56 protein-coding genes (2 of these 56 cut by a window edge) are annotated in these 55,662 nt (G+C 62.8%); 22 read left to right on the top strand and 34 right to left on the bottom strand.

What is annotated here, in order from left to right:
* The 5 genes in view from GTP69_RS16790 to GTP69_RS16810 are tightly spaced (at most 55 nt apart) and all read right to left on the bottom strand, a layout consistent with a single transcriptional unit that may run on beyond the window.
* Positions 1–2,203, bottom strand: the 5' portion of a protein-coding gene (locus tag GTP69_RS16790) for a methyl-accepting chemotaxis protein (RefSeq protein ID WP_161055937.1). 116 nt of this gene lie to the left of the window's left edge; the window shows 2,203 of its 2,319 coding nt (coding positions 1–2,203); the start codon lies at positions 2,201–2,203; the stop codon falls past the left edge of the window.
* 27 nt (positions 2,204–2,230) lie between these two features.
* Complete coding sequence (locus tag GTP69_RS16795) at positions 2,231–2,746, bottom strand: chemotaxis protein CheW (protein WP_161055938.1); 516 nt, start codon at positions 2,744–2,746, stop codon at positions 2,231–2,233.
* A 1-nt stretch (position 2,747) separates the two neighbouring features.
* Complete coding sequence (locus GTP69_RS16800; RefSeq protein WP_110845162.1) at positions 2,748–3,113, bottom strand: response regulator; 366 nt, start codon at positions 3,111–3,113, stop codon at positions 2,748–2,750.
* A 19-nt stretch (positions 3,114–3,132) separates the two neighbouring features.
* Positions 3,133–3,528, bottom strand: a complete 396-nt coding sequence (locus GTP69_RS16805) for a response regulator (protein ID WP_110845163.1) — start codon at positions 3,526–3,528, stop codon at positions 3,133–3,135.
* A 55-nt stretch (positions 3,529–3,583) separates the two neighbouring features.
* On the bottom strand, positions 3,584–3,736 hold the full coding sequence (locus tag GTP69_RS16810) for a rubredoxin (RefSeq protein WP_110845658.1): 153 nt from the start codon (positions 3,734–3,736) through the stop codon (positions 3,584–3,586).
* 91 nt (positions 3,737–3,827) lie between these two features.
* Between GTP69_RS16810 and thiD the strand changes: the two genes are divergently transcribed.
* Together thiD and hemL are read left to right on the top strand one after the other, a co-directional pair.
* On the top strand, positions 3,828–4,760 hold the full coding sequence (thiD, locus tag GTP69_RS16815; RefSeq protein WP_161055939.1) for a bifunctional hydroxymethylpyrimidine kinase/phosphomethylpyrimidine kinase: 933 nt from the start codon (positions 3,828–3,830) through the stop codon (positions 4,758–4,760).
* 17 nt (positions 4,761–4,777) lie between these two features.
* Complete coding sequence (gene hemL, locus GTP69_RS16820; protein WP_161055940.1) at positions 4,778–6,064, top strand: glutamate-1-semialdehyde 2,1-aminomutase; 1,287 nt, start codon at positions 4,778–4,780, stop codon at positions 6,062–6,064.
* 107 nt (positions 6,065–6,171) lie between these two features.
* On the opposite strand, the gene GTP69_RS16825 is transcribed toward hemL, so the two are convergent.
* The 10 genes from GTP69_RS16825 to mpl all read right to left on the bottom strand — a co-directional run bounded on the left by GTP69_RS16825 (position 6,172) and on the right by mpl (position 17,457).
* On the bottom strand, positions 6,172–7,497 hold the full coding sequence (locus GTP69_RS16825; RefSeq protein ID WP_161055941.1) for an ABC transporter ATP-binding protein: 1,326 nt from the start codon (positions 7,495–7,497) through the stop codon (positions 6,172–6,174).
* Between the two features lie 10 nt (positions 7,498–7,507).
* On the bottom strand, positions 7,508–9,238 hold the full coding sequence (locus GTP69_RS16830; RefSeq protein WP_161055942.1) for an ABC transporter permease: 1,731 nt from the start codon (positions 9,236–9,238) through the stop codon (positions 7,508–7,510).
* A 122-nt stretch (positions 9,239–9,360) separates the two neighbouring features.
* Entirely contained in the window at positions 9,361–10,326 is a 966-nt protein-coding gene (gene corA / locus GTP69_RS16835; protein WP_161055943.1) for a magnesium/cobalt transporter CorA, read from the bottom strand.
* 49 nt (positions 10,327–10,375) lie between these two features.
* Positions 10,376–11,080 (bottom strand): monofunctional biosynthetic peptidoglycan transglycosylase, encoded by a 705-nt coding sequence (gene mtgA / locus GTP69_RS16840; RefSeq protein ID WP_161055944.1) that lies wholly within the window; start codon positions 11,078–11,080, stop codon positions 10,376–10,378.
* Positions 11,077–11,895 carry a shikimate dehydrogenase gene (aroE, locus tag GTP69_RS16845; RefSeq protein WP_161055945.1) on the bottom strand — a complete coding sequence of 273 codons (819 nt, stop codon included), beginning with the start codon at positions 11,893–11,895 and terminating at the stop codon, positions 11,077–11,079. Before aroE ends, mtgA begins: the two co-directional genes overlap by 4 nt.
* A gap of 4 nt (positions 11,896–11,899) precedes the next feature.
* On the bottom strand, positions 11,900–12,787 hold the full coding sequence (locus GTP69_RS16850; protein WP_161055946.1) for a TonB family protein: 888 nt from the start codon (positions 12,785–12,787) through the stop codon (positions 11,900–11,902).
* 101 nt (positions 12,788–12,888) lie between these two features.
* Positions 12,889–14,919: a ribonuclease catalytic domain-containing protein gene (locus tag GTP69_RS16855; protein ID WP_161055947.1), complete on the bottom strand. Its 2,031-nt coding sequence runs from the start codon at positions 14,917–14,919 to the stop codon at positions 12,889–12,891.
* A complete protein-coding gene (locus tag GTP69_RS16860; RefSeq protein WP_161055948.1) occupies positions 14,916–15,518 on the bottom strand; it encodes a chorismate--pyruvate lyase family protein in 603 nt (200 codons plus the stop codon). The genes GTP69_RS16855 and GTP69_RS16860 overlap by 4 nt, the downstream gene beginning before the upstream one ends.
* Positions 15,515–16,093 (bottom strand): YqiA/YcfP family alpha/beta fold hydrolase, encoded by a 579-nt coding sequence (locus GTP69_RS16865; RefSeq protein ID WP_161055949.1) that lies wholly within the window; start codon positions 16,091–16,093, stop codon positions 15,515–15,517. The genes GTP69_RS16860 and GTP69_RS16865 overlap by 4 nt, the downstream gene beginning before the upstream one ends.
* On the bottom strand, positions 16,093–17,457 hold the full coding sequence (gene mpl, locus GTP69_RS16870; RefSeq protein WP_161055950.1) for a UDP-N-acetylmuramate:L-alanyl-gamma-D-glutamyl-meso-diaminopimelate ligase: 1,365 nt from the start codon (positions 17,455–17,457) through the stop codon (positions 16,093–16,095). The genes GTP69_RS16865 and mpl overlap by 1 nt, the downstream gene beginning before the upstream one ends.
* Positions 17,458–17,535: 78 nt before the next feature.
* On the opposite strand from mpl, the gene GTP69_RS16875 reads away from it, so the two are divergent.
* The 8 genes from GTP69_RS16875 (at position 17,536) to GTP69_RS16910 (ending at position 24,692) form a co-directional block, all read left to right on the top strand.
* On the top strand, positions 17,536–18,165 hold the full coding sequence (locus tag GTP69_RS16875; protein ID WP_161055951.1) for a hypothetical protein: 630 nt from the start codon (positions 17,536–17,538) through the stop codon (positions 18,163–18,165).
* Entirely contained in the window at positions 18,162–18,704 is a 543-nt protein-coding gene (locus GTP69_RS16880) for a TlpA family protein disulfide reductase (protein ID WP_161055952.1), read from the top strand. The genes GTP69_RS16875 and GTP69_RS16880 overlap by 4 nt, the downstream gene beginning before the upstream one ends.
* A gap of 84 nt (positions 18,705–18,788) precedes the next feature.
* On the top strand, positions 18,789–19,226 hold the full coding sequence (aroQ, locus tag GTP69_RS16885) for a type II 3-dehydroquinate dehydratase (RefSeq protein ID WP_161055953.1): 438 nt from the start codon (positions 18,789–18,791) through the stop codon (positions 19,224–19,226).
* A gap of 89 nt (positions 19,227–19,315) precedes the next feature.
* A complete protein-coding gene (accB, locus tag GTP69_RS16890) occupies positions 19,316–19,777 on the top strand; it encodes an acetyl-CoA carboxylase biotin carboxyl carrier protein (protein WP_161055954.1) in 462 nt (153 codons plus the stop codon).
* A 105-nt stretch (positions 19,778–19,882) separates the two neighbouring features.
* Entirely contained in the window at positions 19,883–21,259 is a 1,377-nt protein-coding gene (accC, locus tag GTP69_RS16895) for an acetyl-CoA carboxylase biotin carboxylase subunit (protein ID WP_110845181.1), read from the top strand.
* A gap of 2 nt (positions 21,260–21,261) precedes the next feature.
* A complete protein-coding gene (gene prmA, locus GTP69_RS16900; protein WP_161055955.1) occupies positions 21,262–22,203 on the top strand; it encodes a 50S ribosomal protein L11 methyltransferase in 942 nt (313 codons plus the stop codon).
* 11 nt (positions 22,204–22,214) lie between these two features.
* Positions 22,215–23,744 carry a DUF3426 domain-containing protein gene (locus tag GTP69_RS16905; protein ID WP_161055956.1) on the top strand — a complete coding sequence of 510 codons (1,530 nt, stop codon included), beginning with the start codon at positions 22,215–22,217 and terminating at the stop codon, positions 23,742–23,744.
* Positions 23,745–23,753: 9 nt separating this feature from the next.
* Entirely contained in the window at positions 23,754–24,692 is a 939-nt protein-coding gene (locus GTP69_RS16910) for a carbohydrate kinase family protein (RefSeq protein WP_161055957.1), read from the top strand.
* A gap of 59 nt (positions 24,693–24,751) precedes the next feature.
* On the opposite strand, the gene GTP69_RS16915 is transcribed toward GTP69_RS16910, so the two are convergent.
* The 3 genes from GTP69_RS16915 to GTP69_RS16925 form a co-directional block, all read right to left on the bottom strand.
* Positions 24,752–25,285 carry a YggT family protein gene (locus GTP69_RS16915; protein ID WP_371867977.1) on the bottom strand — a complete coding sequence of 178 codons (534 nt, stop codon included), beginning with the start codon at positions 25,283–25,285 and terminating at the stop codon, positions 24,752–24,754.
* Positions 25,286–25,366: 81 nt separating this feature from the next.
* Entirely contained in the window at positions 25,367–26,389 is a 1,023-nt protein-coding gene (locus GTP69_RS16920; protein ID WP_161055958.1) for a transcriptional regulator, read from the bottom strand.
* A gap of 985 nt (positions 26,390–27,374) precedes the next feature.
* Entirely contained in the window at positions 27,375–27,845 is a 471-nt protein-coding gene (locus tag GTP69_RS16925; protein ID WP_229260992.1) for a MarR family winged helix-turn-helix transcriptional regulator, read from the bottom strand.
* A gap of 81 nt (positions 27,846–27,926) precedes the next feature.
* Between GTP69_RS16925 and GTP69_RS16930 the strand changes: the two genes are divergently transcribed.
* A complete protein-coding gene (locus GTP69_RS16930) occupies positions 27,927–29,420 on the top strand; it encodes an FAD-dependent oxidoreductase (protein ID WP_161055959.1) in 1,494 nt (497 codons plus the stop codon).
* Here the strand turns inward: GTP69_RS16930 and GTP69_RS31380 are convergent.
* The 12 genes from GTP69_RS31380 to GTP69_RS16985 all read right to left on the bottom strand — a co-directional run bounded on the left by GTP69_RS31380 (position 29,409) and on the right by GTP69_RS16985 (position 42,182).
* Positions 29,409–29,705, bottom strand: a complete 297-nt coding sequence (locus GTP69_RS31380) for a PDDEXK nuclease domain-containing protein (protein WP_371867978.1) — start codon at positions 29,703–29,705, stop codon at positions 29,409–29,411. The genes GTP69_RS16930 and GTP69_RS31380 overlap by 12 nt on opposite strands.
* Entirely contained in the window at positions 29,674–30,267 is a 594-nt protein-coding gene (locus tag GTP69_RS31385; protein WP_229260994.1) for a PDDEXK nuclease domain-containing protein, read from the bottom strand. The genes GTP69_RS31380 and GTP69_RS31385 overlap by 32 nt, the downstream gene beginning before the upstream one ends.
* Positions 30,268–30,387: 120 nt before the next feature.
* Complete coding sequence (locus tag GTP69_RS16940; RefSeq protein ID WP_110845188.1) at positions 30,388–31,497, bottom strand: ribonucleotide-diphosphate reductase subunit beta; 1,110 nt, start codon at positions 31,495–31,497, stop codon at positions 30,388–30,390.
* 69 nt (positions 31,498–31,566) lie between these two features.
* Complete coding sequence (locus GTP69_RS16945; RefSeq protein ID WP_161055960.1) at positions 31,567–34,503, bottom strand: ribonucleoside-diphosphate reductase subunit alpha; 2,937 nt, start codon at positions 34,501–34,503, stop codon at positions 31,567–31,569.
* A gap of 222 nt (positions 34,504–34,725) precedes the next feature.
* Complete coding sequence (gene ampD, locus GTP69_RS16950; RefSeq protein ID WP_161055961.1) at positions 34,726–35,322, bottom strand: 1,6-anhydro-N-acetylmuramyl-L-alanine amidase AmpD; 597 nt, start codon at positions 35,320–35,322, stop codon at positions 34,726–34,728.
* On the bottom strand, positions 35,319–36,755 hold the full coding sequence (locus GTP69_RS16955; RefSeq protein ID WP_161055962.1) for a sigma-54-dependent transcriptional regulator: 1,437 nt from the start codon (positions 36,753–36,755) through the stop codon (positions 35,319–35,321). Before GTP69_RS16955 ends, ampD begins: the two co-directional genes overlap by 4 nt.
* Positions 36,755–38,452, bottom strand: coding sequence for a sensor histidine kinase (locus GTP69_RS16960; protein ID WP_161055963.1), 1,698 nt, complete (start codon positions 38,450–38,452; stop codon positions 36,755–36,757). Before GTP69_RS16960 ends, GTP69_RS16955 begins: the two co-directional genes overlap by 1 nt.
* A gap of 15 nt (positions 38,453–38,467) precedes the next feature.
* Positions 38,468–38,764 (bottom strand): PP0621 family protein, encoded by a 297-nt coding sequence (locus GTP69_RS16965; protein ID WP_110845193.1) that lies wholly within the window; start codon positions 38,762–38,764, stop codon positions 38,468–38,470.
* Entirely contained in the window at positions 38,761–39,564 is an 804-nt protein-coding gene (locus tag GTP69_RS16970) for a cytochrome C assembly family protein (protein ID WP_161055964.1), read from the bottom strand. Before GTP69_RS16970 ends, GTP69_RS16965 begins: the two co-directional genes overlap by 4 nt.
* 22 nt (positions 39,565–39,586) lie before the next feature.
* Positions 39,587–40,381: an ABC transporter ATP-binding protein gene (locus GTP69_RS16975; protein WP_202424454.1), complete on the bottom strand. Its 795-nt coding sequence runs from the start codon at positions 40,379–40,381 to the stop codon at positions 39,587–39,589.
* Complete coding sequence (locus GTP69_RS16980) at positions 40,381–41,208, bottom strand: ABC transporter permease (RefSeq protein WP_161055966.1); 828 nt, start codon at positions 41,206–41,208, stop codon at positions 40,381–40,383. Before GTP69_RS16980 ends, GTP69_RS16975 begins: the two co-directional genes overlap by 1 nt.
* Positions 41,208–42,182 (bottom strand): ABC transporter substrate-binding protein, encoded by a 975-nt coding sequence (locus GTP69_RS16985; protein ID WP_161055967.1) that lies wholly within the window; start codon positions 42,180–42,182, stop codon positions 41,208–41,210. The genes GTP69_RS16980 and GTP69_RS16985 overlap by 1 nt, the downstream gene beginning before the upstream one ends.
* Before the next feature lie 261 nt (positions 42,183–42,443).
* Between GTP69_RS16985 and GTP69_RS16990 the strand changes: the two genes are divergently transcribed.
* The 5 genes from GTP69_RS16990 (at position 42,444) to GTP69_RS17010 (ending at position 47,406) form a co-directional block, all read left to right on the top strand.
* On the top strand, positions 42,444–43,028 hold the full coding sequence (locus GTP69_RS16990; RefSeq protein ID WP_161055968.1) for an NHL repeat-containing protein: 585 nt from the start codon (positions 42,444–42,446) through the stop codon (positions 43,026–43,028).
* Positions 42,992–43,153, top strand: a complete 162-nt coding sequence (locus tag GTP69_RS16995) for a hypothetical protein (protein ID WP_161055969.1) — start codon at positions 42,992–42,994, stop codon at positions 43,151–43,153. The genes GTP69_RS16990 and GTP69_RS16995 overlap by 37 nt, the downstream gene beginning before the upstream one ends.
* 115 nt (positions 43,154–43,268) lie before the next feature.
* The gene (locus tag GTP69_RS17000; protein ID WP_161055970.1) at positions 43,269–45,371 is read left to right on the top strand and encodes an NHL repeat-containing protein; all 2,103 of its coding nucleotides are present in this window, start codon (positions 43,269–43,271) and stop codon (positions 45,369–45,371) included.
* Positions 45,372–45,470: 99 nt separating this feature from the next.
* The gene (gene ffh, locus GTP69_RS17005; RefSeq protein WP_161055971.1) at positions 45,471–46,838 is read left to right on the top strand and encodes a signal recognition particle protein; all 1,368 of its coding nucleotides are present in this window, start codon (positions 45,471–45,473) and stop codon (positions 46,836–46,838) included.
* Positions 46,839–47,019: 181 nt separating this feature from the next.
* On the top strand, positions 47,020–47,406 hold the full coding sequence (locus GTP69_RS17010; protein ID WP_161055972.1) for an SWIB/MDM2 domain-containing protein: 387 nt from the start codon (positions 47,020–47,022) through the stop codon (positions 47,404–47,406).
* A gap of 63 nt (positions 47,407–47,469) precedes the next feature.
* On the opposite strand, the gene GTP69_RS17015 is transcribed toward GTP69_RS17010, so the two are convergent.
* Positions 47,470–48,066 (bottom strand): lytic transglycosylase domain-containing protein, encoded by a 597-nt coding sequence (locus GTP69_RS17015; protein ID WP_161055973.1) that lies wholly within the window; start codon positions 48,064–48,066, stop codon positions 47,470–47,472.
* A complete protein-coding gene (locus GTP69_RS17020; protein ID WP_161055974.1) occupies positions 48,066–49,802 on the bottom strand; it encodes a proline--tRNA ligase in 1,737 nt (578 codons plus the stop codon). The genes GTP69_RS17015 and GTP69_RS17020 overlap by 1 nt, the downstream gene beginning before the upstream one ends.
* Before the next feature lie 203 nt (positions 49,803–50,005).
* On the opposite strand from GTP69_RS17020, the gene GTP69_RS17025 reads away from it, so the two are divergent.
* Positions 50,006–50,650, top strand: coding sequence for an RNA pyrophosphohydrolase (locus GTP69_RS17025; protein ID WP_161055975.1), 645 nt, complete (start codon positions 50,006–50,008; stop codon positions 50,648–50,650).
* Positions 50,651–50,707: 57 nt separating this feature from the next.
* On the top strand, positions 50,708–51,133 hold the full coding sequence (locus GTP69_RS17030) for a DUF1841 family protein (RefSeq protein WP_161055976.1): 426 nt from the start codon (positions 50,708–50,710) through the stop codon (positions 51,131–51,133).
* A gap of 70 nt (positions 51,134–51,203) precedes the next feature.
* Here GTP69_RS17030 and GTP69_RS17035 read toward each other — a convergent pair whose 3' ends face one another.
* Together GTP69_RS17035 and GTP69_RS17040 are read right to left on the bottom strand one after the other, a co-directional pair.
* Complete coding sequence (locus GTP69_RS17035; protein ID WP_161055977.1) at positions 51,204–51,545, bottom strand: c-type cytochrome; 342 nt, start codon at positions 51,543–51,545, stop codon at positions 51,204–51,206.
* Positions 51,546–51,556: 11 nt separating this feature from the next.
* Complete coding sequence (locus GTP69_RS17040) at positions 51,557–51,904, bottom strand: c-type cytochrome (protein ID WP_110845203.1); 348 nt, start codon at positions 51,902–51,904, stop codon at positions 51,557–51,559.
* A 208-nt stretch (positions 51,905–52,112) separates the two neighbouring features.
* On the opposite strand from GTP69_RS17040, the gene GTP69_RS17045 reads away from it, so the two are divergent.
* The 4 genes from GTP69_RS17045 to GTP69_RS17060 all read left to right on the top strand — a co-directional run.
* Positions 52,113–52,964, top strand: coding sequence for an AAA family ATPase (locus GTP69_RS17045; RefSeq protein ID WP_161055978.1), 852 nt, complete (start codon positions 52,113–52,115; stop codon positions 52,962–52,964).
* The gene (locus GTP69_RS17050) at positions 52,961–53,566 is read left to right on the top strand and encodes a GNAT family N-acetyltransferase (protein ID WP_161055979.1); all 606 of its coding nucleotides are present in this window, start codon (positions 52,961–52,963) and stop codon (positions 53,564–53,566) included. Before GTP69_RS17045 ends, GTP69_RS17050 begins: the two co-directional genes overlap by 4 nt.
* 1 nt (position 53,567) lies before the next feature.
* Positions 53,568–54,737 carry a vWA domain-containing protein gene (locus tag GTP69_RS17055; protein ID WP_161055980.1) on the top strand — a complete coding sequence of 390 codons (1,170 nt, stop codon included), beginning with the start codon at positions 53,568–53,570 and terminating at the stop codon, positions 54,735–54,737.
* Positions 54,738–54,842: 105 nt separating this feature from the next.
* Positions 54,843–55,662 carry the 5' portion of a GNAT family N-acetyltransferase gene (locus tag GTP69_RS17060; protein WP_161055981.1) on the top strand. 95 nt of this gene lie beyond the right edge of the window, so 820 of the gene's 915 nt are visible here — the first part of the coding sequence; it begins with the start codon at positions 54,843–54,845; the stop codon falls past the right edge of the window.

Here is a 55,662-nt window from a genome sequence, read left to right on the forward strand (position 1 = left end):
AAATATGCTGGATGTTGTGCGCCACGCCGGACGCCGACGTGGCCTGCTGCCCGGTGGCCTGCGAAATCCCGGAAATCAGCTCCGCCAGGCGGTTGGACACCTGCGAAATATCGTGCAGCGCCGCGCCGGCCGCATCGGACAGGCGCGCGCCTTCCACTACGCCCTGGGTCGACTTTTCCATCGCCGCCACCGCGTCGTGGGTGTCGGTCTGAATCGTCCGCACCAGCGCGCCGATCTGCTTGGCCGCGCCGGCCGAACGCTCCGCCAGCCGCTGCACCTCTTCCGCCACCACCGAGAAGCCGCGTCCCGCCTCACCGGCCGATGCGGCCTGGATGGCGGCGTTCAGCGCCAGCACGTTGGTCTGTTCGGTAATGTCGGAAATCAGCTCGGTAATCTCGCCAATTTCCTGCGACGACTCGCCCAGCCGCTTGATGCGCTTGGAGGTATCCTGAATCTGTTCGCGGATTTCGTGCATGCCCTTGATGGCGTTTTCCACCGCTGTCGAACCCTGCTGCGCCGCCGCCACCGACTGCCGCGCCACATCGGCCGACTCGCTGGCGGAGCGCGACACGTCGGTAATCTCGTTGGCCATCTTCACCACCGTCGACGACGCATCCTGGATCTCGCGCGACTGCTGCTGCGACGCCGACAGCAAATCGCTGGAGATGCTCTGCGCATGGGTCGATGCCTTGGTCACCTGCTCCGCCGTCGCCGTCACCCGGCCCACCAGGCCGCGCAGCTCTTCCACCGTGTAGTTGACCGAATCGGCGATGGCGCCGGTGATGTCTTCGGACACCGTGGCCTGCACCGTCAAGTCGCCGTCCGCCACTTCCTGCAACTCGTTCATCAGTCGCAGAATGGCCGCCTGATTCTGGTCGTTCATGGCCTTGGCCTCTTCTTCCTGGCGCTGCGATTGCTGGCGCATGGCGTCCGCTTCCTGGCGGCGGCGTTCCGCGCCGCGCGTGCGGTTGTGCGAATCCATCAGCAGCACGCGGCCGATAGCGGCGGCGCTGACCAGCGTCAGCATGCCACCAGCCACCATCAGCCAGAAGGTCAGGCCTAGCGAATCCTGGCTCTCGCGGTACACCTGCTGCACCACACTCAAACGCTGGCGCAGCGCTTCGTTGTCATTAAAAATCAGCTGTTCGGCGGCGCGCGCGGCGCTGAATTTATCCAGCTTGTTGAGTACCGCCGCCACCAGCTTCTGGTACTCCTCGAAATCCGTTTGCAAGCCGGTGAACTTGGCGCGCAGGTCCGGCTCGCGCACGGCCGCCAGGCCAAGCGGCGCGCTGCCGCTGAGGAAACCGTCGACCGTGTTGCGGAACACCGTGGTGTCGCGCCCCAGCTGGAAGGCCGTCTCGGAACTGATGCCGCCGGCGGTGAGGAATTCGCTGGCGCTGCGGCTCATGCGCTGGGTCAGCATGGTCAGCTTGCCCAGTGCGGCGATCTCGCGCGCCGAACCGCCGCGCTGCAACTTGAGCGTGATGATGTCCTCGGTGCGCACCAGCAGGTCGGGCGACATATCGTTCAGTTTTTGCAGCGTCTTGTCCATGCCGCTGAGGTCTGCCTTCAGCATCAGGATGGTGCCGGCGGCGAGGTCGGTGGCGTTCCATTGCTTGCGCGCGGCCGCCACCACGATGGCGATGTCGGACGGCGGCTCACCGATGGCGCGGCCCTGGTACTTGCCGCCGCGCGTCATCAGGTTGATGTCGTTGGTGAGTTCCTTGCGGCTTTCTTCCAGCTGGCGGAAGCCTTCCGCACTGCCCTGCACCGCATTCGGCGCAGCCTTGCCGATGCGCTGCGAGTGCATCAGCGCATCGCTGGCGACCTGGGTTTGCGCCGAGCGGTTGGCGTTATGGATGGTGTTGAGCGCCACGAACACGGCGCTCACGCCAAGGCAGATCGCCAGCGCGGTCGACAGGATGCTCAGTTGGCGCTGCGCCGGCAAATGGCCGATCAGCGGCAGCTTGACTTCGGGGGCCGTATCCACCGGCGCAGCCACGCTGCGGCGGCGACCCAGCGCATCGCGCAGGCGCAGCGGCGCGTCGCCGTCATCCGCCGTTGCGGTAGACGTATTGGGTGCGGCCGGCGCAGGCGTGCCGGCGGTATGCAGGAACTGCGAATCGCCAAACTCTGAATGTGCTGCCGTATCCTCTGCGGCGTTCCGGCTACCGCGCGACAAAAAGCCCAACTTGAAAGCCATACACCTCTCCGGATTAGGGTTTGCCTGCTAGATCAGTCCTACATGCGAAAAACGCGGTTCCTGCACCAGCAGCGCCAGGTCGATGCGGGTCCACTGCTGGCCGTCGCTGTCGAGGAATTGCTGGCTGTCGTTCTGCTGCGTCATCTCGGCCAGCTTGCGCAGGCCCAGCACGCGCTCCACCTGCAAGGCGCAATTGAAGCCCAGGCCCGGCGCGAAGGTAATCAGGCGGCGCTCGGACGGTGCGCTGTCGCCGGCGGCCAGGCCCTGATAGCGCGCCAGGTCGATCACGCCGGTCAGGTGGCCGCGAATATTGGTCAGGCCCAGATACCACTCCTGCGTCAGCGGCACCGGTGTGGCGGCTTGCAGCGGCACGATCTCGCTGATCTGCGTCAGGTCCAGCAGGCACGGACGCCCGCCCAGCAGCACGCCCAGCTCACGCCCGCCGACCGCCGCGCCGCTCTTGGCGGCCTGCATGCGTTCCAGCAGCTGCACCTGGTACTGGCGCAAACGGCTACGGCGTTCGGTCGGGGCCTGGCTGTCCATGTCAGCTCAGCGCCGCAATCTTGTCCAGCAGCTCGGCCGGATCGACCGGCTTGACCAGGTAATCGCGCGCGCCCTGGCGCAATGCCCAGATGCGGTCCGTCTCCTGGCTCTTGCTGGAGCAGATGATGATCGGCACATCCTTCAGCTCCGGATCGCGGGCGATCGAGCGCGTGACCTGGAAGCCGTTCGCGCCCGGCATCACCACGTCCATCAGGATCAGTTCCGGCTTGTCGGCCTTGATCTTGACCAGTGCTTCCTCGCCGCTTTCGGCCACCGTCACGGTGTATCCCTTTTTGGAGAGGATATCGCTCAGGTAGTAACGCTCCGTGGGCGAATCGTCGACGATCAAAATACGTTGTATGGCCATATTTCCCCCTGCGGCTTTCTTATTCTGGTGTAGCGACAGCGCCGCCGGTGTGCTCGCGCACGGCGGTCAGCAGGCTGTCCTTGGTAAAAGGTTTGGTCAAATAGGCCACCGCGCCGACCATGGCGCCGCGCGCGCGGTCGAATAGGCCGTCCTTGGAGGACAGCATCAGCACCGGCGTGGCGTGGAATTTTGCACTTTTTTTAATCAGCGCGCAGGTCTGGTAGCCGTCCAGCCGTGGCATCAGGATGTCGCAGAACACCAGCGCCGGGTGATGGTCGTTGATCTTGGCCAGCGCGTCGAAGCCGTCTTCGGCAAGCACCACCTGGTAGCCGGCCTGGCTCAGGAAGATCTCGGCGGAGCGACGAATCGTGCTGCTGTCGTCGATCACCATGATTTTCAGGGGCGTAGAAGTCATAATAGATTCGCTAAGATGAGGCTACACCATAGCATAGGGCGACGCTGCCCGGGATTCAGATGGCGACCATCTCGAAATCGTCCTTACGGGCGCCGCATTCCGGGCAGCTCCAGTTCATTGGCACGTCGGCCCAACGGGTGCCGGGGGCGATGCCTTCGTCCGGCAGGCCGGCTGCTTCATCGTAGATCCAGCCGCAGATGAGACACATCCAGGTCTGGAATTCCTGCGTTGTTTCGTTGCTACTCACTTTTTGCCACCCTCAAGTAAAATGCTGAATTAGGTATCTTAATCTACCCGCCGTGCAAAACCAAACTTCTCCCCTTATTCTCAGCTTTGGCGCCGCCGATCCGGCCGGCGCCATGGGTGTCCAGGCCGACCTGGCAGCTTTCTCCGCCCTCTCCTGCACTGGACTGGCGGTGACCACCGCGTTGCTGATCGGCGACAGCGCCCGCGTCGAAGACCTGCAGGACATCGACCCCGATTGGGTGGCCGATCAGGCCCGCGTGCTACTGGAGGACATGACCATGGCCGCCTTCAAGGTCGGCGCCATCACCAACCTGGAACAGGTGGCGGCGATCGCCGAGATCCTGTCCGACTATCCGGACGCGCCGCTGATCCTCGATCCCTTCAGTTCCCGCCTGCCGTCGCTGCCCGACGACGACGCCGAAGAGCTGCTGACCGCGATCCGCCAGTTGCTGGTGCCGCAGGCTACGCTGCTGATGCTGTCGCAGGTGGAACTGGGCCGGCTGGCCGAAACCTGGCGCGAGTCCGCCGATGCCGGTGAACCCGGCGAATCTGGCGAAGCCGCCGAATCCAGCGCGGATGCCGATGCAGATGCAGATGCCGATGCCGTCATGGTTGAAGACACGCTGGAATCGGACGTCGAGCACCTGCTGGCCCTGGGCTGCGAATTCGTGCTGGTGACCGGCACCCCGTCCGGTGCGCCCGGCGAAAACGGCGGCCCAAGCACCCTGGCCAACACCCTGTTCGGCGCCGATGGCGTCATCAGCCACGACGCCTGGCAGCATCTGACCGGGCCATTCATCGGCGCCGGCGGCACGCTGTCGGCGGCGCTGACGGCCTTTATGGCGCGCGGCGCGGACGTGCCGGAAGCAGTGGCGGCGGCGCAGGAGTACACTGTCGGCGCGCTGGCGCATGCGCAGCGCTACGGCATGGGCAAGTTCGTGCCGAACCGTTTTTTCCATTTACAGTCCGCAGCGGACATGCAGTAGTAGAGAAAGATGCCATCATGACCACGATTTCCAAGAACGACCAGCTGTTCGAGCGCGCCCAGAAAACCACGCCAGGCGGCGTCAACTCGCCGGTGCGCGCCTTCCGTTCGGTGGGCGGCACGCCGCGCTTCATCACCCGCGCCGAAGGCCCGTACTTCTGGGACGCGGATGGCAAGCGTTATATCGACTATATCGGCTCGTGGGGCCCGGCGATCGTCGGCCACGCGCATCCGGAGGTGGTGAAGGCGGTGCAGGAAGCGGCCACGCGCGGCCTGTCGTTCGGCGCGCCGACCGAAGGCGAAGTCGAAATGGCCGAGGAACTGGTGCGCCTGGTGCCGTCGCTGGAGCAAGTGCGCCTGGTGTCGTCGGGTACCGAAGCGACCATGAGCGCGCTGCGCCTGGCGCGCGGCGCCACGGGCCGCGACAAGATCGTCAAGTTCGAAGGCTGCTACCACGGCCACGCCGACTCGCTGCTGGTGAAAGCGGGCAGCGGTCTGCTCACCTTCGGCAATCCAACGTCGGCCGGCGTGCCGGAGGACTTCGTCAAGCACACGCTGGTGCTGGACTATAACAACGTGGCGCAGATCGAAGAGGCGTTCGCCAACTTCGGCGACGAAATCGCCTGCGTGATCGTCGAGCCGGTGGCTGGCAATATGAACCTGATCAAGGCATCGGAAGCCTTCCTGCAAGCGCTGCGCGCGCTGTGCACCAAGCATGGCGCACTGCTGATCTTCGATGAAGTGATGTGCGGCTTCCGCGTGGCGCTGGGCGGCGCGCAGGAACTGTACGGCATCCAGCCGGATCTGACGGCGCTGGGCAAAGTGATCGGCGGCGGCTTGCCGGTGGCGGCGTTTGGCGGCAGCGCGAAATTGATGAGCAATATGTCGCCGGTTGGCGCGGTCTACCAGGCTGGCACGCTGTCGGGCAATCCGGTAGCGGTGGCGGCGGGCATGACCACGCTGAAGCTGATCCAGCAGCCGGGCTTCTACGACAAATTGGGCGCCACCGCCAAGCGCCTGGCCGATGGCCTGACGGCGGCGGCGAAAGAAGCCGGCATTCCGTTCTGCGCCGATGCGGTGGGCGGCATGTTCGGCCTGTACTTCAGCGAAACGCCGCCGAACAACTACGCCGAAATGATGGCCGGTAACCGCGAGCGCTTCAACGTCTTCTTCCACAAGATGCTGGACGAAGGCGTCTACTTCGCGCCGGCGGCGTTTGAAGCGGGCTTCGTCTCGGCCCAGCACAGCGACGACGTGATCGACGAAACCATCGCCGCCGCCCGCCGCGTGTTCGCCACGCTGTAATAACCCGGGGTCAGTTCTGCCAAATGCACACGAGCCCTGCCGTAGCATCCGCTAGGGCAGGGCTCGTGTGCATTTGGCAGAACTGACCCCGTATTGTATTGGAAGACTCAGTCGGCAGCGGGATCGTCTTCTTCCGGTCGCTGAATCACGCCGGTGTTGAAGTTGTACTCGAACAGGTCGCCGTAACGGCCCCACTCGATCGCTACCCGCAGCGCGCGCTCGGCTTCTTCTTCGCTCAGCGTGAAGCGCAGCAGTTTCAAGAACAGGTCTTCCGGCAGGTCGCCCGATTTGTCCTGTTGCAGGCCGTGACAGATATACGCGATCAGCGGCACATGCTCCAGCAGCTGCTTGCCGAATATCTCCTGGCGCTCCGTGTTGTTGGCCTTGACATAGCGCTCGCCCAACTCCGTCATCAGGATGTCGCCGTTGGTCAGATAGGCGAAGCCCAGCAGGATCAGCGCATTCAGCACCTCCAGCAATTCCGCGTCCGTCAGCTCCGTCTCTTCGGCGATCTTCGGCAAATCGGCGCGGCCGTGGAACGGTTCTTCCGCCAGCGATTCCAGAATCCCTTCCATGTGCGCGATGCCGGCCTGCGGCAGACGGTCGCCCAGCTGCAGCTTGACTTCCCGCTCGCTGATCAAGCCACTGCCACCACCGCCACGACGGCCGGCACTGGCCGTCATCAGCTCATACACCTTGTCGATCAGATGGCGCACCTCGGCGCTTTCCGCCTTGCGCGGCTGCGGCAGGGAGATCGGCAGTTCGGCGCGTATGCGTCCCGGATCGCTGGCGAAGATCAGTACCCGGTCGGCCATCATCACCGCTTCCTCGATATTGTGCGACACCACCAGAATCGCCTTGGTCGGAATCTGGCCCGACTGCCACAACTCCAGAATCTCTTCGCGCAGGCGTTCGCCGGTCAGCACGTCCAGCGCCGAAAAAGCCTCGTCCATCAGCAGCACTTCCGGTTCCATCACCAGCGCGCGGGCGATGCCGACCCGCTGGCGCATGCCGCCCGACAGTTCGCGCGGCAGCGCGCCTTCAAAGCCGGACAGGCCAATCAGGTCGATCACCTTCTCGGCGCGGCGCGCCCGCTCTTCCGGCGGCATGCCCTGCGCTTCCAGCCCTAGCTCCACATTCTTCTGCACCGTCAGCCATGGGAACAGCGCAAACGACTGGAACACCATACGGATGCCGCGCGCCGTGCCGTACAAGGGCATGCCGCGATACAGCACCTGGCCTTCATCGGCCTGGATCAGGCCCGCCATAATCCGCAACATGGTCGATTTGCCGGAGCCGGATTGCCCCAGCAGCGCAACGATCTCGCCCTCGCGCAGCGTAAATTCAACGCCTTCCAGCACCGAGCGCGCGGAGCCGTCGGCGCCGCGGAAGTGCTTGCCGACGGCTTTCAGTTCAACGATAGGAGTGCTCATGATTCTGTTCCTAGAAATGCAGCCGGCTTTCGGCCAGGGTGTACAAACGGCGCCACACGAAGTGGTTAAAGCCCATCACGAAAATACACATGATGCCGATGCCCAGCGCGATGCGCGGGAAGTCGCCGGTGGCGGTCATCTCGGCGATGTAGCTGCCGATGCCGTGCGCCTTCAAGGTGGTTGGCCCCCAGCTCACCAGCTCCGAGACGATGGCGGCATTCCATGAGCCGCCCGACGCGGTAATCGCCCCCGTCACAAAACTGGGGAAGATGGCCGGCAGCAGGTAGCGGCGCCATTTCAGCCAGCCGGTCAAACCGAAGTTCTTGGCGGCGTGACGCAATTCGGTCGGTATCGTCGAAGCGCCGGCAATCACGTTAAACAGCAGATACCACTGGGTGCCGAGGATCATCAGCGGCGACAGCCAGATGTCCGGATTCAGGTGATAGCGCACGATGATGATCACCGCCACCGGGAACACCAGATTGGCCGGGAAAGCGGCCAGGAACTGCGCCACCGCCTGCGTGCGCGATGCCCAACGCGGATTCATGCCGATCCAGATCCCGACCGGCACCCAGACGATGGCCGCCAGCGCCAGCAGCACCACCACGCGGATCATGGTGTACACGCCCAGCATCAGCACATGGCCTACTTCACCCCAACCGACTTCGGTGCGGATAAAGTGCACCAAGCTCCATAGCGCGTAAAACACCACGGCCGCAATCACCGCATCCCATACGCGCTGCGGCACCAGCGATGGCTTGTCCTTGCGCGCGCGGATCGAGGTGCCGTCGTGCGACAGGCGGAACACGGCGATGGAGCGCGACAGCTGGTGGCCAAACCATTCCACCAGTTGCTGCGTGCGTTCGGTGCGGCGCAGCCAGGTGAGCAGCCACGAAGACTGCGCGGTATCGCCGCCGGTTTCCTCGAAGCGGAATTTGTCGGCCCACGCCAGCAGTGGGCGGAAGAACAGCTGGTCGTACGCCAGCACCGCGATCAGCATGGCGAAGATGGCCCAGCCGATCGCGCCCAAATTACTCTGCTCGATCGCCAGCGCGATATAGGAACCCATGCCCGGCAGTTTGATCGTCTGGTTGGAGACCACAATCGCTTCCGACGCCACCACGAAGAACCAGCCGCCGGACATCGACATCATCATATTCCACAGCAAACCAGGCATGGCATACGGCAGTTCCAGGCGCCAGAAGCGCTGCCAGCCCGACAGCTGAAACACCTGCGCCGCTTCCGACAATTCGGCCGGCACGGTACGGAAACCCTGGTACGCCGAGAAAGCCATATTCCACGCCTGCGACGTAAAGATCGCAAACACGGCGGCGCATTCCACGCCCAGCAGGTTGCCGGGGAATAGCGCAATGAAAGCCGTGACGGTAATCGACAGGAAGCCGAGGATCGGAATCGATTGCAGGATGTCCAGCATCGGCACCATGATTTTTTCAGCGGTGCGGTACTTGGTGGTCAACGCGGCAAACACGCAGCTGAAAATCACCGACGCGCCCAGCGCGATGAACATGCGCAGCGTAGTGCGCAGCACGTAGTACGGCAGATTGATCGGGTCGAGCGACATCGGCAAGGCCTGGCCGAGTTCATACGGCCGCGCCATCTGCTGGCTGCCATAGGCCATCAGCACGAAGAGCGCCAATACGATCGGCAGCAGCGCCCAGTCCCAGCGGTTACCGCCGGCTTCCACCACCTGGCGGGGGAAAAATTGCCGTTTCTTGTTCATATTATTACTTTCTCTGGGCGGCCAGAGCGGCCGCGAGGAGCAAAGGGAAGGAGGGAGCGCGTGCGCTGGCCGCCATTCTAATAGATTAATCCGGCAACTATATTACGATCTTGAAAGTTAACTTACTTGAGCCAGCCACGATGGCGGAAGTACAGGAACGGCGCAATGGCGCTGGTGATCATCAGCACGATGGCGAATGGATAGCCTAGTTGCCATTCCAGTTCCGGCAGCCACTTGAAGTTCATGCCGTAGATCGAGGCGATCAGGGTCGGCGGCAGGAAGGCGACGCTGGCCACCGAGAAGATCTTGATGATCTTGTTCTGGTTAATGTTGATGAAACCGACCGTGGCGTCCATCAGGAAGTTGATCTTGTCGAACAGGAAGGAGGTGTGGCCGTCCAGCGATTCGATGTCGCGCAAAATCTGGCGGGCTTCTTCAAACTGTTCGGAATTCAGCAGCCGGCCGCGCATCAGGAAGCTGACCGCGCGGCGCGTATCCATCATGTTGCGGCGGATGCGGCCGTTCAAGTCTTCCTCGTGGGCGATGGCGTTCAGCGCGGCGGCCGCGTCCTGGTCGGTGAAGGTTTCCTGCAGCACGCGGCCGCTGACCTCTTCCAGCTGCTGGTAGATGCCTTCCAGCGCATCGGCCGAGTATTCGGCGTCGGTGGCGTACAGGTCCAGCAGCACGTCCATGTAGTCAGCGATCGAACCGGGACGCGAACGGGCGCGCATGCGCACCAGGCGGAACACCGGCAAATCGTCGGTATGCACCGAGAACAGGATCTTGCGCGCCAGGATAAACGCCACCGTCACGATGCGCGACGGGCCGTCCTCTTCTTCCAGCAGGAAGTCGGTGCGCAGGTGCAGGTCGCCGTTTTCCGCTTCGTAATAGCGGGCCGACGCTTCGATGTCCTTGACCTCGTCCTCACCCGGCAAGATCACGCCATAGATGGTGCGGACCCAGGCGCGTTCGTCATCCGTCGGGTCGGTCAGGTCGACCCAGACCGGTTCGACCTGTTCCAGGTCTTCGCGACTGTCGATGGGCACCTGGTTGAGCCGGCCATTCTGGAGAACGAAAACATTAATCATGGATAAACGCACCTTTGGAAACAGCGCAAGTGTACCCGCAAAGCCTGGTTTAAGGTAGGTCCGCTGAGCCCATGCGGCGCAAAATCACGCCGGTGCGGCGCGCCAGGTAATTGGAGTCGCGATGTTTGTCGAAATAGCGCGGATTGGGCAGCAATACCGCCAGTTTGGCCGCCTGCGGCGCGCTCAGGTTGGCCGCGCTGACGCCGTAGTAGTGCCGTGCCGCCGCCTCGGCGCCAAAGGTGCCGGTGCCGAATTCCACCACGTTGAGGTAGATCTCGAAAATGCGCTCCTTGTCCATCAGCGTTTCCAGCATGAAGGTGATGATCAGCTCCTGCCCTTTACGCACGTAGCTGCGCGAACCGGACAGGAACAAATTCTTGGCCAGCTGCTGGGTAATGGTCGAGCCGCCCGACACCACCTTGTGCTTCTTGTTGTTCTTCTCGTAGGCTTTTTGCAGCGCCTCCCAGTCGACGCCGTCGTGGTCGGAGAAATTGGCGTCCTCGGAGGCGATGATGGCGCGCTTCAGGTTGTTGGAGATGCGGTTGTACGGCACCCACTGCTGCGTGATATTGGCGTTGGGATTCTTCTCGCGCAGCGCCGACTGCTGCTCGCGCATAAAGCTGGTCATGCCCGGATTGTGGCCGACCCACCACCAGATCTGCAGCAGGAAGTACAGCTGCACCGCCACGAACAACAGAATCGGGACGATGAAGACCCACTTCACCCAGCGCCATTTACCGGACGATTTGCTCATAGCTGGTCACGCAGCGTCTGCAATACGTCGGCCGTGGCCGGCTGCACGCCGCGCCACAGGTGGAAGGCTTCGGCGGCCTGCTCGACCAGCATGCCCAGGCCGTCGCGCAACTGTGCGCCGTGCTGAGCAGCAAACTGCAAGAATACAGTGGGCGAGGCTCCGTACATCATGTCCAACGCCAAACATCCCGGCGCAAAGACCGACGGCGCTACCGGCGGCACTTCCGCGCTCAGGCTGGCTGCCGTGCCGTTGATGATGATGTCGTACTCGCCTTCGATGTCGGCAAAGCCGCACGCCGAAACCACGCCCTCGCCGCCCAGCGCGGCAAACTGTTCGACCAGTTCCTCGGCCTTGGCCACGGTGCGGTTGGCGATCACCAATTGAGCGGGGCGATGTTCCAGGATCGGCAGCACCACGCCGCGCACCGCGCCGCCCGCGCCCAGCAGCAGCACGCGCTTGCCGGTGATGCTCACGCCGGCGTTGTTGACGATGTCCGCCACCAAGCCAGCGCCGTCGGTGTTGTCGCCGATGATGCCTTCGTCGCTGAACACCAGCGTGTTGACCGCGCCGGCCGCGCGCGCGCGGATGGTCAGCGCCTGCGCCAGCTTGACCGCTTCCAGCTTGAACGGCACCGTCACGTTGGCACCCTTGCCGCCTTCGGCGATGAAGGCGCGCACGGCGTCGGCAAAGCCGTCCACCGGCGCCAGACGGCGTTCGTACTGGATGTCGTGGCCGGTCTGGGCCGCATAGGCGGCATGGATTTCCGGCGATTTGCTGTGGGCGATCGGGTTGCCGAATACGCAGTAGCGGTCCATATTCTTATCTTCCTCCGCCGCTCAGGTCGGCTTGTAATTTCTCTTCACGGGTGAATTTGAAGGTGGTGATGATCACCCACAAATCATCCTTGTCTCTGGACAGCATATTCGGCGGGAATTTGCCGAACGGCGCCGAGCGGCGCACGATGTGCATCGCCGCCTCGTCCAGCGCCGCATTGCCGGAGCTGCGCTCGACCTTGATGCCGCCCTCTTTCTCGTAGATGGTGCCGTCCTGGAACACCGGGATCGACAGCGTCAGCTGGCCATACAGTTTGCGTCCGTTGACGTTCGGGAAGTTCAGCGTGCCGATGTCCTCGATGCGCTTCTGCATGGTCTTGTAATAAATCGCGTAACCGACACCACGCGTACTTGGCGTAATCTGCGTGCGGTTCGGCCGTTTGTTCTGGTCCTCGATGGTCTCGCTGATTTCCGCCACGCGGCGGGCGATGGCCTTGCTCGATTCCAGCAGGTCGGCGCCGGTGGGCGTCGGGTCCGGCTTGAGTTGTTCGGTGACCGGCGGCGCGGTGACTGGCGATGGCGAGCGCACCTGGGTCATCAGCTGCTTCTGGCGTTCTTCCAGCTCGGCGATGCGGCGCTTGTTGGCTTTGACGCTGTCGCCCATTTCGGTCTTGCGCATGTCCGGCATGGGCGACTTGGAGCGGCCCAGGTTGGCCGTGCCGCCGCCTTCCAGGTCGGCCTGGGCGACGGCGTCGGCCTTCAGCGGCGCCTTGTTGTGCTTGGCGTTGACGAGGATGACTTCCAGCCCGGGATCGGCGGCCAATGCCGGCGCCGGCGACGGTGCCACGAAGCGCACCGCCAGCAAGGCAGCATGCGCCACCAGCGAAAAGCCGATGGCGAGGTACAGCAAGCGATTTTCTTTAAAAGACTTCACTCGGTGGCCGGATGATGGAAGATTGTCCAAATTCTACACGGGTCATTCCCGCGCCGGCGGGAATCCATACTCTGCATGGGCACCCGCTTGCGCGAGTGCGACTACTCTGCCGCTGGCTGCTCGGCCGGCGCCTCGGCAGCGGCTTCTACCGCCACCTCCGGCGCATCCACTGCCTCTTCCGGCGCATCTTCCACCTCGTCGTCCTCGAAGTCGACATCGCTGGCCGCCACATCGGTCGGGATTTCCAGCAGACGCGCTTCGATGGTCAGGTCGACCTCGTCCCAACGCAGGATGTCCAGCTTGACCTGCGCGCCACGCGCCACCGACGGCATGCCCGGCAGACGAATCACCAGTGGAATATCGCTCAGGCGCAGCACTTCGTCCTTCAGCACCACCGCCTCCACCTGGCGCGCATTTTCCTGGCCCAGCCAGCGCAGGCACCAGTAGCGTTCCATATTGGCCTGGTGATCGGCATACGCGCCATATGCCGCATCAAACTGCGACACGATCGCGAACAGCTCCGCATCCTTGTGCTTGAAGTGCGCAACCAGCGGCGCCATTACGCCCTTCTCGGCGCAGGCCAGGATCTGCCACTGGTTGACCAGGTCGGTATAGCGGCGCAGCGGCGAGGTGCTCCACGCATACTGGTCCACACCCAGGCCTTCGTGCGGCGCGGCGTGGGTCAACATGCGCACTTGCATCTTGGCGTTCCAGCCGCCGACGCCACGGCCCTGGCTGCGATAGATACCCGGCACGCCGTTGTCGTGCATCAGCTTGCCCCAGGTGCTGTTGGCGAAGATCATCAGTTCGGCGACGATCTTGTCCAGCGGCGCGCCGCGCTTGCGGCGGGTGACGCTGACCACGTCGTCTTCCACGTAGAAGTTGTAGTCGACGCGGTTGTTCTGTTCCGGCTTGAGGCCGAATCCTTCGCGCTTGACCATGCGCGCCGCTTCCAGCACTTGCGCCCATTGCCAGATCAGGCCCAGCGATTCCTTGTGCGGATAGTCGCCCTCGCCGCTGGCCAGGGTTTCTTCGTTGACCAGGTCGTCCAAGTCGTTGTGACGCAGGTTGTTGGCAATCGGCACCAGCTCGGCGCGGGTTTCGGTGGCCAGCACCGACCAGTCGGCCGGATTCAGCGTGGCGTACAACGACAGCGCCGGGCAGGTCTTGCCCTCGGCCAGCGTGAATGCTTCAACGATGCTGTCCGGCAGCATCGTGATTTTATCGCCCGGCATGTAGACGGTCGACATGCGGCCACGGGCCAGCTTGTCCACCGCATCGTCCGGCTTGATGCCCAGGCCCGGCGCAGCAATGTGGATGCCGATCTTGACGTTGCCATCGGCCAGTTTGGTCACCGAGAAGGCGTCGTCAATCTCGGTGGTGGTGACGTCATCGATGGAAAATGCCTGCACGTCGGCCACCGGCAGATTGCCCGGCGCGACCGGCACCGGCACGTCCGGGAAACCGGCGCCTTTCGGGAAGTTCTCGAACAGGAACTTGGCCATGTGCAGCGCCTTGGCCGAGGCCACGCCGCCGACCGCCAGCATCAGCCGTTGCGGATTGGTGTGCAGTTCGGTGCAGGCGGCGTCGAGCGCCTTGTATTCGATCGAATTTTTGTCCGGCTTGAACAGCAGTTGCAGCACGATGTTCTGCATCGCTTCCGGCAGCGTGTTGGCTTTCAGTTCTTCGACATAAGCGGCCTGCACCAGCGCGTGCTGTTTCTTCTTCTCGATGCCGGCCAGCGCGGCGCGCAGCGATTGTTCCGGCGCAGCCTTGTAGCGGCCGCGGCCTTTTTTGTAGAAATACACCGGCGACGAATGCAGGCTCAGGATCAGGCCAGCTGCCTCGGCCGGCTGCGGCGCGTGGCCGAAGTATTCGGCGCCCAGCTCGGCAAAGCCGAATTCTTCCTCGCCGGCCACTTCCCACAGGAACTCCAGGTCGATATCGGCGGCGATGGCCTTGGCTTGCTCCATCAGGTCGGCGGGCGACGGCTTTTCAAATTGCAGCAGCACGTCCTTGGCCTTGACCTTGGTGCGCTTGCCACTGGCCATTTCGACTTGGTATGCCTCGCCGGCCTGGGTCATTACGCTGCCGACTTTGAAATCGCCGGATTCTTCAAAAAATACATTCATCGTTTATTGTCGTTCGTTTTAATCAGTTCCAGCACCGACGGCAGGAAAACTTCCGTTACCAGCAGCGTACCTTGCCGGCGCCGATACAGACAGCGCCGTGCATATAATATGTGTGCATCCGGGGCCGCGACGCCGTTGGCAATCAATGCCGTCCGCGCGCGCTGCGCCAAAGGATGCCCTTCTCGCAATCTTGCAAATTCCAATACGCTGCGCTCGACCAGCGGATCGCCAAACAGCGTGGTGCCCAGCGACCGCTCGCCCAGCGTGCTAAACAGCGGCCAATCGCTGGCAGTGGCCGACATCGGCACCACCGTGTGGCCGAACACCGCAGGCGTATTATCACATCTCAGCAGCACTTCCCTTTCCCAGACGCGGCCGGGCCGGTGCATGCCGATCGCCACCGCCTCGTCGCTCAGGCAGCGCTCCACGCGCTGATGCAAGCACTGTACGCGGAAATTGTGACTGTGTGCTTTCAGGCGCGCGGTCAGTGAGCCGCCCTCGGTCAGCCACGGCACGTAGGCGGACGGGGCGTTCAAGGCCAGCACGTGCGGCTGCCACTGCGCCTGCCGCAGCGAGGCGCTTCTCGGCGGCGCGCTCAAGCCCGCGCCTCAACGCCGCAGAAGGCCAATATCTCATCCACATACTGCGGAAACTCGGAGATGGCGTGGTCGCTGCCGTCAATCACATGCTGGCGCGCGCCTTGATAGTGGGCCACCATGTCGCGGTAGTCCAGCACTTCGTCGCCGGTGGCGGCGATCAGGAAATAGCGTTCCGGCTTGCTGATCTTCGGCACTTCCAGCGCGTGCAGTTCTTCGATGTATTCGCGCTTGAATTCAAACGGCTCGTCGGAATGGAATTGCGTGGTCACGCCGACGTGCTGGTCCAGGTTCACACGCGGCACGATGGCCGGGTTCAGCAGCACCGCGCGGCAGCCGATGCGCTCGGCCAGCCAGGTGGCGTAATAGCCGCCCAGCGACGAGCCGATGATACTTAATTGGTCGGCCGGCACGCCCTCTATTAAAGACAGCGCCAGTTCCATCGCCAGCTTGGGCGAGGCCGGCAGTTGCGGCGACACGACCTGGTCGGCCAGCCCCAGCGCCGCCATGCGCTCGCCCACCACGCGCGCCTTCATGGACTGCGGCGAGGAGCGAAAGCCATGCAGGTACAGAATCATTACGCCAGTGCTTTCAGGATTTTTTCGTGCACGCCGCCGAAGCCGCCATTGCTCATCACAATAATCTGGTCGCCCGGCTGCGCGGCCTTGGCCACGGCGGCCACCAGCGCGTCGATGTCTTCGTAGGCGCTGGCGGTCTGGCCGATCGGCGTCAGCGCCTGGCCCAGGTTCCAGCCCAGCGCTTGCTCGCTGCCGAAGCCGAATACCAGGTCGGCGTCGGTCAGGCTGCCCGGCAGCGCGTCTTTCATCGTGCCCAGCTTCATGGTGTTCGAGCGCGGCTCCAGCACGGCCAGGATGCGGGTGGCCTTGCCGATCTTCTGGCGCAGGCCGCCGACGGTGGTGGCGATGGCGGTCGGATGGTGGGCAAAGTCGTCGTAGACGGTGATGTTGTTGACCACGCCGCGCACTTCCATGCGGCGCTTGACGTTTTCGAAGGTGGCCAGCGATTTGGCGGCTTGCGCAATCGGCACGCCGACATGGCGGGCGGCGGCGATGGCGGCCAGCGCGTTGGCGCGGTTATGCTTGCCGGTCAGCGACCACTCGACCCGGCACTGCACTTCGCCTTTGAAAATAACCTCGAACGTGCCGTCATCGTATTCGTTCAGCGCCCAATCGGCGCCGTTGCTGCGGCCGAAGCTTTCCTGCTCGCTCCAGCAACCGCGCTTGAGCACGCGCTGTAGCGGTTCTTCGTCGGCATTGAAGATGACCCGGCCGATGCCGGGCACGGTGCGCACCAGATGGTGGAATTGGGTTTCGATCGCATGCAGATCGGGGAAGATATCGGCGTGATCGTATTCCAGGTTGTTCAGGATGGCGGTCTTGGCGTGATAGTGCACGAACTTGCTGCGCTTGTCGAAGAAGGCGGTGTCGTATTCGTCCGCTTCGATGACGAAGAAGATCGAATCCTTGTCACCCTGCATGCGCGCCGAGACGCCGAAGTTCTTCGGCACGCCGCCGATCAGGAAGCCGGGCGCGTAGCCGGCGTCTTCCAGGATCCAGGTCAGCATGGCGGTGGTGGTGGTCTTGCCGTGCGTGCCGGCCACGGCCAGCACCCATTTGTCTCTTAATATATGGTCGCCGATCCACTGCGGGCCGGAGACATACGGCAGGCCGCGATTCATGATTTCCTCGATCAGCGGATTGCCGCGCGTGACGACGTTGCCGATCACGTACAGGTCCGGCTTCAGCGCGATCTGTTCCGGGCCGTAGCCGGTGATCAGTTCGATGCCCTGGGCTTCCAGCTGGGTGCTCATCGGTGGGTAGACGTTGGCGTCGCAGCCGGTGACGCGGTGGCCCGCTTCTTTCGCCAGGACCGCCAGGCCGCCCATGAAGGTGCCGCAAATACCAAGGATATGAATGTGCATAGTAATTAAGACGACGTGTGAATACGGGATTTTACCTGAGCCGACGCGCTTTTCCCGGTTCAGAGTATTATCTCGTCCATGACTGCCAATGTGAACGAAGAACTCCAGCTTCTGCGTGCCGAGATCGCGGCGGCTGCCGCGCGTCTGATCGCCGAGGATGGCGCCGACTACAACACGGCCAAGCGCAAGGCTGCGCGGCAGATCCTGGGTGACACGCAACCGCCGCTGAACCTGCTGCCGGACAATGCGCAGATCGAGGCCGAGGTGCGGCTGTACCAGTCGCTATTCCACGCCGATACCCAGCCGGCCCGTTTGTTCCGGCTGCGCACGCTGGCAGTCGACATCATGGAAGGCTTGCAAAAATTTCATCCGTATCTGAGCGGCTCGGTATTAAATGGCACGGCCGGTCCGCACGACGATATCCATTTGCAGCTGTTTGCCGACAGCGCCAAGGAAGTGGAGATCTTCCTGCTGAACCGGAATTTGCAAATCGACATCTCGGAAACGCCGCACTTCAAGGGGCCGCGTTACGGCATGGTCGAAACCGTCAGCTTCATGTGGCACAAGGAAGGCGTGCACGCTGCGTTATATGAGATGGACGATTTGCGCGGCGCCGTCAAAACCCGCAGCGACGGCAAACTGGCCCGCGCCGACATTGCCGCCGTGCGCGCCCTATTAGTTAACAGTACTCACCCACCATCACCATGAGCAAAAAAAACCTGCCCGCCTATATAGCAGTCGCCGTCGTGTTCGCTGCCGTCGGCGGCTATCTCGGCATGCACAAAGAACAATCCCCGGTGACGGCCACGGCGCCGGCCGGCGTCACCAGCCCTGTGGCCGCCCTGTATCAGCAAACGCTGCCGGATGCCAAGGGTGTCGCCACCCCGCTGGCGCAATATAAAGGCAAGGCCATGCTGGTCAATTTCTGGGCGCCGTGGTGCGGTCCGTGCGTGCAGGAGATGCCGGAGCTGTCGGCGCTGGCCGCCGGAGAAGAAGGCAAGAAGCTGCAAGTTATCGGCATCGGCATTGATTCGCCGTCAAATATCGCGGAATTTAGCGACAAATATAAAATCACCTATCCTGTGCTGGTGGCCGGCATGAGCGGCACCGAGCTGTCGCGCCAATTTGGCAACAGCGGTGGCGGCCTGCCCTACACGGTTCTGATCGGCGCCGACGGCCAGGTCAAGAAGACTTACCTGGGCAAACTCAAATTTGACGAGCTGCGCAAAGATTTAGCAACTCTATAAGTAGTTTCACAAGTTTTTTTCTCTTGCCAAATGTCCGTAGTTGGCGTCAAAATGCGGATCTTTCGCGGAGAAGGCTCAGGAATCATGGCAAAAAACCTCCTACTGCTCAACGGCCCCAACCTGAATTTGCTGGGGACGCGGGAGCCCGAGGTCTACGGCGCTAGCACATTGGCCGACATCGAACACGCCGCCCAGGCCCAGGCCCAGGCAGCGGGCGCGAGCTTGTCTTGTTTTCAAAGCAACCACGAAGGCGCACTGATCGACCGCATCCATGCCGCCAGAACCGAAGGCGTGGACGCCATCGTCATCAATCCGGGTGGCCTGACCCACACCAGCGTGGCCTTGCGCGACGCCCTGGCAGGGGTGGCCATTCCGTTTGTGGAAGTGCATATTTCGAATATTTACCAGCGCGAGTCGTTTCGCCACCATTCGTTCCTGAGCGCGATCGCCGTAGGGACGATCTGCGGACTGGGTATCGAAGGATATCGGTTTGCCATCGACTTCGTCCTTAAAAAGCGATAACCTACGCGATCTGCGCGCATTTTTAGCGCGGTGACGTTCACAAGACGGCGCCGCTCACTCATATTAAAAGACATTCCTCTGGGGGTTACATGGATCTACGCAAGCTGAAGACCTTGATTGATTTGGTCGCAGAATCGGACATCGCCGAACTCGAAGTGACCGAAGGCGAAAGCAAAGTTCGCATCGTCAAATCGTCGGCGCTGCCGCAAAATCAGATGGTCATGATGCAGCCGCAAGCCATCCCGCAATACAGCGCTGCGCCTGCCGCCGCGCCAGTGGCCGCCGCCGCAGCCCCAGCTGCCGCCGCCGAGCCAACCGGCCACATCGTCAAATCGCCGATGGTCGGCACCTTCTACCGTTCGTCGGCGCCAGGCGCGGCAGCGTTTGTGGAAGTCGGTTCGGTGGTCAAGGAAGGCGAGACCCTGTGCATCATCGAAGCGATGAAGCTGCTGAACGAAATCGATGCCGACAAGTCCGGCACCATCACCCAGATCCTCGTCGAAAACGGCCAGCCGGTCGAGTACGGCCAACCGCTGTTTGTGATCGGCTAAGACAGGCCTGCGCCCTCCCCATCGGCGACGGGCGCGCCTGCTTGGTCCGCAATCCCTCCTCACCTGACGCAGCCAATCGGCGCTCACAGACATAGCGAACCTATCATGTTTGAAAAAATCCTCATTGCCAACCGCGGCGAAATTGCCCTCCGTATCCAGCGCGCTTGCCGCGAACTGGGCATCAAGACGGTCGTGGTCCACTCGGAAGCGGACAAAGACGCCAAATACGTGAAGTTGGCCGATGAATCGGTATGTATCGGTCCGGCGCCATCGTCGCTGAGCTATCTGAACATGCCGGCCATCATCAGCGCCGCGGAAGTCACCGACGCCGAAGCGATTCACCCGGGTTACGGCTTCCTGTCGGAAAACGCCGACTTCGCCGAGCGCGTGGAAAAATCGGGCTTCGTCTTCATCGGCCCGCGTTCGGAATCGATCCGCACCATGGGTGACAAGGTCACCGCCAAGCAGACCATGATCAAGGCCGGCGTGCCCTGCGTGCCGGGCTCGGAAGGCGCACTGCCGGACGATCCGAAAGCCATCGTGCAGATCGCCCGCAAGGTCGGCTACCCGGTCATCATTAAAGCCGCCGGTGGTGGTGGCGGTCGCGGCATGCGCGTGGTGCATACCGAAGCAGCGCTGATCAACGCGGTGCAGATGACCAAGACCGAAGCCGGTACCGCCTTCGGCAATCCGGAAGTCTACATGGAGAAGTACCTGGAAAATCCGCGCCACGTGGAAATCCAGATCCTCGCCGACGAACACAAAAACGCCGTCTGGCTGGGCGAACGCGACTGCTCGATGCAGCGCCGCCACCAGAAGGTGATCGAGGAAGCGCCGGCACCCGGCATTCCACGCAAGCTGATCGAAAAAGTCGGCGAGCGCTGCGCTGAAGCCTGCCGCAAGATCGGCTACCGCGGCGCCGGCACCTTCGAGTTCCTGTATGAAAACGGCGAGTTCTACTTCATCGAGATGAACACCCGCGTGCAGGTCGAACACCCGGTCACCGAAATGATCACCGGCATCGACATCGTGCAGGAACAGATCCGCATCGCCTGCGGCGAGAAGCTGCGCTTCCGCCAGCGCGACGTGATGCTGTCCGGCCACGCCATCGAGTGCCGCATCAATGCCGAAGACCCGTTCAAGTTCACGCCGTCACCAGGCCGCATCACTTCCTGGCACGTGCCGGGCGGTCCGGGCGTGCGCGTCGACTCGCACTCGTACGCAGGTTATTATGTGCCACCGCACTACGATTCGATGATCGGCAAAGTCATCACCTACGGCGCCACCCGCGAGCAGGCCATCCGCCGCATGCAGATCGCGCTGTCGGAGATGGTTGTCGAAGGCATCTCGACCAACATCCCGCTGCACCGCGAGCTGATGGTCGACGCCCGCTTCATCGAAGGCGGCACCAACATCCATTACCTTGAACAGAAACTGGCGGACATGCCGGATCTGCACAAACTGAGTTTGAAAGCGCAATAAACATGAGCTGGACTGAAATCGTCATCGAAATCGCGCGTGACCACGCTGAAGCCCTTTCCGAGGCGCTGATGGACGTGGGCGCCCTGTCGGTTTCCGTGGAAGACGCGGACGAAGGCACCGACGCCGAACGCCCGCTGTTCGGCGAGCCGGGCATGGAGCCAACCGAAGCGGCGTGGGATCACAGCCGCGTAGTCGCCCTGACCGACGAAGATGACGACCAGGCCGTGATCGTTGCGGCCGCTGCCGGCCAGATCGGCCTGACCACCCTGCCGAAGTTCACCACCCGCAAGGTGGAGGAGCAGGACTGGGTGCGTCTGACCCAATCGCAGTTCGCGCCTATCCCGATCGGCAAGAACATCTGGGTGGTGCCGTCGTGGCACGAAGCGCCGAATCCGGACGCGCTGATCCTGGAACTCGATCCAGGCCTGGCGTTCGGCACCGGCAGCCATCCGACCACCCGTCTGTGCATGGAGTGGCTGGAAGCCAATCCGGCGCCGGGCAAGACCGTGCTGGACTACGGCTGCGGTTCCGGCATCCTGGCCATGGTGGCCAAGAAGGTTGGCGCCGGCGAAGTGGTGGGCGTGGACATCGATCCGCAAGCGATCGAGTCGGCGGCAGACAATGCCGTCCGCAACCATTGCGAGATCGAATTCTTCCTGCCGGATAGCTTCGCCGAGTCGCAGCATGCGACCCAGCGTTTCGATATCGTGGTCGCCAACATCCTGTCCAGCCCGCTGAAACTGATGGCGCCGATGCTGTCCGGCCGCGTGGCCGACGGCGGTTCGCTGATCCTGTCGGGCGTGCTGGCGCGCCAGGCGGAAGAAGTGGCGGCGGCATACGCGCCGTTCATCAAGCTGGGCGTGTGGGCCGAGCAAGAAGGCTGGGTGGCGCTGCATGGCCGCCTGGGTAGCGATACCGTTCCGCCTGCACGTTCGGAACAATAAGCGCAGCATCAATGGCGCTCGCCACTAAATGCCCCCACTGCAACACGGTATTTCGGGTCGCTCATGACCAACTGAAATTACGTGGGGGCATAGTGCGCTGTGGCTCCTGTAATGAAGTCTTTGATGGCAACGCGGCCCTGCTGGAGCCGCCGACGCCACTCCCGGTTTCACCTCTTCCGGAAGCGACTCCCTTCGACCAGAAAATGGCCGCGCTCGACACGCGCGCCGCCGAAGTGCTGGCCGCCGAGGAAGCTGAACCGCTGCTGGAACTCGATACGGTCGAGCCGGCAGAACCAAACGATACGCCAGAGCTGGCCGAAGCTGAGCCAGAGCCTGAAGCCGAGCCGGAGCCGGAACCTGAGCCCGCGCTGGATGAAGACACGCCAACGCCCTTCCCGCTGCCCGCCGAGCCAGCCATGCTTTCGGCCGACCGCGACGCCCTGTTCGACCTCGATCTGGACATGGAATCCGAGCCGGACCTTGAAGCCAGCATCGATCCCGAACTCGCGCCGCAACCGCTGCTGGACGATGTCATCAGCGCCGACACCCTGAGCGACGCCGAACTGGAAGCCGCGCTGGAAGCCGAACTGGCCGTCATGGAGCAATCGCTGGGCGACGTCCAGCACGACGCCGACGGCCTGCCCATCTCCGCCGATCACGACACCCTTTCCGGCGGCCGCCGCGAACCGACCTGGGACGAGCCGCCGCTGGAAGAGCTGCAAGCGGGCGCCGGTCCAGCCCTCAGCGCCGCCTTCGCCGCAGCCGCCGATGCCGTCTTTGCCGCCGAAGCCGAAGACACCCACACCGCCGCCGACAACGACGATGCGCCAACTGCGCCGCCGCCAACACCACCCGCCGTCCGCCCCCTGCGCGACGACGAACTGGAAGAAGTTGACGAAGAAGCCCTGGTCCAGCTGTCCAGCGTCGGCATGTCGCAAGCGCAAAGCGCCAGCGCACACGCCTACCTGCGCGCCGCCAGCGCCGAAGAATCGCCGTCCCACGAAGACCACGCCGAGCCGGACGAACCAGGCTTCGTCAAACGCGACCGCCAACGCCAGAAGTATGGAAAAGCCACCACCATCGCCATGAGCCTCGGCTCCCTGCTGCTGGTGGCTGCCCTGTTTGGCCAGGCCATCACCACCTTCCGCAACACGCTGGCCGCCGCCATGCCGCCGCTAAAGCCGGCGCTGACCGCCGCCTGCACGGCGCTCGGCTGCAAGATCGAACTGCCGACGCAAATCGACGACCTCACCATCGAACAGGGCGAACTGCAAACGCTGAGCGAGACCGCGTTCTCCTTCGCCACCCTGCTGCGCAACCAGAGCGCCACCGCGCAAGCCTGGCCGTCGATCGAACTGACGCTGGACGACGCCAACGACAAACGCATCCTGCGCCGCGTGTTCACGCCGCGCGACTACCTGAATCCCGACGTCGCGCTGGACAAGGGATTTGCCCCGCACACCGAACAAGCCGTTAAACTCTACTTTGAACTTCACGATCTGAAAGCATCCGGCTATCACATCGCCGTCTTCTACCCTTAAAGACCTATCATGACCCAGACCTCTCTGATTTGCGGCTCGATCGCCATCGACACCATCCTGAGCTTCCCGAACCGCTTCGACAGCATTCTGCTGCCGGACCAGCTGCACAAGGTGAACGTGTCGTTCCTGGCGCCGACCATGCGCACGGAATTCGGCGGCTGCGCGCCCAACATCGCCTACAACCTGCAACTGCTGGGCGGATCGCCGCGCATCGTCGGCGTCATGGGTCAGGACAACGCCGCCTACATGGCGCGCTTTCGCAAACTGGGTCTGGCCACCGACAATATCCTGATCAAGGAAGACGCCTACAACGCCCAGTGCTTCGTCACCGCCGACCAGGATAACAACCAGATCAACGCCTTCCACCCGGGCGCCATGTCGTACGCGCACGAGAATGACATCGCCAAGGCCGGCCCGGCGCGCATCGCCATCATCTCGCCGGACGGTCACCTGGGCATGAAGAAGCACGCTGTCGACCTGGCCGACCTGCAGATCCCGTTCATCTTCGATCCGGGCCAGCAGCTGCCGATGTTCAACGGCGAAGAGCTGATTGAATTCATCGACAAAGCCACCTACGTCACCACCAACGATTACGAGATCGAGCTGCTGACCGAGCGTACCGGCCTGACGCAGGCGGACATCGCCAGCCGCGTGGAAGCGCTGATCATCACGCGTGGTGAGCAGGGTTCGGAGATTTACACCAAGGGCCAGCGCATCGACATCCCGGCCGTGCCGGTGGCGGAAGCGCTGGATCCAACCGGTTGCGGCGACGCCTATCGCGCCGGTCTGCTGTTCGGCATTACCAATGGCTGGAGCTGGGAGACCACCGGCCGCCTGGCCAGTTTGCTGGGCGCGATCAAGATCGCCCACCGCGGCGCGCAGAACCACCACTTCACCGCGGCGGAAATCGCCGACAAGTTCGAAGCAGCCTTCGGCTACCGCTTCTAAAAAAAAGCCCTGTGGCCGTGCGGCGATCTTGAGCGCCGCAGCACACAGGGCTTTTCTCTTTAATGTCCGCTGAAGGCCACGCCTAACAGCAGCTGCGCAATTTGCAGCAGGATGATCGCCACCAGCAGCGACAGATCCAGATTCCCCACCAGCGGCACCACGCGACGGATAGGCCGCAGCAGCGGTTCATTGAGCGCGCGCACGAACGGCGCCAGCGGCGCATGCGGATTGACCCAGCTGAAGATCGCCTCGATCACCAGCAGCGCCATGAAACCGTACAGTATCCACTCCAGGAAGCGCTGCACCGCCGCCAGCAGCACCAACTGCGCCGGCCAGCCGGCCAGGAACATCACTGACGTCGCCGCCAGCACGATCACAAACGCGCCAATCAAACTGGCCCAGTCATATCCGCCCACGCCCGGCACGATGCGCCGCAACGGCCGCACCAGCCAGTCCGACAATTGGAAGGTGAACTGCGCCACCGACGACGGTGGCCGCACGCGGATCGCCTGCATCCAGAAACGCAGCAGCAAGGCGCCGCCCAGCAGCACAGCGATGGCGTCGACAATCAACTTGAGAATACTAATCAGCACGGAACCCCTCCAATAAAAAAGCCGCTGTGTGATTGTCTCACACAGCGGCCATTTGCCTTAGCAGGCGTCTAAGCGATGAGCTTAGGACGGACGCGTGCTGGTTGGGAACGGCCAAGCAGCGGCCGGCGCCAGAACGGTTTTCGCAGCTGGAGCAGCAGCGGCCGGAGCGGCTGCTGGAGCAGGAGCGGCGGCTGGTTTAGCGGCTTCCTTTTTTGGAGCAGCTTTTTTCGGCGCGGCTTTTTTCACTGCTGGCTTGGCAGCTGGCGCAGCTGCTACTGGAGCAGCGGCTACTGGGGCTGCGGCCGGAGCGACGGCTGGCTTGCCGGCTGGTTTAGCTGCTGGCTTAGCGGCTTTCTTGACAGCTGGTTTAGCGGCTGGTTTGGCAGCGACTTTAGCAGCTGGCTTGGCAGCTGCTTTAACTGGCTTTTTTGCTGCTGGCTTAGCCGCGACCTTTGCAGCCGGTTTGGCTGCTGCTTTTACTGCTGGTTTTTTGGCAGCGACTTTAGCAGCTGGCTTGGCAACGGCTTTTTTAGCTGCTGGCTTAGCGGCAGTTTTAGCAGCTACTTTTTTGGCAGCTGGTTTGGCAGCGACTTTTTTCGCTGCTGGTTTAGCGGCGACTTTTTTAGCGGCTGGCTTGGCGACGGCTTTGGCAACAGCTTTTTTCGCTGCTGGTTTAGCGGCTACTTTTTTGGCTGCTGGCTTGGCGGCGACTTTTTTCGCTGCTGGTTTAGCGGCGACTTTGGCGACGGCTTTTTTAGCTGCTGGCTTAGCGGCGACTTTTTTCGCTGCTGGCTTGGCTGCTACTTTAGCTGCTGGTTTAGCTGCTACTTTAGCGACAGCTTTTTTAGCGACTGGCTTGGCGGCGACTTTTTTCGCTGCTGGTTTAGCGGCTACTTTAGCTGCTGGTTTAGCTGCTGCTTTTTTCACTGCTGGTTTGGCGACAGCTTTTTTCACTGCTGGCTTAGCGGCAGCTTTGGCAGCTGGCTTGGCAGCGGCTTTAGCGGCAACTGGTTTTTTTGCAGGAGCTGCTGCTTTAGCGGCGACGGTTTTTTTTGCTGGTGCGGCAGCTTTCTTAGCTGCTGGTTTCTTTGCGGCGGTAGCCATGTTTAGTTCTCCTTCATCGGGGATGGGAAAAAATTCATTACAAGATTTAAACCCGTCCGACCCGGAATTGGGCCAGGCGAATTATTCATCGGCGCAAACCAACGTGGTTTGCGCTAATGAATTCGGCACTAGCTGAACTGCTGCATCTCCTCACAAGTGCAGCGCTTCAGCCATCGATCCACCCGCTCTCCATAGCTGGAACAGCGTGCGGACACAAATCTTGTCGCGACGTTTTGCGGTGGTCCGGGCGTGTACTCAGCTCCAGGAACCTGCGTCGCAGCCACGTCGCGGTTTTCGTTTTCAAACAAAAAACCGCCCGGCCTGAATCAGATCAGGCAAGACGGTTGAACAAAAACGACGACGTGGTCTTGTGCATATGGTGTGAATCTATATCCCGTGTTCGGTCTTCACTGCTCGGTTCTCACTACGTGGTGCGTACTTCTCAAATTTCAACGCACTTTTAAACACGTATTTTCAATTTCGTAAAGTACACGAAAACCTCATCGTTACGCAACCGGCACGTTAGATATTCGCGCGCTTTTTATCGACTTGCGCTCGCCATCTCACATTCACATGCCGCTTCAACGTACTCGTTTGCGTCACCGCGCACTCTTCACGCGCGCTCAATCGGGTTCGGGAAGTACCGCGCGCATCGCGCCGGAAAAATCGCACTTCAAAGTAAGCCTTATACCGCCTGGGCTTCTTCGACGTCGCCGTTTTTGGCTGGACAATCGCGTCACCCGCTTCCGAATCCGAGAGCGCTTGCGCATCGCATGCGCGCCGCAACCACTCGCTGTTTTTAATTCGTCGCGATTATGAGACAGAGTAAGGCGAATAGCAAGCGGAATACAGCGGTGCGCCGCATCGCGCCTGCGTTTTAGAAGAGGTGATCGAACGCCGATCGCGCGTCGCAGTGCGCGCGCGTGGCGATGTAAATCGGCGTTAAGGCAAGCCGCGACAGGCGGCGTTTGAAATGCGGCGACGCCTAGCCGGCGTCTTCCGACTTACGGTGGACCATCCATTCGTTCATGTCGGAAGCCATCCGTTTGAGCAGACGCGCCAGATCGCGGCGCTCGGCGTTGGTCCAATCGGCCATCAACTCGCCGACCAGTTCCTCGCGCATGCGGTCGATGGCGTCGGCCATCTCGCGCCCCGCTTGCGTCACCTCCGCCTCACGCACCCGCTTGTCGCGCGCGCCGGCGCGGCGCACCACCAGACCCAGTTCGTCCAGCCGCGCCACCTGGCGGCTGACGGTGGTGTAGTCGCGCCCCACCACATCGGCCAGTTCCACCACGCCGATCGGACCGCGACGGTCGATGCGCACCAGCAGAGGAAGCAGCGCGCGTTCGAGCGGCATGGCCATCTCGGACATCAGGGTGACGTCGGGCTCAGGGCGGCTCATGAAGCCGATGATGTCGAGCAGCGCGTCATGCATTTCGCGGATATCTTTATTCATATGTGCATTGTACACATAATTATTGACACGATTTTGGGGTCGGAATATTATGTGCAAAATACACATATCAAGGAGCACCTCATGGATACTGACGTTCTGATTTGCGGCGCCGGCGCTGCCGGCCTGACACTGGCGATCGACCTCGCGCGCCGCCATATTCCCTTCGTGCTGATCGACCAGGCGGAGACGCCGTTCGCCGGTTCGCGCGGCAAAGGCATCCAGCCACGCACGCTGGAAATCTTCGAAGTGCTGGACGTCGCCGACCGCATGATCGCCGCCGGCGGCTACTATCCAGCCCAGCGCCACTACGCCACCGACGGCAGCTACCGCGACGAAGCCAGCATCGCCGCCAACGCCGCCACGCCGGCCGAACCTTACGGCCAGCCGCTGATGCTGCCCCAGCATCTGACCGAAGGCATACTGCGCGCGCGGCTGGCGGAGCTGGGTCATGCGCCGCGCTACGGTCACACGCTGGCCGGCTTCGAGCAGAGTGACTGCGCAGTCACGGCGCGCGTGACGTCGGCGGCCGGCGAGATCGTGGTGCAGGCGCGCTACCTGATCGGCGCCGATGGTGGCCGCAGCTTCGTGCGCAAAACGCTGGCCATCGACTTTCCTGGCGAGTCGCTGAATGCGCGCGCGGTGGTGGCCGACCTGTCGCTCAGCGGTCTGACGCGCGACGTGTGGCATCGCTGGGGAAGCGGGTCAAAGCAGATCAGCCTCTGTCCTTTGCAGGGCACCGAGTTGTTCCAATTGCAGATGCCGATCCCGCTCGCTGGCGCGTTCGATCTGTCGGACGCCGGCCTCGCCGCCGTCATCGCCGAGCGCACCGGCCGTTCGGATATCGAAGTGCATGCGGTGCATTGGCGCTCCGACTACGCGATGAGCGCGCGGCTAGCAGAGCGCTACCGAGTCGGCCGCGTGCTCCTCGCCGGCGATGCCGCGCACGTGCATCCGCCAACTGGCGGCCAGGGACTCAACACCAGCGTGCAGGATGCGTGGAACCTCGGCTGGAAACTGGCGGCGGTGCTGCGCGGCGCCGACGACGCGCTGCTCGACACTTATGAAGCGGAGCGCCGCGCGATCGCCGCCGAGATGCTCGGCATGTCGACGCAGCTGCTCGACGCCGCCCGCCTGCGAGGCGACCTGCGGCGCGGACGCGAACAGCAGCAGCTGGATCTCGGCTATCCGGATTCGCCACTGTCACTCGACGAACGCCAAGACCAACGCGGCGACGCACCGCTGCGCGCCGGCTACCGCGCACCGGACGCGCCATGCATCGGTGCCGGCGGCCAGCCGCTGCGTTTGTTTTCGCTATTGAAATCGGGAGATTGGATAATGCTGCGCTATGAGCCGAGCGCAAACGTCACGCCGCTGATCACGCCACGCCGCAGCCTGCGCATCATCACCGTCGGCCAGCACGCCGAACTACGCGACCACGAAAACCACCTGCGCACCGCGTACGGTTTCGCCCCTGGCGACATCGCCCTGCTCCGCCCCGACGGCTACCTCGCCGCCCTCACCCACGACGAACACAGTCCCGCGCTGAAGGAATACATTGATCGACTAGTGCGTTAGCCGCCGCCGCTCCAGACGCTCCCGCGCATCGGCAAGCGCGGAGCGCAGCTGGCGTTCCAAATCCGCTTTTGGCGGCAGCTCGGTCCAGTATTCGGCCACGGTGATGCCATCCTTATGCATCTGCAGTAGCTCCACCTGCTCGTGGCTAGACTCCGCGCACAGGATCAAACCGATCGGCGCCTCCTCGCCGGGCTGGCGCTCAAACTTGTCCAGCCAGCGGAGATACAATTCCATCTGCCCCTTGTGCGCCGCCTTAAAGCGCCCCAGCTTCAACTCGATCGCCACTAGCCGGCGCAGGCGACGATGAAAAAAACAGCAGGTCGAGGTAAAAGTCCTCGCCGTCGATAATCATTCGTTTCTTCCGCTCGACGAAAGCGAAGCCTGTGCCCAGCTCCAGGATAAATGCCTTCAGCTCAAGCAGAATCGCTCCCTCAAGATCCGCCTCATCATAGCCGTCCCGTAAACCAAGAAAGTCCAAAAAATACGGATCTTTAAAAATTCCAGCCGAAGTAACCTCATGAGACTCCGGATTGGCGATCTGGCTACGATCATAGCTTTTGCGCTCAATCTGCCGACGCAGCTCCCGCACGCTCCAACTCTGAGCAATACTCTGCTCGGCGTAATACCACCGTGCTGCCTCGATCTTCAACGGGATTAAAAGCAAGAAATGACTCCAGCTCAATCTTCGTGACAGTGTCGCGCCTTTTTCCAGATCGGGGAAAGTTTGCGCAAGCTGCACCATACGGTAAAGATTTTTAACCTCAAAACCGCGCCCGTACTCCCCTGCTCGCTTGCGCCCAAGTAAAAACTCGACATCCTGCGCTAATGCAAGGTCAGATTTACTCATGACAATTCTCCCTGTGGCCATACCAGAGATCACTCTTACGCCCAGCCTCAAAACCGATATTGATCTGGCCCAAATGAAAAAACCCCGCAGTGCGGGGCTTTGAGGAGGTGCGGCTGGAGATTAATCCCAGTTCAGCGCGCCGCCGGTCTGGTATTCGATGACGCGGGTCTCGAAGAAGTTACGTTCTTTCTTCAAGTCGATCATCTCGCTCATCCATGGGAATGGATTTTCTTCCTGGTCGAACAGCGTTTCCAGGCCGATCTGCGTGGCGCGACGGTTGGCGATGAAGCGCAGGTAGCCTTTGAACATGGTGGCGTTCAGGCCCAGCACGCCGCGTGGCATGGTGTCTTCGGCGTAGGCGTACTCCAGGTCCACCGCTTGCAGGAACAGCTGCTTGATCTCTTCCTTGAACGCAGGCGTCCACAGCAGCGGATTTTCCATCTTGATGGTGTTGATCAGGTCGATGCCGAAGTTGCAATGCATCGATTCGTCGCGCAGGATGTACTGGTACTGCTCGGCAGCACCCATCATCTTGTTCTGGCGGCCCAGCGCCAAGATCTGGGTGAAGCCGACGTAGAAGAACAGGCCTTCCATCAGGCAGGCGAACACGATCAGCGATTTCAGCAGTTTCTGGTCGTTTTCCACGGTGCCGGTGGTGAAGGCCGGGTCGGTCAGCGTGTCGATGAACGGGATCAGGAACTCGTCCTTGTCACGAATCGATTTGACTTCGTTGTAGGCGTTGAAGATCTCTTGCTCGTCCAGGCCCAGCGATTCGACGATGTACTGGTAGGCGTGGGTGTGGATGGCTTCCTCGAACGCCTGACGCAGCAGGTACTGGCGGCACTCCGGCGCGGTGATGTGGCGATAGGTGCCCAGCACGATGTTGTTGGCGGCCAGCGAGTCGGCGGTGACGAAGAAGCCCAGGTTGCGCTTCACCAGGCGACGCTCGTCGTCGGTCAGGCCGTTCGGGTTCTTCCACAGCTCGATGTCGCGCTGCATGTTGACTTCCTGCGGCATCCAGTGGTTGGCGCAGCCGGCCAGGTATTTGTCCCAGGCCCATTTGTACTTGAACGGCACCAGCTGATTGACGTCGGTTTTGCCGTTGATGATGCGCTTGTCGTCGGCGTTGACGCGCAGCGCGACTTGCTCAGCCGTGCCTTCGCTTTCCAGCGCGGCTTGGTTGATAGCTTGTTTGGCCGGTGCGGCCTCTTCGTCCCAGGACAGCGACATATTCAATTCCTCTATATATATATGTAGTACTGCGCCGTCCCCACTCAGGCGGGGACGGCGCGCTTTAGATTACTGGCAGGCTTCGCATTCCTCGAAACCGTCGTCGCCTGGACGCAGGTAGCAGGCTTCGCCATCGGCTTCGGCCGTCACGGCTGCGGCTGTAACCGGAGCAACCGGTGCTGGCGCCGCAGCCATGGCGCTAGCCGACATGCCGCCGTCCACTGCCACCGCGTTCAGCGCGCCGGTCTTGGAAGTCGACTTCTCGGTATGGGTCGCCGAGGTGGTGCGCAGGTAGTAGGTGGTTTTCAGGCCACGCAGCCATGCCAGCTTGTAGGTCTCGTCCAGTTTCTTGCCCGAAGCGCCAGCCATGTAGATGTTCAGCGATTGGGCCTGGTCGATCCACTTCTGACGGCGGGAAGCCGCTTCCACCAGCCAGCTTGGCGACACTTCGAAGGCGGTGGCGTAGATGTCGCGCAGGTCGTTCGGGATGCGGTCAATCTTGGCCAGCGAGCCGTCGAAGTATTTCAGGTCGGCGATCATCACTTCGTCCCACAGGTCACGCGCCTTCAGGTCACGCACCAGGTAGGCGTTGATCTCGGTGAACTCGCCCGACAGGTTGGACTTCACGTACAGGTTCTGGAAGGTCGGTTCGATGCAAGCCGACACGCCGATGATGTTCGAAATGGTTGCGGTCGGCGCGATCGCCACGCAGTTCGAGTTACGCATGCCGAACTTGGCGATGCGCTCACGCACCGGGGTCCAGTCCATGGCCGCTGACAGGTCTTGCTCCAGATAGCCGCCGCGTTCTTCGGCCAGCAGCTTGATCGAGTCCTGTGGCAGGATGCCGCGATCCCACAGCGAACCTTTGTACGACGCGTAGTGGCCGCGTTCTTCCGCCAGTTCGGTCGAAGCCAGGTAAGCGTAGTAGCAGACGGCTTCCATCGAGGTGTCGGCGAACTGCACCGATTCCATCGACGAGAACGGCACACGCATCATGTGCAGGCAGTCCTGGAAGCCCATCACGCCCAGGCCGACCGGACGGTGACGCATATTGGCGTTACGTGCTTTTTCGACGGCGTAGTAGTTGATATCGATGACGTTATCCAGCATGCGCATGGCGGTACGGATGGTCTTCTGCAGCTTGACGTGGTCCAGCTTGCCTTCTTTCATGTGCGCCGGCAGATTGACCGAACCCAGATTGCAGACGGCGATTTCGTCCGGACCGGTGTTCAGCGTGATCTCGGTGCACAGGTTCGAGCTGTGGACCATGCCCACGTGCTGCTGCGGCGAACGGATGTTGCATGGGTCTTTGAAGGTGATCCATGGGTGGCCGGTTTCGAACAGCATCGACAGCATCTTGCGCCACAGGTCCAGCGCCTGGATTTTCTTGAACACGCGGATTTCGCCGGCGGCGGCCTTGGCTTCGTAGCCCAGGTAGGCTTTTTCGAAGGCCTTGCCGACCAGGTCGTGCAGGTCCGGGGTGTCCGATGGCGAGAACAGGGTCCACTCGCCTTTTTCCATCACGCGCTTCATGAACATGTCCGGAATCCAGTTGGCGGTGTTCATGTCGTGGGTGCGGCGGCGGTCGTCGCCGGTGTTTTTACGCAGGTCCAGGAACTCTTCGATGTCCATGTGCCAGGTTTCCAGGTAGGCGCAGACTGCACCCTTGCGCTTGCCGCCCTGGTTGACTGCCACGGCAGTGTCGTTGACCACTTTCAGGAACGGCACCACGCCTTGCGATTTGCCGTTGGTGCCCTTGATGTGGGCGCCCAGTGCGCGGACTGGCGTCCAGTCGTTGCCCAGACCGCCGGCGAATTTCGCCAGCAGTGCGTTTTCTTTAATCGCGTCGTAGATGCCTTCCAGGTCGTCCGAGACGGTGGTCAGGTAGCACGACGACAGCTGCGAACGCAGGGTGCCCGAGTTGAACAGGGTCGGGGTCGACGACATGAAGTCGAAGGTCGACAGCAGGTTGTAGAACTCGATGGCGCGTGCTTCGCGGTCGGTTTCGTTCAGGGCCAGGCCCATGGCGACGCGCATGTAGAACGCCTGCGGCATTTCGATGCGAACGTCGCGGATGTGCAGGAAGTAGCGGTCGTACAGGGTCTGCAGGCCGATGTAGCCGAATTGCAGGTCGCGGTCGGCTACCAGGGCTTTCGACAGGCGCGCCAGGTCGAACTCGCCCAGTTTGGTGTCCAGCAGTTCGGCGGCGATACCTTTGGCGATGTATTGCGGGAAGTAGGTCACGTACTCGGCGGCGGCGTTGGCTTGCGCCACTTCCTTGCCGAAGACTTCTTTACGAATCGTGTGCAGCAGGATGCGGGCGGTCACTTGCGAGTAAGCCGGATCCTTTTCCATCAGCGCGCGGGCAGCCAGGATGGCGGATTTGTGCAGCTCTTCGACCGGCACGCCGTCGTACAGGTTTTTCAGGGTTTCAGCGACGATGGCGTCGGCATCCACGTGTTTTTCCAGGCCGATGCAGGCAGCATTGATCAGGCCGGTAACGCGCGACAGTTCCAGCGGCTTGCGCTCGCCGTTTTCCAGCACGCTGATTTGCGGTGCATCGACGGTGGCGGCCGAACCTTGGGCTTCCTTGGCGGCGCGGCGCTCTTCCATATGCTTGGCGCGGTACAGCACGTAAGCGCGGGCGACGTCGTGTTCACCCGAGCGCATCAGCGCCAGTTCCACCTGGTCTTGCACGTCTTCGATATGGAAGGTGCCGCCGGATGGCTGGCGGCGCACCAGGGCGGCGACCACGCTGGCGGTCAGCTCTTCCACCAGTTCGCGGATACGGGCCGAGGCGGCGCCCTGGCCACCGTTGACGGCCAGGAAGGCCTTGGTCACGGCAACTGCAATTTTCGACGGTTCAAACGCGACGACCGCGCCGTTACGGCGGATGATGCGGTAATCACCGAGCGCGCTGGCGGCCACGGCTGGGCTGCTGGCGGTACTCGCAGCGGCGGCTGGTACCAGCGCTGGGTTGATGGTGATGTCTTGAGTAGATTGCATTTAAGCTCCCCGATAACAACGTGCAGTCAGTGCTGCGCCGCGTGTGTAGTGTAAAAAAACCGTGTTAAACCGACCAGGCATACTTGCCACTAGTTTAAGATTCAGTGTCTTGCGAACCACTAGATCTAGTGACAGGTCAGAACCTATCCACTGATTGTAGTGGTCACACCGGAGCACGGCAAGTGAGAAATTTTGATGTTTCCAGCAATTTTGCTCTTGACTTTAAGGAAGCCCTATCAGCAAGCCAAGTTCAGCGCTAGCAGCTACTAACATTGCTTCTTTCTTAAGCAGATTTTGATAACATTCCCAATCAAATAATGGCCCGGGATCGGTTTTCCGGCCCGGTGCGATGTGTTCGTGGCCTTGTATATCCGTCAACGGATAGTGTCGCCGCAGCGCCACCGTCAGGTCGGCCAGCGCCGCATACTGCGCCGCTTCAAAGGCCACGAAGTCGCTGCCTTCCAGCTCCACGCCGATTGAAAAGTCATTGCATTTTTCGCGGCCGCGAAAACAGGAGCGGCCCGCGTGCCAGGCGCGGTCGTTAGCAGAAACATACTGCATGACGCGGCCATCGCGGCGGATAAAAAAGTGGCTGGAGACCTTCAATCCGCGCAGGTCGGCGAACGAGGGGTCAGCATTATAGTCCATCCGGCCGGTCAGCAGGTCGGACACGTGCGGGCCGCCGAACTGGCCGCCCGGCAGCGAGATGTTGTGGACCACCAGCAGCGTGATGTCGGCCGGCACCGGGCCCGGGCGGGCGTCGAAGTTGGGGCTGTCGTAACGCGTGGCCTGCGGCAGCCAGCCGTCGAACCCGCTCACGCCTCCGGCTCCTGGATATTCAGCTTCTGCATCTGGTAGCGCAGCTGGCGGAAGCTGATGCCCAGCAGCTGCGCCGCCTGGGTGCGGTTGAACTGGGTCTGCGCCAGCGCCCGCAGGATGATGTCGCGTTCGACCTGGATCAGGTAGTCGGGCAGGTTGGCCGGTAGCGCGTCCGGCGCCACCGCCGCCGGGATGGTCGAGGCCGGGAGTGCAGCCGCGACGGCAACCGGCGCCGCCGGCTCGGCCAGCGCCGCCTCGGCCATGCGCGCGCCTTTCAGCGACAGGTCGCCGACTTCGATCACGCCATCGTCGGCAAACGCCAGCGCCCGCTCCAGGATATTTTCCAGTTCGCGCACATTGCCAGGGAAAGAGTAGCCGCGCAGCGCCGCCAGCACGCCCTGCCCCAGCACAACCTTATTCTCAAACGTGCCCAGCCGGGCCAGGATGGCGTCGGTCAGCACACCGAGGTCGTCCAGCCGTTCGCGCAGCGGCGGCAGACTGAGTTCGATCACATTCAGGCGGTAGAACAAATCCTGGCGGAAGCTGCCCTGCTCCACGCACTGCGCCAGGTTTTTATGGGTCGCACTAATAATACGCACATCGACCGGCTCCTCGGCGGTGGCGCCGATCTTGCGCACGCGCCGTTCCTGGATGGCGCGCAGCAGCTTGACCTGCATCGCCAGCGGCAAATCGGCTACTTCGTCCAGCATCAGGGTGCCGCCGTTGGCCGCCTGGAAGAAGCCCTCGCGCTCGTCGGCCGCGCCGGTGAATGCGCCTTTGCGGTAGCCGAAGAACTCGGCCTCCATCAGCGCTTCCGGAATCGCGCCGCAGTTGACGGCGATGAAAGGCTGCGCCGCGCGTGAACTTTGCGCGTGGATTTCGCGCGCCGCCAGTTCCTTGCCGCTGCCCGACTCGCCATTGATGGCGATCGGCGCCATCGAGCGCGCCAGCCGGGCGATCTGCGCGCGCAGCGCCTGGATCACCGCCGACTCGCCGCGCAAACGGCTGGCGATCGGTGCTGCGGCCGGCGCCTGCCCTGCCGCCGGTTCGGCGTTCAGCCGCAGCGCCGACTGCACCATCAGCCGCAACTGGTCCAGCGCCACCGGCTTGGAGATGTAATCGAAGGCGCCGGCTTTCAGCGCAACCACCGCATTGTCGGCGCTGCCGAACGCCGTGACCACCGCCACCGGCGTGTTCTTGCAAGCGGCCGCGATCTCACGCACCAATTCCAATCCGAGGCCGTCCGGCAAGCGCATATCGGTCAGCACCAGCTGGTATTCTGTGCCGGCCAGCAGCGCGCGCGCCTCGCCCAGAGTGGCGGCGCTGTCGACGTCCAGCCCCATTTTCAGCAAGGTCAGTTCCAGCAGTTCGCGCAGATCGGCCTCGTCATCGACAACCAGAACACGCGGCGAACGTGGCGTATGAGCACTCATCAAACAGCCTTTCCTTGCTTCTGCCCAGGCCAGGCGAAGGTGATTACAAACCGCCCGCTCAACGACGGGCTGCCATCGGCGCCGGTCTTGTTATCGAAACGATACTCATAGTCCAGCCGCGCCTCGTTATTCAAGCACAATTCCCGCGCCAGATACAGCCCCAGTCCGGTGCCCTTGCTGGAGGTGGTGTAAAACGGCTCGAACAAGTGCGCGCGCACTTCCGGCGAAATGCCGGGGCCGTCGTCCTGCACATGCAGTTCGAGACGCTGCGCGCTGTCGCGCACCACGTTCAGGCGGATCGACGCCGGGCCACCGCTGGCGTAGCGCACCGCGTTGTTGAGCAGGTTGAGCACAACTTCGCGCAAATGCAGCGCATCGAAACGTACTTGCGTGTCCGCCGCCGCCGTCAGGCCGAGGATGTCCGGCGCCAGGTTGTGGGTCTCGATGAATTCGCTCCGCAGCTCGGCCAGAAAGACATCCAGCGCCAGCGGTTCGCTGTGCGGCTGCACCTTGCGCGACAGTTGCAGGATGTCCTCCACCATGCGGTTGACGCGCGCCACGTTGTCGCCGACGATCTTCAGCAGGCGCTGATGTACCGGGTCGCTCAAGTCCTCGCCCAGCAGCGAGGTCGCGTGGCCGATCGCCGACAGCGGATTGCGCACCTCGTGCGCGATGCTGGCGGTCAGCCGCCCCATCGACGCCAGCTTGAGTTGCTGCGCCTGGTTCTCGATGCCGGTCACGTCCTGCAGGAAGATCACGCTGCGTTCGGCCCCCAGGCCGTCAGTGTCGGCGGCGGCGAAGCGCACTTTCAGATGCGCGGCCAGGTCGCGGCGCGCGCTCCAGGCGGCGGTCAGGCCTTCCAGCGCGGCGTCGTTGAACGGTTTGATGGTGATGAAGGCGGTCGAGCGGGTAGCGTCGTCGCGCCATTCCTCGTAAGCCTGCGTCAGCGGCGACAGCGAGGCGGCCGCCGACAGCTTGAATTTCAGCTCCGGCCCCACCAGCCCCAGCATCTGCTGCGCGGCCGGATTGCCGGCAAACACACGGCCGTCCGCATCCACCACCAAGATGCCGTCGCCGATATTCGCCATCACCAGCCGGTTGACGGCCTGCTGCACATTGATCTCGACCCCACGCCGGCTGGCCAGTTCCTCCTGACCGATCAGCTTGGCCGCCATGCGGTTGACCACCAGCACCACCGACAGAAAAGCGGCGCCATACAGGCCGGCCTGCATCACATCGCGGTCGCTATCGGTCAGGAAGATTTGCCAGGTGCTGTCGCCCAGCAGGAACAAGGTCACCAGCGAAGCGCAGAACAGCGCGATCACCAGCGGCGCCAGGATGGCCAGCCCGGCCAGCGGGAACAGGTACAGGATCGCCAGCCCGCTGCGCATGCCGCCGCCGGCCAGATACAGCACCGAAATGATGGCCAGGTCGCAGGCGATCTGCGACAGCAGCTGCACCGAAAAGCGGCGCTGCACGTACACCGCCGACAGCGCGAAACCGATCGACAGTCCAAGGTAAGCCAGGCAGATTTTCAGGTAAAAATACTGGTCGACCGCGTGCAGGCCACGGCTGTCGAAACTCAGATAGACCAGCAGCACCAGCGCGATCACCACGCGGGTGGCGTTGAGCGTCTGCAGCGAGCGCCAGAAGGTTGCGCGCGAGTCGGCCGTCAGGGCTTGCAGGCGCGCGAACATGGGGTGCTGGGGACGTTAGGCGGACGGCAGTGCGGCATGGGCCGCGCTGCAATAGTCGCGGCCATTGGCCTGCACCGTTTCCGAGGCAGGATAGAACACGCCGCAATGCGCGCATTGCAGCATCACTTCGGCGTCATTGGCGGCCTGGGTGGCGGCGCGCGCCTTGTAGGTTGGCTGCGGTTGCGGCTGCGCCGCCTGCGGCGGTGGCTGGCGGAACTGCTGCTGATGGCGCTTCTGCGCCGCGCGGATCTTCGAGCGGACCGCGAAAATCACCAGGAAAACCAGTCCCAGCCAAAAAATAATACGGCTCATGCCCAACCCTTATGCAAAACTACCTCAAACACAAAACGGCTGCCGACATAGGCCAGCAGCAGCGTCGCAAACCCGGCCAGCGTGAAGCTCAGCGCGGTCTTGCCGCGCCAGCCACGGAAACGGCGGCCCGCCAGCAGCGCGGCGAACAGCACCCACGACAGCAGCGTAAACACCGACTTGTGATCCCACTTCAGCGCCTGGCCGAACAACTGCTCCGAGAACACGATACCAGACAACACGGTCAGGCTCAGCAAAGTAAAGCCGAAGCCGATCATGCGGAACAACAGTTTTTCCATGGTCAGCAACGCCGGCAACTGGTCCAGCGCGCCGGACAGGAAGGACTTCTTGTCGCTGCGCGCATGCAGGCGCGACTCCTGCAAGGCCATCAGCACCGCGTGGAAAGCGGCGATGGTCAAGGTGCTGTAAGCCATGGTGGCGATGGCGATATGCCAGCCGAACAGCGGCGACTTGCCCTCCAGCGGCACCAGATTGCCGGGAAACGCCACCTGCAGCGCGGCGGCGCCAGCGGCAAACGGCATCACCAGCCGGCGCATGCCGTCCAGGCTGAAATTCCGGTTTTCCAGCCAATACGCAGCCACCGACACCCATAGCGCCGACGACAGCATGGCCGCAAAGCCAAAGCGCAGCTCGCCGCCGCCGGCAATGTCGGCCCACAGGCCGATGCCGTGCAGCAGCCAGGCGGCCAGGGTAACGGCTGAAATCAGGCCGCCACGGCGCGATGGCAGAGCGGCGCACAGGATGTACAGCGCAATGGCTGCAATAAAGGAATAGATCTGCATGCCCCCAGTTTACACTATCGCCTCAGTCCACGGCGGCCATGCGCAGCTCGTCGCGGTGATGGCGTTGCTGTTCTTCCATCACCAGCTGGCCCAGCTCGCGTTTTAGCGCATTGAATTCGGCGGCGGCCGGGTCGCGCAGGCGCGGCAGGTCCACCAGCAGGTCGCGCTTGACGGTGCCGGGGCGGTAGGTCATCACCACGATGCGGTCGGCCAAATAAATCGCCTCCTCGATCGAGTGGGTGACGAAGATGATGGTCTTTTTCAGCTCGGCCCAAATACGCAGCAGCTCGTCCTGCAGGTTGCGGCGCGTGAGCGCGTCGAGCGCGCCGAACGGTTCGTCCATCAGCATGATCGGCGAATCCAGCGCCAGCACGCGGGCGATCGCCACCCGCTGCCGCATGCCGCCGGACAGGTCTTTCGGATAGCGGTTGCGGAAATCCTGCAAGGACAGCATGGTCAGCAGCTTGTCCACCGTGGCGTTGATCTGCTCCTTTGGCTGGCCCTTGATCTGCAAGCCGAAGGCGACATTGTCGGCCACCGTCATCCACGGAAACAGCGCATATTCCTGGAACACCATGCCGCGCTCGGGGCCGGGCGCGGTGACCAGCTTGCCGTCGGCGGTGATGGTCCCGGACGACGGCGGCGCAAAGCCGGCCACCGCGTTCAGCAAGGTCGACTTGCCGCAGCCGGACGGCCCCAGCAGGCAGACGAACTGGCCCTGCGGAATCTCCAGGTTGATGTCCTTGAGCGCCGCCACCTCGCGCTCGGCGGTCTGGAAGACTTTGTTGACTTGCGAAACCACGATGTGCGCGTTCATCAATTCTCCAGGCCGCGGTGCCAGCGCAGCAGATGGTTATTCAGCTTGTTCATGGCGACGTCGATCGCCAGGCCGATCAGGCCGATGGTGATCATGCCGGCGATGATCTTGTCCGACCAGAAGTATTCGCGCGCCTCCAGGATGCGGAAGCCGAGGCCGTTATTCACCGCCACCATCTCGGCCACGATCACCACGATGAAGGCGGTGCCGATGCCGATCCGCACCCCTGACAGGATGTACGGCACGGCCGCCGGCAGAATCACCCGGGTAAACATGGTGAAGCCGGACGCGCCCAGGTTGCGGGCCGCGCGGATATAAATACCATCAACCTGGCGCACGCCGGCGATGGTATTCATCAGCACCGGGAAGAACGCCCCCAGCGCGATCAGGAACACGGCCGGTGGATTGCCCAGCCCGAACCACAGCATCGACAGCGGAATATAGGCAATCGGCGGAATCGGCCGCACCATCTGCACCAGCACGTTGAACCAGTCGTAGACGCGGTTGCTCATGCCCATCGCCAGGCCAAGCGGCAGCGCCAGCCCGCCACCGATCAGGAAACCCACCACCACCCGGTACAGGCTGCTGATGGAATCGGTGATCAGCTCACCGGAAACGGCCCAGTGCAGCCAGCTGCCGGCCGCCGCATCGTAGGGCTGCAACGGCAGCAAATAGGCGATCCACTTCTCCGCCACCGCCAGCGGCGACGGCAGCACCTGCGGATTGACCCAGCCCATCACCGCCACCGTCTGCCACAAGGCCACCACCACGGCCGGCAGCACCAGACCGATGCCGATCTGCCGCCATGACGAAGAAGCGGCTGCCATTATTTAACGCCCAGCGATTTCTTGGCCGCTTCCAGCAAGTCGGTCTTGACCCAGTCCTTGGCCACCGGCGGCTTGCTCATGCGCCCGACGCCGGTCTTGACCATGACGTCGGTGGTGATCTGGATGTGCTCGGGCGTGATGTCGTAGCTGTACGGCGAATTGCCGATGGCGTCGTCGAAATCGTCCTTGGTGATCTGGCCCTTGAACACCACCTCGCGCACATACTTCTCGGCCACGGCCTTGTTGTCGATAAAGGTCTTGGTGGCCTGGATGAAGCAGTTCATGAACTTCTCGGCCAGCGGCCGCTTCTCTTTATAGAACTTCTCGGTCATCACCATGGTGCGGATCGGCTCACCGATCGGCGTGTCGTAGGGCTTGATGATTTCGGTGCCGAAGCCCTTGTTGATGGCCTGCGACGACTGCGGCTCGGACTGCATCATGGCGTCGATCTGCTTGCCCAGCAGCGCCTGGTTCAGATCGGCGTAGGCCAGGAACACCAGTTGCACGTCCTTGCCCGGCTGATCGGAAACGCTCAGGCCGTTCTGCTGCAACTCGGCCAGCAGCAGCACTTCCTGGATGCCGCCGCGCGTCACGCCGACTTTTTTGCCCTTGAGATCCTTGACGGTTTTCAGCTTGAGGTCGGCGCGACTGACCAGTTGCGCGCCGCCCTTGGCAAAGCCGGCCACCACATAAATCGGCGCGCCGCCGGCGCGGCCGGAAATCGCCGCCTCGGATGCGGTGGTGCCGACATCGAGCTCGCCGGCAATAATCGCCTGCATCACGTCGAGGCCCTTGGCAAACACCCGCTCCTCGACCTTGATGCCGCACTTGGGGGCGATTTCTTTGATATAGGAGACGGCGCCGTAGTGGGCAAACTTCAGATTCCCCAGCCGGACCACTTCCTGGGCCTGGGCATTGCCCATCATCACGATGGCCGCCGTAGCGATGAGTTTCACGAACGATGTCAGTTGCATGCTGTCTCTCTCCTTGATGTCAGGCCGGCGGCCACTACTTTATTGTGTTCCGATCATACCAAGTGACACCATTTGTTACACAATCCTGTTAGTGAATTTCATTCCAATGTTGCTTTTTTGTGATCGCATGGCAATACGACATTTTTTGTAAAATAAACAAACCCACGAAGACACTTTCGATCCTGCCCTCGCTGCCCCGACCACCACTTTGCTGCTCAGCGCCTGCGTGGCGGTGAAAGTAGTGGCGGCGCCGGCACGCTGTTGGCCAGCAGCGGCGCCAGCGTCAATGACACGCCACCGGCCACGGTGGCGTGTCATACCCATGTGACGGTCAACGTCAACGCCAGCGCCGGCGGCGTCAGCAAGTCGCTGACGCTGACCGTGTTTGCCGATCCGGGCGCGCCTGGCCTAAGCATCGTCAGCGGCCGCCTGAACGGCGATCTGTTCAATTCGCCCACCGACGGCCCGGTCGCCACGGCACGCTTCGGCGATTCGCTCGCCGTGACGGCCGATCCAGCCGGCAATCTGTACGTCACCGGCGCCTGCCGCACCCCGTCGCGCCTGTTTGGGCTGACACTGCGCAAGATCAGCGCCGCCGCGCGCTTCCTGACGCCCACCGTCATCGAACTCGACAGCGGCGAAAACCTGTACGTCGCCGACAAGGACAACACCGCGCTGCGCAAGATCAACGCGGCGGCCGACGTCACCACCGTCAGCGCGCTGACGGCCTCGCTCAACGCCGCCCCCAACAGCAACACCTACCGCACCGCCGGCACCATCATCTGCACCACCCGGCAGGCGTCGACAGCGTGGTCGCCCACGTCCACACGCTGCCGGGCGTGCTGAACACCATGATCGGGCTGCGCCCGTTCGGCCTGGTGCCCACCGGACCAGCCACCTACGCGCTACTCGTCAGCAATGGCCACTATTTCTCCAACGAGGCCATCCTCCAGCTGGTGGTGGCGCATTAATTAGTTGGCAAGCAAAATTCAAAAATTGTGATGCGAATCACATTTTAAGACCGTGAAAGGGCATAGCATGCCATTGTGAAATCAGAAACATAACCCTTTCTGCAATGGAGCTATCATGTCTATATCCTATCGCGCCGGCCTGCGGGCTGCGGCTTGCACCCTGTTGTCAGCCACGCTGCTGAGCGCCTGTGGCGGCGGTGGCGGTTCCACGCCGGCCCAGCCTGCGCAACCGGCGCAAGCCGCCGCCACCGAATTGACATTGACCAGCTCCGGCGCCAGCACCACCGCCGGCGGCGCGGCGGTCACACTGAATGCCGGCCTGAACGGTGCCGGCAGCGTCAACTGGACGCTGGCGGCCGGCAGCCCCGGCGCCTTGTCGGCTACCAGCGGCGCCAGCGTCAGCTACACGCCGCCGGCCAGTTTCACCGGCGTCACCGCCGTCACCATCAGCGCCACTTCGGGCAATCTGAGCAAGAGCATCGTGCTGCAACTGGCGCCGAGCGCTCCTGGCCTGTCGCTGCTGGCAGGCACGGTCACGCCCGGCAACGCCAATATTGACGGCCGCGGCACGGCGGCGCGCTTCAGCTCGATCCGGGCGCTGGCGACCGACGGCAGCGGCGCCATCTATACCAGCGATACGACGCAGGCCGGCCGGGCAGTGATCCGCAAGATCAGCGCCGACGGCGCCGTCAGCACGCTGAACGCCGACTTGAGCGCGCTGCCGATCACGGCCAGCATCAACGCCCTCACCCCGCTGGCTGACGGCAGCCTGTATTTCAGCGATGTGCAACAGAGTCATCTCAGCTCCAGCGTCTACAAGGCCACCACCAGCTTCCGCAAGCTGGACGCCAGTGGCAAGCTGAGCACACTGGGTGTGGTCGACGATGGCAGCATGATCTCCTGGCAATTGATTGCCGCGCCGGATGGCACGCTGTATGTGCGCGACAGCACGGCCGTCTACCTGCTGGGGGCTGATGGCAGCCGGCGCTTGCTGGCCGGCGCGTCCGCCGCCCTCACCACCGCCGATGTCGACGGCACGGGCGCCGACGCCCGGTTCTACGGCATCCGCCAATTCCGCGTGGCGCCCAACGGCAACCTGTATGTGCTGGACTATTTCGGCCTGCGCCAGGTCAGCCCGGCCGGGGTGGTGACCACCTTGCTGACACAAGCGGCCGACAGCACCGCCGCCTTCGACCTGAGCCTGGACCAACAGGGCAATCCGCTGCTGCTGTCCACCGCCAAGGCCGGCAAGACCAACACCATCAGCAAATTCAGCAACGGCACGCTCAGCACGCTGTACACGGTGGGCGCGGCAGACAGCGCGGACGGCCAGTATCTCAATCTGCTGCTGGGCATGGCGGATGGCGCGGTCATCACCACCGACGGCGTCAGCCTGCGCCGCACAGGCACCGACGGCAAGACCGTGGTGCTGGCCGGCGTGCGCAGCGATACCTATGACAGTATGGCCGACGGCCAGGGCGCGCAGGCGCGGCTGGTCAATCCCGGACTGCTGGCGGCCGACCGCGATGGCAACATCTATGCGGTGGAAAATGCCGGCGCGGTGGCCACCCCCATCATGATCCGCAAGATCACGCCAGCCGGCGCCGTGAGCACCTACGCAACCAGCAACCTGCCCGGCTACATCAGCGGCATGGTCATGACCCCGGCCAACACCCTGGTCGTCTCGATCCGCTCCGGCAGCGATTTTGGCGGCGGCCTGTACCAGGTCGGCCAGGGCGGCGGCTTTACCCTGATCGCCGGCGGCGTTTTTTACGGCGCCCCGTTGCAGCAACTTGATGGCCAGGGCAGCGCCGCCGTCTTCGGCCGCCCGACGCTGGCCGGGGTCGACAAGGACGGCAACCTGTACGTCTCCGACCAGTCGCAAACCTATAGCGACACCTACACCATCCGCAAAGTCACGCCGCTGGGAGCGGTCACCACGGTCGCCAGCCTGCCAGCGGGCCTGAATGCGGCGGCGGATGGCAATGTCTACCAGGTCAACGCCGCTGGCACCGGCGCGCCGGGCAACGCTATCATCCGCGTGGCGCCGGATGGCACCCGCACCGTGCTGGCTGGCGTCGAAACCGGCAGCAGCTTCACCAACCTACCGGGCCCGCTGCCGGCGCTGCTGTACCAGGTGCGCGGCGTGGCGCCGCTGGGCGGCAAGGTATTTGCCGTCGCCGCCGGCCATGGCATTTACACGCTGGTATTGCCCTGACCGCACTGGCAGCCGCCGCGCTGCGGCTGCCATGCGGTAAAATGGCAGACTAAGTCCGGCTGCGCGCTGGACGCCACTTCTGCCAACAGGTTCAACACTATGCTAGACAATCTGACACAACGCCTCGCCAAGGTCGTCAAGACCATGCGCGGCGAGGCCCGCCTGACCGAAACCAACACCGCCGAGATGCTGCGCGAAGTGCGCATGGCGCTGCTGGAGGCCGACGTCGCCCTGCCGGCCGTGCGCGACTTCATCGCCCGCGTCAAGGAAAAAGCCCTCGGCGAGGAAGTGATTTCCTCGCTGTCGCCCGGCCAGGCCCTGGTCGGCGTGGTGCAGCGCGAGCTGGCCGCCCTGATGGGCGCCGACCTCGGTCCGGAAGCGGCCCAGCTGAGCTTTGCCCAGCAGCCGCCCGCCATCATCCTGATGGCCGGTCTGCAAGGGGTGGGTAAAACCACCACCGTCGGCAAGCTGGCCAAGTACCTCAAGGAAGAAAAGAAAAAGAAAGTGCTGACCGTCTCGGCCGACGTGTATCGTCCGGCCGCAATCGCCCAGCTGCAATCGGTGACCGCGCAAGTGGGCGCCGACTTCTTCCCGTCCACCGCGCAGGACAAGCCGGTCGACATCGCGCTGGCGGCGCTGGACTGGGCCAAGAAGCACTACCATGACGTGCTGATCATCGACACCGCCGGCCGTCTGGGTATCGATGAAGAGATGATGAAAGAGATCGCCGCCGTGCACGGCGCGGTCAAGCCGATCGAAACCCTGTTCGTGGTCGACGCCATGCTGGGGCAGGACGCCATCAACACCGCCAAGGCCTTCAACGACGCGCTGCCGCTGACCGGCATCGTGCTGACCAAGCTGGACGGCGACTCGCGCGGCGGTGCGGCGCTGTCGGTGCGCCACATCACCGGCAAGCCGATCAAGTTCGCCGGCGTCTCGGAAAAGCTGGACGGCCTGGAAGCCTTCGATCCGACCCGCATGGCCAACCGCGTGCTGGGCATGGGCGACATCCTGGCGCTGGTGGAAGAAGCGCGCAAGGGCGTCGACGCCAAGGCCGCCGCCGACCTGGCCGCCAAGGTCAAGTCGGGTGGCAAATTTGACATGAACGACTTCAAGGCCCAGCTGGGCCAGATGAAGAAAATGGGCGGCATGGCCAGCCTGGTCGACAAGCTGCCGGCGCAGTTCCAGCAAGCCGCCGGCAACGCCAACATGGACCAGGCCGACAAGCAGGTGCGCCGCATGGTCGGCATCATCGACTCGATGACCAAGGCCGAACGCGCCAAGCCGGAACTGATCAAGGCCACCCGCAAACGCCGCATCGCGGCCGGCGCCGGCGTGCAAGTGCAAGAGGTCAACCGCATGCTGAACCAGTTCGAACAGATGCAGACCATGATGAAAAAGCTGTCCGGCGGCGGCATGATGAAGATGATGCGCTCGATGAAGGGCATGATGCCGGGCATGCGCTAAGCCCTCCCTCAAGGGCTACGAAAGCGCGCTTCCCCACGTAAACCGGGCGTATGCCCCGTGTTTACGTGGTGTTTCCGGGAAAAAACGCGAAAAACACTTGCGTGCAGGTTAAATCCCCACCAATATTAGCCGGTGCGATCAATTGCGCAATTTTCCATGTGTTCGTTAAGGAGGCTCGAATATGGCAACAGCCAAAAAAACCCCAGCAGCACCCGCTAAGAAGCCTGCGGCCAAACCGGCCGCAAAGAAAGCAGCAGCACCAGCAGCAGCTAAAGCAGCAGCGAAGCCAGCAGTGAAAAAAGCAGCACCGGCAGCACGCAAACCAAACGCCGCCTTCATGAAAGCGTTGACCCCATCCGCATCGCTGGCCGCGATCGTCGGCGCCGAGCCTTTGCCGCGCACCGAAGTGACCAAAAAAGTGTGGGATTACATCAAGAAGCTCGATCTGCAAGACCCGGCCAACCGTCGCAACATCAATGCGGACGACAAGCTGAAAGCCGTTTTCGGCGGCAAAGCCCAGGTTTCCATGTTCGAAATGACCAAGCTCATTTCCGATCACCTGAAATAATCGACGCTGCGGCCGCTGCCGCGCCCGGATGCCGTTATCGCGCAGGCGATAGCGGCATTTTTTTTATTTCCAGTTGTTCCACGCGGCCAGCACCGCGTTCGGATATTCCGGCTTGCCGCGGCTGCCGTTGTAGCGGCCCAGCGCCAGGTAGACATTGCCGGCTTCCATGTCGAGGTACATGCGCAGGATCGAGCAGCCGTAGCGCAGATTGGTCTGCATATTGAACAGCGCGCTGCGGTTGCGGTCGCCGATCACATTGGTCCAGAACGGCATCACCTGCATGTAACCGCGCGCGCCGACGATCGACACCGCGTACTTGCGGTAGGCCGATTCCACCTGGATCAGGCCCAGCACCATGCCTGGGTCGAGTCCGGCGCGGCGCGCTTCATACCAGACGGTGGCGAGGAATTCGGTGCGGGTCTGCTCGTCCGCCAGCTTGCGCTTGAGACGGTAGGACATGGTGTCCAGCCAGTTGCGGTAGCGCGCCTCGTCCGACGGGTTGCGGAAACTCGGGGTCGGCGGCGTCGCGTCCTTGATGGCATTCGACAGCGCCAGCCGCACCGAGTCGGCCAGCGCTTCTTCTTTCTGGTTGCCGGCCAGCGCCAGCGGTGCGGCCACGGCCAGCACCACCAGCGCCGTCCAGCGCAACAGCGCCTTCATCACTGCGCCATTTTGCCTTTGATGAAGGCCAGCACCTCGGCCACCGGCACGGCGGTCGCTTCGGTGTCGCGGCGGCCCTGGTATTCCAGGTTGCCTTCCTTCAGGCCACGGTCGCCGATCACCACGCGGTGCGGCACGCCGATCAGTTCCCAGTCGGCGAACATCTGCCCTGGACGCTGGCCGCGGTCGTCGATGATGACGTCGATGCCGGCCGCTACCGCGTCGGCATACAGCTGCTCGGCCGCTTGCTTGACCGCTTCGCTGCGGTCCATGCCCATCGGGCACAGCACCAGCTCGAACGGCGCCAGCGAGGCCGGCCAGATGATGCCCTTGTCGTCGAAGTTCTGCTCGATGGCGGCGCCCAGGATGCGCGTCACGCCGATGCCGTAGCAACCCATCTGCAGCGGCGCCGGCTTGCCGTTTTCGTCCAGGAAAGTGGCTTTCATGGCTTCCGAGTACGCCGTGCCCAGCTGGAACACGTGACCGACTTCGATGCCGCGCTCGATCGCCAGCACGCCCTGGCCGTCCGGCGAGGCATCGCCTTCCACCACATTGCGCAGGTCCAGCACCAGGTCCGGCTCGGCGCAGTCGCGGCCCCAGTTGGCGCCGGTGTAGTGGTAGCCGGCGTCGTTCGCGCCGCAGACGAAGTCGGCCATATTGGCGACCGTGCGGTCGGCCACCACGGTGACCGGCGCCTTGGTGCCGATCGGGCCCAGGTAGCCCGGCACGCAGCCGTAGACTTCCAGGATCTCGGCTTCGGTCGAGAAGCGGTGCGCGGCCAGGCCCGGCACTTTGCCGACCTTGACCTCGTTCAGTTCGTGGTCGCCACGCAACAACAACATGAAATACTGTTTAGCTAATTTGCCGTCCGTTTCGGTCTCGACGGTCAGCGCCAGCGTCTTGACGGTCTGCGCCAGCGGCAGCTTGAGCTGCTCGGCCACCAGTTCGCACTTGGTGGCGTTCGGCGTTTCGACCTTGCTCAGCGGCTGCGACGCGGCTGGGCGGGTGGCGTTGACCGGCAAGGCTTCGGCCGCTTCCATATTGGCGGCGTAATCCGAGGTCGGGCAATACACCAGCGCATCTTCGCCGGTGCTGGCGATGACGTGGAATTCGTGCGAGCCGCTGCCACCGATGGCGCCGTTATCGGCTGCTACCGCACGGAACTTCAAACCGAAGCGGTTGAAAATACGGGTGTAGGCGTCATACATGATCTTGTACGAAGCCTGCATGCCGGCCAGGTCGCGGTCGAACGAGTACGCATCCTTCATGGTGAACTCGCGTCCGCGCATCAGGCCGAAGCGCGGACGGCGTTCGTCGCGGAATTTGGTCTGGATGTGGTAAAAATTCAACGGAAGTTGACGGTACGATTTAATTTCCGAACGCACCACATCGGTGATCACTTCCTCGGCAGTCGGCTGGAAGGCGAATTCGCGGCCGTGACGGTCCTTGATGCGCAGCAGTTCGGCGCCCATCTTGTCCCAGCGGCCGGTTTCCTGCCACAGCTCGGCCGGCTGGATCAGGGGCATCAGCAGCTCGATGCCGCCCGATTGGTTCATCTCTTCGCGCACGATGGCTTCCACCTTGCGGATGATTTTCAGGCCAATCGGCATGTAGGTGTAGATACCGGAACCGAGGCGTTTGATCATGCCGGCGCGCATCATTAACTGATGGCTGACGACTTCGGCATCGGACGGAGCTTCTTTAAGCGTGGAAATAAAAAAACGTGACGCGCGCATACGGTGAATTCTTTTTAAAAAGAGAGAGTTATAATCAACCTAATTTTAAAGGATTAGCTGGCTGATGCACCCATACTTTATACAAATGCGTTCAAATCAGGGCCCTCCGGCCGTTTTCGTACCCCGAAAACCGCGCCGGCGTGCCGTTTTGTGGGCAAAAATATAAGACAGGGAGCACGGTCGCAGAAAGTTTGAGGTGCAATATGCTCGATCGTGAAGGGTTCCGGCCCAACGTCGGCATCATCCTGCTGAACGCCCAGAACGAGGTGTGGTGGGGCAAGCGGGTGCGTGAGCACTCATGGCAGTTTCCGCAAGGCGGCATCAAATACGGTGAAACGCCGGAGCAGGCGATGTACCGCGAGCTGGAAGAGGAAATCGGTCTGCGGGCCGAGCACGTCAAGATAGTCGGTCGCACTCGCGACTGGCTGCGCTATGAGGTGCCGGACCATTTCATCAAGCGGGAAATCCGCGGCCATTACCGGGGCCAGAAGCAGATCTGGTTCCTGTTGCGGATGTGTGCGCGCGACAACGACGTCAATCTGCGCCTGACCGACCACCCGGAGTTCGACGCCTGGCGCTGGCACGACTACTGGGTGCCGCTGGACGTGGTGATCGAGTTCAAGCGCGAGGTCTACCAGCGCGCCTTGCAGGAATTGTCGCGCTTCCTGAGCTGGCCGGCCAACGGCCACGACCGCCGCCACCACGGCTCGCGCTACCTGCGCCAGCCGCACGCGCCGCGCGCCAATCCGGGCGCGGCCGGGGCCAACGACGCCAAGCCGGCGCTGGAAACGGCCGTCGGCGACTGCGGCTGCGACGACAAGCCGGAAGGCGAAACCAACAGCGCATGATGCCAAAAAAGCGGGACAGTCTGACTGTCCCGCTTTTTTTCCGTACAATGGCGGCCTATGTTCAATCCTTCATCCGACGATGTGCGCCGCTTCTTCTGCGAAGCCTACCGCAAGCAGCAGGCCAACGCCATCCTGAGCCCGATCGAGACCATGGCGGCCGACTGGATCCGCCACCATCCCGAATACCACGACGTGCTGGCCGACGTCGAAACGGCGCTGACGCGCGACTACCAGGTCGAAGGCGCCCAGGCCAACCCGTTCCTGCACCTGTCGATGCACTTGTCGATTGACGAGCAGATCTCGATCGACCAGCCGCCCGGCATCCGCGCCCTGGCGACGGCGCTGACGCTCAAGCTGGACGACGCCCACGCGGCGCAGCACGAAATCATGGAATGCCTGGGCGAGATGATCTGGAACGCCCAGCGCACCGGCACCCCGCCCGACGCCGCCGCCTACCTCGAAGCCCTCCAGCGCCGCCTGTAAACTCCGGGGTCAGGTCCGGCACTTGGACATGAGCTCGTGTCCAAGTGCCGGACCTGACCCCGGAGTTGGTTTAGCGGTGGGTGGCCAAGGTGCCTGGCAGGCTGTGCAGGTAGGCCGCCAGGTCCTTGATGTCCTGGTTGCTCAGCGGCTTGACCTGGCCGGTCATGATGGCGTTGCTGCGGCCGTTGGCGCTGTCGCCGCGCTGGTAGGCTTTCAGCGCGTGCACCAGGTAGTCGCGGTGCTGGCCGGCCAGCTTCGGATAGCTGGGGTCGATCGGCGTGTTGAAGTCCTTGCCGTGGCAGCTGAAGCAGGCGTATTTCTCGGTCAGCGCCTTGCCGGACTCGATGTTGCCGGCCGCGTGGGCGCCGGCGGCGAGCAGGGCGCAGGCGACCGCGGCGATGGTGTTTTTCATGAACTCACTCCTCATTTCGGGTCCGCCGTGCGGGTCTGCGCCGCATAGAATGCCGCCACATCGGCGATGTCCTGGTCGCTCAGGCTGGCGGCGATGCCGCGCATCGACGGGTGCTTGCGCGCCCCTTTCTTGTAATCCTGCAGCGCGTTCTCGATGTACTTGGCCGACTGGCCGCCGATCATCGGCACCGGAAACACTTCGGGGAAGGTGGCTTTGTAGCCGGGGATGCCGTGGCAGCCGATGCACATTTCGATCTTGGCTTTGGCGTTCTGGACGTTGCCCACAACCTCCGCTGCGACGGCGACGTGGGCGACTTGGGTAATCGCTGCGAGCACGAGGAGTGCGGTGAGTTTTTTCATGGTGTCTCTAAGTAAGTAATCGGACAAGCGCGGATACTGCGATCTCGGATACTTCTACCACGGGTCAAGTGTATTGACTTTTGTTCTATATGCTCAAGGATTCTAACCCAAGTATTTTTTAGAAACAACACGCGCTGCCGTACGGACCGAGCCCCCACTCTAGCGTTTCCTTCTATACTGTTTTATCTTTTCTCTCCGGGATATCCGCATGACCGCCGCTCGCTTTGAAGGTTCCGCCCACTACGTCGCCACCGCCGACCTGAAACTGGCGGTCAACGCCGCCCTCACCTTGCAGCGTCCGCTGCTGATCAAGGGTGAGCCCGGCACCGGCAAGACCATGCTGGCCGAGGAGGTCGCCGCCGCGCTCGACCGTCCCTTGCTGCAATGGCACATCAAGTCCACCACCAAGGCGCAGCAGGGCCTGTACGAGTACGACGCCGTCTCGCGCCTGCGCGATTCGCAGCTGGGCGACGAGCGGGTGCGCGATATCCACAATTACATCGTCAAGGGCGTACTGTGGCAGGCGTTCACGGCGCCGGCGCCGGTGGTGCTGCTGATCGATGAAATCGACAAGGCCGATATCGAGTTCCCCAACGATTTGTTGCGCGAGCTGGACCGCATGGAGTTCTATGTCTACGAGACCCGCGAGATGGTGCAGGCGGCGCACCGGCCGCTGGTGATCATCACCTCCAACAACGAGAAAGAGTTGCCGGACGCCTTCCTGCGCCGCTGCTTCTTCCACTACATCAAGTTCCCCGACCGCGATACGATGGCGCAGATCGTCCAGGTGCACTACCCGCACCTGAAGCAGGAACTGCTGGCGCAGGCGCTGCAGACCTTCTACGAGGTGCGCGACGTCCAGGGCCTGAAGAAGAAGCCGTCCACCTCGGAATTCCTCGACTGGCTCAAGCTGCTGATGGCGGAGGACATCCCGCCGGAAGCGCTGCGCAGCCAGGACCAGAAGGCCATCGTGCCGCCGCTGCACGGCGCGCTGCTGAAAAACGAGCAGGATATCCACCTGTTCGAGCGCCTGGTCGCCATGGCGCGCCATAACCGATGAGCACGCAGTTCGACACGCCGCTGCCGGTCACGCTGGAACTGCACGGCGTGCGGCTGGAGCCGCTCGCCCCGCACCACGCCGAAGGCCTGCGCGCGGCCGCCAGCGACGGTGAGCTGTGGAAGCTACGCGTCACTTCCGTGCCGGAGCCGCACGAGGTCGACGCCTATATCTTCAAGGCGATCGAGCAGCGCCCTGCCCGGCTGGCGTTTGCCGTGATCGACAGCGCCAGCGGCGCCCTGATCGGCACCACCAGCTACCACGACATCGTGCCGGCCATCGGCCGCACCGAGATCGGCTACACCTGGTACGCCCGCAGCTGGCAGCGCACCCACGTCAACACCACCTGCAAGCTGCTGCTGATGACGCACGCCTTTGAGACGCTGGGCGCGGCGCTGGTCGGCTTGCGCACTGATAATTTCAACCACGCCTCGCAAGCGGCCATCGAGCGCCTCGGCGCCAAAAAGGACGGCGTGCTGCGCCACCACGCGCTGCGCCGCGACGGCACCGTGCGCGATACCGTGATGTACAGCATCACGGCCGGCGAGTGGCCGGAGATCAAGGCCCATCTGCGCGACAAGCTGGCGCGCCACGGAGTGCGCTGAGATGCTGATCGATTTCTTCTTCACGCTGAAAGACGCCAAGATCCCGGTCACGATCAAGGAGTTTTTGACGCTGCTGGAAGCCATGCAACAGCAGGTGATCAGCAACTCGCTGGACGATTTCTACTACCTCGCGCGTCTGACGCTGGTCAAGGACGAGGCCCACTTCGACAAGTTCGACCGCGCCTTCGGCCTGTACTTCAAGGGCATCAACGCGACCTTCGACCAGCAGGGCAATGTGCCGCTGGACTGGCTGGTGCAGCGCATGAAGCGCGAGCTGACGCCGGAGCAAATCGCCGCGCTGGAGAAATTCGGCTACGACAAACTGATGGACCGGCTGAAGGAGCTGCTGGACGAGCAGAAGGCGCGCCACGAGGGCGGCAACAAGTGGATCGGCACCGGCGGCACTTCGCCGTTCGGTCATGGCGGCACCAATCCCGAGGGCGTGCGCATCGGCGGCAAGGGCGGCAACCGCACGGCGGTCAAGGTGTGGGAGGCGCGCAGCTACCAGGATTACGACGGCGAGCGCGAGATCGGCACCCGCAACATCAAGGTGGCGCTGCGCCGGCTGCGCAAGTTCGCGCGCCAGGGCGCGGCCGAGGAACTGGCGCTGGACGCCACCATCCGCGCCACCGCCAGCAACGCCGGCTATCTCGATATCAAGATGCAGCCGGAGCGCAAGAACAATATCAAGGTGCTGATGCTGTTCGACGTCGGCGGCACCATGGACGACCATATCGAGCGCACCGAGGAGCTGTTCTCGGCCGCCAAGTCGGAATTCAAGAACATGGAGTTCTTCTACTTCCACAACTGCGTCTACGATTACATGTGGAAGAACAACCGGCGCCGCCATTCGGAGCGCTTCCCGACCTGGGACATCCTGCGCAAATACCCGCCCGACACCAAGCTGATCTTCGTCGGCGACGCCACCATGAGTCCGTACGAGATTTTGCAGCGGGGCGGCTCGGTCGAGTACAACAACGAGGAAGCCGGCAGCGCCTGGCTGGCGCGCTTCACGGCGGCGTTCCCGAAATTCGTCTGGCTCAACCCGGAACCGGACACCATCTGGCAGTACCGCCAGTCGATCGACATCATCCGCCAGCTGATGAACAACCGCATGTACCCGCTCACCATGAACGGCCTGGAACAGGCAATGCGCACCCTCAGCAAATAGAATATTTAACAAAAAGAAACTTTGTTAAATATATTGAAATTTATGAAACAAAATGCTACAAATATTAAGTTGTAGCATAACGGTGCAGCCCTTAGCCTAGGGGCTATGTCCATACTGCCTTCCTTTCGTCGTCTGAGCGCGCGCCTGCGCGCCGCCAGCCCGCGCAGCATTGCTGCGGCGGCCGCCTTGCTGCTGGCCGGCTTCTTCGTGCTCGATCTGGGCAGCGGTCCGACCATTTCCTTCGGGCTGTTTTATACGCTGTCGGTGGTGCTGGTGGCGTGGCGGCTGGGGCGCGCCGCCACCGTGCTGGCGGTGCTGGCCGCCAGTGCCGCCCGCGTGGTCGATTTCTATCTGACCCGCCATCACGACGGCGCCCTGATGCTGGTCTACGACCTGCTGCAAAGCGCGGCCGGCTACGGCCTGGCGGCGCTGCTGGCCTGGCAGGGCCGCCTGCTGTTCGAGCGCACCGCGCGCCACGCCCGCAGTTTCCAGCGCCAGGCGCGCCGCGAACGGCGCCGCCGCCGGCTGGAAGCCACCATCCGCCGCGCCGTGCTGGCCGACGTGCCGGCCATCGTCCAGCTGACCAGTACCGGCGGCGAAGACGGCGCCTTCGACCAGAATGTGATGGATGCCGCGCGCCAGGCCGCGCTGACGGCCAGCTTCAGCCAGGGCATCATCGATGGCGCCGCGCTGCGCGATCTCTGGAACGGCGGCCAGATGGTGGTGCCGATCGAATTCTGGGTCTCCGAGCTGCATGGCCAGCTGGCCGCCTACATGATGGTGCTGGGGCTGGACGGCAACAAGGGCCCGGAGCGCGAACTGCACGCGCTGGCGGTAGCGCCGGCCTTCCGCAACAACGGCCTGGGCTCGGCGATGGTGGATTTCTTCTGCACCCGCTACCAGCAGCGGCGCCTGGTGGTGGCCA

Source organism: Duganella levis (assembly GCF_009857605.1).
Classification (GTDB): domain Bacteria; phylum Pseudomonadota; class Gammaproteobacteria; order Burkholderiales; family Burkholderiaceae_D; genus Rugamonas; species Rugamonas levis.

Excerpts from the sequence above, each read along its gene's own strand:
- GTP69_RS17040 (WP_110845203.1), bottom strand. The coding sequence starts at position 51,904 with ATGAAAAAACTCACCGCACTCCTCGTGCTCGCAGCGATTACCCAAGTC.
- accB (WP_161055954.1), top strand. The coding sequence starts at position 19,316 with ATGGATCTACGCAAGCTGAAGACCTTGATTGATTTGGTCGCAGAATCG.
- GTP69_RS17025 (WP_161055975.1), top strand. The coding sequence starts at position 50,006 with ATGCTCGATCGTGAAGGGTTCCGGCCCAACGTCGGCATCATCCTGCTG.
- GTP69_RS17020 (WP_161055974.1), bottom strand. The coding sequence starts at position 49,802 with ATGCGCGCGTCACGTTTTTTTATTTCCACGCTTAAAGAAGCTCCGTCC.
- GTP69_RS16910 (WP_161055957.1), top strand. The coding sequence starts at position 23,754 with ATGACCCAGACCTCTCTGATTTGCGGCTCGATCGCCATCGACACCATC.
- aroQ (WP_161055953.1), top strand. The coding sequence starts at position 18,789 with ATGGCAAAAAACCTCCTACTGCTCAACGGCCCCAACCTGAATTTGCTG.
- GTP69_RS17050 (WP_161055979.1), top strand. The coding sequence starts at position 52,961 with ATGAGCACGCAGTTCGACACGCCGCTGCCGGTCACGCTGGAACTGCAC.
- GTP69_RS17035 (WP_161055977.1), bottom strand. The coding sequence starts at position 51,545 with ATGAAAAACACCATCGCCGCGGTCGCCTGCGCCCTGCTCGCCGCCGGC.
- GTP69_RS16880 (WP_161055952.1), top strand. The coding sequence starts at position 18,162 with ATGAGCAAAAAAAACCTGCCCGCCTATATAGCAGTCGCCGTCGTGTTC.
- prmA (WP_161055955.1), top strand. The coding sequence starts at position 21,262 with ATGAGCTGGACTGAAATCGTCATCGAAATCGCGCGTGACCACGCTGAA.
- GTP69_RS16970 (WP_161055964.1), bottom strand. The coding sequence starts at position 39,564 with ATGCAGATCTATTCCTTTATTGCAGCCATTGCGCTGTACATCCTGTGC.
- GTP69_RS16945 (WP_161055960.1), bottom strand. The coding sequence starts at position 34,503 with ATGCAATCTACTCAAGACATCACCATCAACCCAGCGCTGGTACCAGCC.
- GTP69_RS16920 (WP_161055958.1), bottom strand. The coding sequence starts at position 26,389 with ATGGCTACCGCCGCAAAGAAACCAGCAGCTAAGAAAGCTGCCGCACCA.
- GTP69_RS16875 (WP_161055951.1), top strand. The coding sequence starts at position 17,536 with ATGACTGCCAATGTGAACGAAGAACTCCAGCTTCTGCGTGCCGAGATC.
- GTP69_RS17045 (WP_161055978.1), top strand. The coding sequence starts at position 52,113 with ATGACCGCCGCTCGCTTTGAAGGTTCCGCCCACTACGTCGCCACCGCC.
- GTP69_RS16965 (WP_110845193.1), bottom strand. The coding sequence starts at position 38,764 with ATGAGCCGTATTATTTTTTGGCTGGGACTGGTTTTCCTGGTGATTTTC.
- GTP69_RS16810 (WP_110845658.1), bottom strand. The coding sequence starts at position 3,736 with ATGTGTCTCATCTGCGGCTGGATCTACGATGAAGCAGCCGGCCTGCCG.
- GTP69_RS16975 (WP_202424454.1), bottom strand. The coding sequence starts at position 40,381 with ATGAACGCGCACATCGTGGTTTCGCAAGTCAACAAAGTCTTCCAGACC.
- GTP69_RS16800 (WP_110845162.1), bottom strand. The coding sequence starts at position 3,113 with ATGGCCATACAACGTATTTTGATCGTCGACGATTCGCCCACGGAGCGT.
- GTP69_RS17030 (WP_161055976.1), top strand. The coding sequence starts at position 50,708 with ATGTTCAATCCTTCATCCGACGATGTGCGCCGCTTCTTCTGCGAAGCC.
- GTP69_RS17015 (WP_161055973.1), bottom strand. The coding sequence starts at position 48,066 with ATGAAGGCGCTGTTGCGCTGGACGGCGCTGGTGGTGCTGGCCGTGGCC.
- corA (WP_161055943.1), bottom strand. The coding sequence starts at position 10,326 with ATGATTAATGTTTTCGTTCTCCAGAATGGCCGGCTCAACCAGGTGCCC.
- GTP69_RS16805 (WP_110845163.1), bottom strand. The coding sequence starts at position 3,528 with ATGACTTCTACGCCCCTGAAAATCATGGTGATCGACGACAGCAGCACG.
- mtgA (WP_161055944.1), bottom strand. The coding sequence starts at position 11,080 with ATGAGCAAATCGTCCGGTAAATGGCGCTGGGTGAAGTGGGTCTTCATC.
- GTP69_RS16985 (WP_161055967.1), bottom strand. The coding sequence starts at position 42,182 with ATGCAACTGACATCGTTCGTGAAACTCATCGCTACGGCGGCCATCGTG.
- GTP69_RS16955 (WP_161055962.1), bottom strand. The coding sequence starts at position 36,755 with ATGAGTGCTCATACGCCACGTTCGCCGCGTGTTCTGGTTGTCGATGAC.
- GTP69_RS16855 (WP_161055947.1), bottom strand. The coding sequence starts at position 14,919 with ATGAATGTATTTTTTGAAGAATCCGGCGATTTCAAAGTCGGCAGCGTA.
- GTP69_RS31385 (WP_229260994.1), bottom strand. The coding sequence starts at position 30,267 with ATGAGTAAATCTGACCTTGCATTAGCGCAGGATGTCGAGTTTTTACTT.
- GTP69_RS17055 (WP_161055980.1), top strand. The coding sequence starts at position 53,568 with ATGCTGATCGATTTCTTCTTCACGCTGAAAGACGCCAAGATCCCGGTC.
- GTP69_RS16830 (WP_161055942.1), bottom strand. The coding sequence starts at position 9,238 with ATGAACAAGAAACGGCAATTTTTCCCCCGCCAGGTGGTGGAAGCCGGC.
- GTP69_RS17010 (WP_161055972.1), top strand. The coding sequence starts at position 47,020 with ATGGCAACAGCCAAAAAAACCCCAGCAGCACCCGCTAAGAAGCCTGCG.
- mpl (WP_161055950.1), bottom strand. The coding sequence starts at position 17,457 with ATGCACATTCATATCCTTGGTATTTGCGGCACCTTCATGGGCGGCCTG.
- hemL (WP_161055940.1), top strand. The coding sequence starts at position 4,778 with ATGACCACGATTTCCAAGAACGACCAGCTGTTCGAGCGCGCCCAGAAA.
- GTP69_RS16960 (WP_161055963.1), bottom strand. The coding sequence starts at position 38,452 with ATGTTCGCGCGCCTGCAAGCCCTGACGGCCGACTCGCGCGCAACCTTC.
- accC (WP_110845181.1), top strand. The coding sequence starts at position 19,883 with ATGTTTGAAAAAATCCTCATTGCCAACCGCGGCGAAATTGCCCTCCGT.
- GTP69_RS16825 (WP_161055941.1), bottom strand. The coding sequence starts at position 7,497 with ATGAGCACTCCTATCGTTGAACTGAAAGCCGTCGGCAAGCACTTCCGC.
- aroE (WP_161055945.1), bottom strand. The coding sequence starts at position 11,895 with ATGGACCGCTACTGCGTATTCGGCAACCCGATCGCCCACAGCAAATCG.
- GTP69_RS16795 (WP_161055938.1), bottom strand. The coding sequence starts at position 2,746 with ATGGACAGCCAGGCCCCGACCGAACGCCGTAGCCGTTTGCGCCAGTAC.
- ffh (WP_161055971.1), top strand. The coding sequence starts at position 45,471 with ATGCTAGACAATCTGACACAACGCCTCGCCAAGGTCGTCAAGACCATG.
- GTP69_RS16980 (WP_161055966.1), bottom strand. The coding sequence starts at position 41,208 with ATGGCAGCCGCTTCTTCGTCATGGCGGCAGATCGGCATCGGTCTGGTG.
- GTP69_RS16865 (WP_161055949.1), bottom strand. The coding sequence starts at position 16,093 with ATGATTCTGTACCTGCATGGCTTTCGCTCCTCGCCGCAGTCCATGAAG.
- GTP69_RS16940 (WP_110845188.1), bottom strand. The coding sequence starts at position 31,497 with ATGTCGCTGTCCTGGGACGAAGAGGCCGCACCGGCCAAACAAGCTATC.
- GTP69_RS16925 (WP_229260992.1), bottom strand. The coding sequence starts at position 27,845 with ATGAATAAAGATATCCGCGAAATGCATGACGCGCTGCTCGACATCATC.
- GTP69_RS16905 (WP_161055956.1), top strand. The coding sequence starts at position 22,215 with ATGGCGCTCGCCACTAAATGCCCCCACTGCAACACGGTATTTCGGGTC.
- GTP69_RS17000 (WP_161055970.1), top strand. The coding sequence starts at position 43,269 with ATGTCTATATCCTATCGCGCCGGCCTGCGGGCTGCGGCTTGCACCCTG.
- GTP69_RS16930 (WP_161055959.1), top strand. The coding sequence starts at position 27,927 with ATGGATACTGACGTTCTGATTTGCGGCGCCGGCGCTGCCGGCCTGACA.